The 57,671-nt window shown below is 71.0% G+C and carries 44 protein-coding genes and 1 riboswitch (2 of these 45 running past the window's edge); of the genes, 9 read left to right on the top strand and 35 right to left on the bottom strand.

The window, feature by feature from the left end:
• The 3 genes from ABT009_RS17670 to ABT009_RS17660 form a co-directional block, all read left to right on the top strand.
• Positions 1-61, top strand: partial view of a hypothetical protein gene (locus ABT009_RS17670; protein WP_502989894.1) — the 3' portion only. Its footprint begins 584 nt before the window's first position; 61 of the gene's 645 nt are visible here — the last part of the coding sequence; the start codon falls outside the window, past its left edge; it ends in the stop codon at positions 59-61.
• Entirely contained in the window at positions 58-558 is a 501-nt protein-coding gene (locus tag ABT009_RS17665; protein WP_351294892.1) for a ferritin-like domain-containing protein, read from the top strand. The genes ABT009_RS17670 and ABT009_RS17665 overlap by 4 nt, the downstream gene beginning before the upstream one ends.
• A 138-nt stretch (positions 559-696) precedes the next feature.
• Positions 697-1,641, top strand: a complete 945-nt coding sequence (locus ABT009_RS17660; RefSeq protein ID WP_351294889.1) for an aminoglycoside phosphotransferase family protein — start codon at positions 697-699, stop codon at positions 1,639-1,641.
• A gap of 19 nt (positions 1,642-1,660) precedes the next feature.
• Here ABT009_RS17660 and ABT009_RS17655 read toward each other — a convergent pair whose 3' ends face one another.
• The 12 genes from ABT009_RS17655 to ABT009_RS17600 form a co-directional block, all read right to left on the bottom strand.
• On the bottom strand, positions 1,661-1,888 hold the full coding sequence (locus ABT009_RS17655) for a ferredoxin (RefSeq protein ID WP_351294886.1): 228 nt from the start codon (positions 1,886-1,888) through the stop codon (positions 1,661-1,663).
• 28 nt (positions 1,889-1,916) lie between these two features.
• A complete protein-coding gene (locus ABT009_RS17650; RefSeq protein ID WP_351294883.1) occupies positions 1,917-3,203 on the bottom strand; it encodes an NADH-ubiquinone oxidoreductase-F iron-sulfur binding region domain-containing protein in 1,287 nt (428 codons plus the stop codon).
• A 6-nt stretch (positions 3,204-3,209) separates the two neighbouring features.
• Positions 3,210-3,785, bottom strand: a complete 576-nt coding sequence (locus ABT009_RS17645; protein ID WP_351294880.1) for a ferric reductase-like transmembrane domain-containing protein — start codon at positions 3,783-3,785, stop codon at positions 3,210-3,212.
• Entirely contained in the window at positions 3,782-4,912 is a 1,131-nt protein-coding gene (locus tag ABT009_RS17640) for an FAD:protein FMN transferase (protein ID WP_351294877.1), read from the bottom strand. Before ABT009_RS17640 ends, ABT009_RS17645 begins: the two co-directional genes overlap by 4 nt.
• Complete coding sequence (locus tag ABT009_RS17635) at positions 4,909-5,244, bottom strand: hypothetical protein (RefSeq protein ID WP_351294874.1); 336 nt, start codon at positions 5,242-5,244, stop codon at positions 4,909-4,911. The genes ABT009_RS17640 and ABT009_RS17635 overlap by 4 nt, the downstream gene beginning before the upstream one ends.
• A 130-nt stretch (positions 5,245-5,374) precedes the next feature.
• The gene (locus ABT009_RS17630) at positions 5,375-7,069 is read right to left on the bottom strand and encodes a proline--tRNA ligase (protein ID WP_351294871.1); all 1,695 of its coding nucleotides are present in this window, start codon (positions 7,067-7,069) and stop codon (positions 5,375-5,377) included.
• 72 nt (positions 7,070-7,141) lie between these two features.
• Entirely contained in the window at positions 7,142-7,708 is a 567-nt protein-coding gene (locus ABT009_RS17625) for a GNAT family N-acetyltransferase (protein WP_351294868.1), read from the bottom strand.
• A gap of 51 nt (positions 7,709-7,759) precedes the next feature.
• Positions 7,760-8,608, bottom strand: a complete 849-nt coding sequence (locus ABT009_RS17620; protein ID WP_351294865.1) for a GNAT family N-acetyltransferase — start codon at positions 8,606-8,608, stop codon at positions 7,760-7,762.
• 190 nt (positions 8,609-8,798) lie between these two features.
• Positions 8,799-9,956, bottom strand: coding sequence for a flavodoxin-dependent (E)-4-hydroxy-3-methylbut-2-enyl-diphosphate synthase (gene ispG, locus ABT009_RS17615; RefSeq protein ID WP_351294862.1), 1,158 nt, complete (start codon positions 9,954-9,956; stop codon positions 8,799-8,801).
• A gap of 164 nt (positions 9,957-10,120) precedes the next feature.
• The gene (locus ABT009_RS17610; RefSeq protein WP_351294859.1) at positions 10,121-11,425 is read right to left on the bottom strand and encodes a M50 family metallopeptidase; all 1,305 of its coding nucleotides are present in this window, start codon (positions 11,423-11,425) and stop codon (positions 10,121-10,123) included.
• On the bottom strand, positions 11,422-12,696 hold the full coding sequence (gene dxr, locus ABT009_RS17605) for a 1-deoxy-D-xylulose-5-phosphate reductoisomerase (protein WP_351294857.1): 1,275 nt from the start codon (positions 12,694-12,696) through the stop codon (positions 11,422-11,424). The genes ABT009_RS17610 and dxr overlap by 4 nt, the downstream gene beginning before the upstream one ends.
• A gap of 184 nt (positions 12,697-12,880) precedes the next feature.
• Complete coding sequence (locus ABT009_RS17600; protein WP_351294854.1) at positions 12,881-14,839, bottom strand: acyl-CoA dehydrogenase family protein; 1,959 nt, start codon at positions 14,837-14,839, stop codon at positions 12,881-12,883.
• A gap of 396 nt (positions 14,840-15,235) precedes the next feature.
• Here ABT009_RS17600 and ABT009_RS17595 point away from each other — a divergent pair, with 396 nt between their 5' ends.
• Positions 15,236-16,249 carry a LacI family DNA-binding transcriptional regulator gene (locus ABT009_RS17595; protein WP_351294851.1) on the top strand — a complete coding sequence of 338 codons (1,014 nt, stop codon included), beginning with the start codon at positions 15,236-15,238 and terminating at the stop codon, positions 16,247-16,249.
• 269 nt (positions 16,250-16,518) lie between these two features.
• Positions 16,519-18,573 (top strand): glycoside hydrolase family 31 protein, encoded by a 2,055-nt coding sequence (locus tag ABT009_RS17590; protein ID WP_351294848.1) that lies wholly within the window; start codon positions 16,519-16,521, stop codon positions 18,571-18,573.
• A gap of 94 nt (positions 18,574-18,667) precedes the next feature.
• Here the strand turns inward: ABT009_RS17590 and ABT009_RS17585 are convergent, their stop codons facing one another.
• Both ABT009_RS17585 and ABT009_RS17580 read right to left on the bottom strand, forming a co-directional pair.
• The gene (locus ABT009_RS17585; RefSeq protein WP_351294845.1) at positions 18,668-19,489 is read right to left on the bottom strand and encodes a TIGR03619 family F420-dependent LLM class oxidoreductase; all 822 of its coding nucleotides are present in this window, start codon (positions 19,487-19,489) and stop codon (positions 18,668-18,670) included.
• Positions 19,486-20,187 carry an alpha/beta fold hydrolase gene (locus ABT009_RS17580; protein WP_351294842.1) on the bottom strand — a complete coding sequence of 234 codons (702 nt, stop codon included), beginning with the start codon at positions 20,185-20,187 and terminating at the stop codon, positions 19,486-19,488. The genes ABT009_RS17585 and ABT009_RS17580 overlap by 4 nt, the downstream gene beginning before the upstream one ends.
• Positions 20,188-20,251: 64 nt before the next feature.
• Here ABT009_RS17580 and ABT009_RS17575 point away from each other — a divergent pair, with 64 nt between their 5' ends.
• Complete coding sequence (locus tag ABT009_RS17575) at positions 20,252-20,614, top strand: MerR family transcriptional regulator (RefSeq protein WP_351294839.1); 363 nt, start codon at positions 20,252-20,254, stop codon at positions 20,612-20,614.
• A 19-nt stretch (positions 20,615-20,633) separates the two neighbouring features.
• Here the strand turns inward: ABT009_RS17575 and ABT009_RS17570 are convergent, their stop codons facing one another.
• From ABT009_RS17570 to ABT009_RS17515, 12 genes are all read right to left on the bottom strand, one after another.
• Positions 20,634-21,290, bottom strand: coding sequence for a class I SAM-dependent methyltransferase (locus ABT009_RS17570; RefSeq protein WP_351294836.1), 657 nt, complete (start codon positions 21,288-21,290; stop codon positions 20,634-20,636).
• 64 nt (positions 21,291-21,354) lie between these two features.
• Entirely contained in the window at positions 21,355-21,849 is a 495-nt protein-coding gene (locus ABT009_RS17565) for an NUDIX hydrolase (protein ID WP_351294833.1), read from the bottom strand.
• A 24-nt stretch (positions 21,850-21,873) separates the two neighbouring features.
• Complete coding sequence (locus ABT009_RS17560; protein WP_351295055.1) at positions 21,874-22,740, bottom strand: bifunctional 5,10-methylenetetrahydrofolate dehydrogenase/5,10-methenyltetrahydrofolate cyclohydrolase; 867 nt, start codon at positions 22,738-22,740, stop codon at positions 21,874-21,876.
• Positions 22,741-22,762: 22 nt separating this feature from the next.
• A riboswitch (ZMP/ZTP riboswitch) is annotated at positions 22,763-22,849 on the bottom strand.
• A 63-nt stretch (positions 22,850-22,912) separates the two neighbouring features.
• On the bottom strand, positions 22,913-24,706 hold the full coding sequence (locus tag ABT009_RS17555; protein WP_351294830.1) for an ABC transporter ATP-binding protein: 1,794 nt from the start codon (positions 24,704-24,706) through the stop codon (positions 22,913-22,915).
• 52 nt (positions 24,707-24,758) lie between these two features.
• Entirely contained in the window at positions 24,759-26,558 is a 1,800-nt protein-coding gene (locus ABT009_RS17550) for an ABC transporter ATP-binding protein (RefSeq protein WP_351295052.1), read from the bottom strand.
• 200 nt (positions 26,559-26,758) lie between these two features.
• Positions 26,759-27,472, bottom strand: coding sequence for a glycoside hydrolase family 12 protein (locus tag ABT009_RS17545; RefSeq protein WP_351294828.1), 714 nt, complete (start codon positions 27,470-27,472; stop codon positions 26,759-26,761).
• A 44-nt stretch (positions 27,473-27,516) separates the two neighbouring features.
• Entirely contained in the window at positions 27,517-29,739 is a 2,223-nt protein-coding gene (locus ABT009_RS17540; protein WP_502989900.1) for a glycosyl hydrolase family 95 catalytic domain-containing protein, read from the bottom strand.
• A gap of 167 nt (positions 29,740-29,906) precedes the next feature.
• Complete coding sequence (locus ABT009_RS17535) at positions 29,907-31,922, bottom strand: beta-galactosidase (protein ID WP_351294822.1); 2,016 nt, start codon at positions 31,920-31,922, stop codon at positions 29,907-29,909.
• Between the two features lie 40 nt (positions 31,923-31,962).
• Positions 31,963-34,215, bottom strand: coding sequence for a 1,4-beta-glucanase (locus tag ABT009_RS17530; RefSeq protein ID WP_351294820.1), 2,253 nt, complete (start codon positions 34,213-34,215; stop codon positions 31,963-31,965).
• 304 nt (positions 34,216-34,519) lie between these two features.
• The gene (locus ABT009_RS17525) at positions 34,520-35,449 is read right to left on the bottom strand and encodes a carbohydrate ABC transporter permease (RefSeq protein WP_351294817.1); all 930 of its coding nucleotides are present in this window, start codon (positions 35,447-35,449) and stop codon (positions 34,520-34,522) included.
• Positions 35,446-36,501 (bottom strand): ABC transporter permease, encoded by a 1,056-nt coding sequence (locus ABT009_RS17520; protein WP_351294814.1) that lies wholly within the window; start codon positions 36,499-36,501, stop codon positions 35,446-35,448. Before ABT009_RS17520 ends, ABT009_RS17525 begins: the two co-directional genes overlap by 4 nt.
• Positions 36,502-36,505: 4 nt before the next feature.
• A complete protein-coding gene (locus ABT009_RS17515) occupies positions 36,506-38,191 on the bottom strand; it encodes an extracellular solute-binding protein (protein ID WP_351294811.1) in 1,686 nt (561 codons plus the stop codon).
• 396 nt (positions 38,192-38,587) lie between these two features.
• On the opposite strand from ABT009_RS17515, the gene ABT009_RS17510 reads away from it, so the two are divergent.
• Positions 38,588-41,431, top strand: coding sequence for a glycoside hydrolase family 3 C-terminal domain-containing protein (locus tag ABT009_RS17510; RefSeq protein WP_351294808.1), 2,844 nt, complete (start codon positions 38,588-38,590; stop codon positions 41,429-41,431).
• Between the two features lie 146 nt (positions 41,432-41,577).
• Here ABT009_RS17510 and ABT009_RS17505 read toward each other — a convergent pair whose 3' ends face one another.
• From ABT009_RS17505 to ABT009_RS17495, 3 genes are all read right to left on the bottom strand, one after another.
• The gene (locus ABT009_RS17505; protein WP_351294805.1) at positions 41,578-43,038 is read right to left on the bottom strand and encodes an aldehyde dehydrogenase family protein; all 1,461 of its coding nucleotides are present in this window, start codon (positions 43,036-43,038) and stop codon (positions 41,578-41,580) included.
• 235 nt (positions 43,039-43,273) lie between these two features.
• Complete coding sequence (locus ABT009_RS17500; protein WP_351294802.1) at positions 43,274-45,133, bottom strand: PucR family transcriptional regulator ligand-binding domain-containing protein; 1,860 nt, start codon at positions 45,131-45,133, stop codon at positions 43,274-43,276.
• A gap of 227 nt (positions 45,134-45,360) precedes the next feature.
• Positions 45,361-47,763 (bottom strand): ATP-binding protein, encoded by a 2,403-nt coding sequence (locus ABT009_RS17495; protein ID WP_351294799.1) that lies wholly within the window; start codon positions 47,761-47,763, stop codon positions 45,361-45,363.
• Between the two features lie 322 nt (positions 47,764-48,085).
• Here ABT009_RS17495 and gabT point away from each other — a divergent pair, with 322 nt between their 5' ends.
• Together gabT and ABT009_RS17485 are read left to right on the top strand one after the other, a co-directional pair.
• Positions 48,086-49,420, top strand: a complete 1,335-nt coding sequence (gabT, locus tag ABT009_RS17490; protein WP_351294796.1) for a 4-aminobutyrate--2-oxoglutarate transaminase — start codon at positions 48,086-48,088, stop codon at positions 49,418-49,420.
• Between the two features lie 360 nt (positions 49,421-49,780).
• The gene (locus tag ABT009_RS17485) at positions 49,781-50,521 is read left to right on the top strand and encodes a phosphatase PAP2 family protein (protein ID WP_351294793.1); all 741 of its coding nucleotides are present in this window, start codon (positions 49,781-49,783) and stop codon (positions 50,519-50,521) included.
• A 40-nt stretch (positions 50,522-50,561) separates the two neighbouring features.
• Here the strand turns inward: ABT009_RS17485 and ABT009_RS17480 are convergent, their stop codons facing one another.
• The 6 genes from ABT009_RS17480 to ABT009_RS17455 form a co-directional block, all read right to left on the bottom strand.
• Positions 50,562-51,980: an NAD(P)/FAD-dependent oxidoreductase gene (locus ABT009_RS17480; RefSeq protein WP_351294790.1), complete on the bottom strand. Its 1,419-nt coding sequence runs from the start codon at positions 51,978-51,980 to the stop codon at positions 50,562-50,564.
• Positions 51,981-52,011: 31 nt separating this feature from the next.
• Positions 52,012-52,818, bottom strand: a complete 807-nt coding sequence (locus ABT009_RS17475) for an ABC transporter permease (protein ID WP_351294787.1) — start codon at positions 52,816-52,818, stop codon at positions 52,012-52,014.
• The gene (locus ABT009_RS17470) at positions 52,818-53,747 is read right to left on the bottom strand and encodes an ABC transporter permease (RefSeq protein WP_351294784.1); all 930 of its coding nucleotides are present in this window, start codon (positions 53,745-53,747) and stop codon (positions 52,818-52,820) included. Before ABT009_RS17470 ends, ABT009_RS17475 begins: the two co-directional genes overlap by 1 nt.
• Positions 53,744-54,895, bottom strand: a complete 1,152-nt coding sequence (locus ABT009_RS17465; RefSeq protein ID WP_351294781.1) for an ABC transporter ATP-binding protein — start codon at positions 54,893-54,895, stop codon at positions 53,744-53,746. The genes ABT009_RS17470 and ABT009_RS17465 overlap by 4 nt, the downstream gene beginning before the upstream one ends.
• Positions 54,896-54,950: 55 nt before the next feature.
• The gene (locus tag ABT009_RS17460) at positions 54,951-56,195 is read right to left on the bottom strand and encodes a polyamine ABC transporter substrate-binding protein (protein ID WP_351294778.1); all 1,245 of its coding nucleotides are present in this window, start codon (positions 56,193-56,195) and stop codon (positions 54,951-54,953) included.
• 102 nt (positions 56,196-56,297) lie between these two features.
• Positions 56,298-57,671: the 3' portion of a gamma-aminobutyraldehyde dehydrogenase gene (locus ABT009_RS17455; RefSeq protein ID WP_351294775.1), read on the bottom strand. Its footprint extends 162 nt past the window's final position; 1,374 of the gene's 1,536 nt are visible here — the last part of the coding sequence; its start codon lies beyond the right edge, outside the window; the stop codon is at positions 56,298-56,300.

Raw genomic sequence — 57,671 nt, 5'->3', positions numbered from 1 at the left:
CGCCTCTGTCGCGGCTGCGGGTGCCGCGCACGCGTATCTGCTGACGGAGGGTGAGTCATGAGCGGAGCCGAGGATGGCGAGAGGCAGAAGGCCGAGAGCGGTGGCGACAGCGCCGTGCTGAAGGCCGTCCAGGCCGCGCTCGGCGCGGAGAACGCCGCCGTGTACGGCTACGGGGTCGTCGGCGGCAGAATCGGTGACGGCCGCCGGGACGACGCCCGGGCCGCGTACGACGCCCATCGTGCCCGGCGTGACGAACTCATGCGCACCGTACGCGACTTGGGCGGTGAACCGGAGCCGGCCGCCGCGGCCTACGCGCTGCCCTTCCCGGTGCCGGACGCGGCGGCGGCCGCCCGGCTGGCCGCCGAGCTGGAGGATCGGGTCGCGGGGGTGTATTCCGATCTCGTACGGGCAGCCGACGGCAGTCGGCGGCGGACGGCCGCGGACGCACTGCGGGAAGCGGCGGTGCGGGCGGCCCGGTGGCGGGGCGGCAGCGTAGCCTTCCCTGGTCTCGCCGAGCGGTCGGGTACGCCGTCCGCCTCGGCGACGCCGAGCGCGTAGGGCGAGGCCGGGCGCGTAGGGCGAGGCCGGGCGCGTACGGCACACACGTACGCGTACGGGGACACCGCAAAGCGCTGCTGCACCGCACCGCAGACGTACCGGCCCGAACGGCCCGACTGGGAAAGGAATCACCCGCGCATGGCTTTCGAAGCGCCCCAGCGCCTCGTCAGGGCACTCGGCGAGACGTTGCACAACGGGGACGACGGAGCCCGCGCCTGGCTGGAGAAGCTGCCGGAGCTGGCCGAGGCGGCCGTGGCCCGGCGTGAGTTGACCGTCGAGCGGGTGCTCGTGCCCGGAGGGCGCAGCAGCCTCGTCGTCCTGGTGCGTCTGCCGGACGGCCGGCCCGCCGTGCTCAAGCTGGCGCCGCGACGTGCCCGGCCCGGTAGTGAGCGGGCCGCGCTGGCCCGTTGGGGCGGGCGGGGAGCCGTGCAGTTGCTGGACGTGCCGGGCGAGGGCGAGTGGCCCGGCAGCGAGGACGTCGGCGGTGACGGGGCCCTGCTCCTTGAGCGGCTGCATCCCGATGTGTCGCTGCGTTCCCTGCCCGAGGCGAAGTCGCTGCTGGAGGCCGCCGGGACGTTGCGGCGGCTGTGGGTGGAGCCACCCGCGGGTCACCGCTTCGAGACGGTGGCCGAGCGGACCGGGCGGCAGGCCGTGGCGATGCGGGCCGGTGCGGACGCCGATGCCGACGTGGCGCCGCTGGTCGACGCGGCGCTGGCCGCGCGGGACGAGCTGCTGGCCACGGCGCCCGAGCACAAGCTGCTGCACGGGACGTTCCGGCAGAGCAAGGTGCTGGCGGGCGACCGCATGCCGTGGCTGGCCGTCGGGCCGGATCCGGTGGTGGGCGAGTGCGCCTTCGATCTGGCGCGGCTGGTCCGTGACCGGGTCGAGGACCTCATCGCGTCGCCGTCGGGCGCGGCGACCACCCGGCGCCGGGTGAAGCGCCTCGCGGACTCCCTCGACGTGGATCTGGAACGACTGCGCGGCTGGACCCTGTTCCGCGCGGTGGAGTCGGGGGTACGGGCGCGCCGTGTCGGCCGCGTGCAGGACTCGGAGCTGCTGCTGGAGTTCGCGGGCTGGTTGTAGCCCGGCGGCGGGGCGTGTTTCAGGCCCGCTCCAGTCTCAGCGCCAGTACCGGGCAGTCTGCTGCCGCCCGGCGGGCGCGTTTCAGGGTCGCGCGCGGGACGGGGGCGGAGTCGACCAGCGGATAGCCCCACTCGTCGAGGCGGATGTGCTCGGGAAGGAGTTCCGCGCACAGGCCGTGGCCCTGGCAGGCGGTCCAGTCGACTTCGAGATGTCGGTCCATGTCGGTTCGGGTTCGTGGCTGGTTCATGTCGGCTCCCGTTCGGTGCTGGTGCATGTCAGCTCCTGTTCTCGGGGACGGGCAGCAGTGGCGTGTGGTCGGTCGCCGTGCAGTGGCCACCGGCATGGGCGTCGAGTTCCGCGCCGAAGACCGTCAGGGCGCTGCGCACCAGGCGCACCGTGCCGTCGGGGTGGTGGCAGGCGCCGCGGCCCACGACCAGGCCCGCCCAGCGGGCGACGTCCGCGCTCGTCGTGCCCTGGGGGCCGGGTACGGCCAGGGTCCGGAAGGCGGCGGCGATGCGCGGCAGGCCGTTGAGGCAGGGCCCGCACTGGCCCGCCGACTGGAGGGCCAGGTAGCGCAGGACGCGTGCGGTCTCGGCCAGTCCGCACCGGTCCACGGGCAGCGCCGCCAGGACACCCGCGCCCAGCGAGCCCAGTTGGGCGGAGCTGAGGGTGGAGTGAGCGGCCTGCGCGGCGGGGATCCAGGTGCCGTGGTAGCCGCCCACCAGGACCGCGCTCATGCCTGCCAGGGGCAGCTCCGGGGGCAGGACCCTGTGCAGCGCCATCCCGTAAGGGGCCTCCACGACCCGTGCGGCGCGGCCCGGCACGTGCACCGTGCAGAGCATGCTGCCCGGCTCGGCCGGCGTACCGGCGGAGCGGAACCAGTCCGCGCCGTAGCGGGCGATCAGCGCCAGGTGGGCGAGGGTCTCCACGTTCTGGACGAGGGTCGGCGCACGGTTGACTCCCCGTTCGCGGACCGGCGGCCGCTGATGGCGCGGCAGCGCCGGGTGCCCGGAGAGGTACTGGGTGAGGGCCGAGGACTCCCCGGACAGGAACCGTTTCGGCACCCGTACCAGCCGTACGGGCAGCGGATCCCGCCGCTCTGTGAGGGCGCCTTCGAGCCCCGGCAGCAGCGCGGGGTCCGCCTCCTCCTCCACCGCGAGGTACGCCTCCCCAGCCCCTACCGCATGGGCGGCCAGCCGCAGCCCGTCCAGCACCAGATGGGGCGAGAGCCGCAGCAGCGTCTTGTCCTTGGCGCTGGCGGGCTCGCCCTCCGCGCCGTTGGCGACGACGACCGGCGGGCGCCCGGCGCGGTGGCCCGCGTCGGCGACGGAGACGAGCTTGCGGTAGGTGGGGAAGGCCGCCCCGCCGCGCCCGGTGAGCCCCGACTCGGCGACGGTTCGGAGCAGGTCCTCCGGATCTCCGTCCACGAGTGGTCCGTACCGTGCCTCGTGTGTGGCGAGTGCGGCCGGTGATCCGCCGGGGGCCAGCAGCCGGGGCGGCATGAGGAGGTCCGTGAACTCCGTGAACGTGTCGTTCCGGGTGGGGGTCGAGGTGCTGGTCATGGCTGGTCAGGCTCCTTCGGCGGTACGGAGAAGAGCTGCGGGCGTGCGCCGTGCGGCGCGCGCGGCATGGAGCACCCGTAGTGCGGACCCGGCGAGCACGGCCGCCATGCAGGCGACGGTCAGCCACACCATCCAGCCGGTGGCGCTGTCCGTGCCGATGCCGATCCCGTGGACGAGAGCCAGCGGCCAGGACGCATACGCGAGCCAGTGCACGGCGCGCCAGGCGCGGTGGCCGAGCCTGGCCCGCAGCAGGCTGGTTACCAGCACCGCGAGCATCAGGTCGAAGGCGACCGTGCCGAGCCCGAGCCACAGCGGCTGGTAGTCGGAGACGAACGGGACGAGGACGTCGGCGACGGAGATGTTCACGTAGCCGTCGAGGACTGCGGCGCCGATGTGCGCGGCGAGGAACACCACGGCGGACAGGGACAGGGTGCGGTGCAGGGTGACCGTGCCGAAGCGGGGGAGGCCTAGACGTCCGCGTAGGCGTACGGCAAGTCCGAGCAGGATGACGGTGGTGAACAGGACGAGGCAGACGGCTCCTGTGGCGCGGTTGGCGTACCAGAGGATCGAGGAGTCGGTCATGCGGCCGCCTCCGGCGTGGTGCGGTACGCCTGCGGCGTGGAGTGGTGGGGCGCCTGCGGCGGGCCCTCTCCCCTGCCCCACCCCTTCCCGAAACCAGGGGCTGCGCCCCCGGGCCCCCCTTCGGCCTGAACGGCCTCGTCCTCAAACGCCGGACGGGCTGTGGGTGCCGGCCAGCCCGGTGTCGTGACCACCGTTCCGTCGTGTGCGACCAACCGGGCCGGCAGTCCCAGCCTCGCCAGCCAGCGCTCGGCGCCCGTGCCCTTGACCAGCGCCGCGGTGCTCGCGGCGTTGGCGTCCGCGCAGTTCGCGGCTGCGACGGAGACCGTGCGCCAGGGCGAGACGGCGGGCAGCCCGGTGCGCGGGTCGACGATGTGGTGCAGGGCGTGCGTACCGCGCCGCCAGCGGCGGGCGGTGGTACCGGAGGTGGCGATGCCTCCGCTGCGTACGCCGACGGTGGTGTACGGGCCCTCCGCCGGCGCCTCGTCGGGGTGGCCGGTGGCGTCCTGGACGCGGACCCGCCAGCCGCCGAGCGGCGGGGCGCCCGCGACGGCGGTGTCGCCGCCCAGGCTGACCAGAACCCCGCAGCCCGCCGCCTCCGCGAGCATCGCAGCGGCCCGGTCGGCGGCCCAGGCCTTGGCCGTGGCGCCCAGGTCGAGGCGGACCCCGGCCGGGACGGTGACCGTGCCGGTCGCCCGGTCAAGGCGGATGCGCCGCCAGCCGGGTGCGGGCCGGACCGTGAGCCGTACCGGACGGCCGTCGTGCCCCTGCACGAGCCGGAAGTCGCGGTCGTAGCCGATGGCGTTCATGGCCGAGCCGACGGTCGGGTCGACGGCCCCGTCGGTAGCCGCCGCGGCGCGCAGCGCGACGGCGAGCGCATCGGCGAGCAGCGGGCTCACTCTGACCGGACGGCCGTCGGCGCTGTCGAGGGCGGCCAGCTCGGAGTCGGGCCGGAACCGGCTGCACGCGGCGTCGACCTCGGCGAGGTGGCGGGCGAGCAGCAGATTGCAGGTGTCGAGCAGACGTGGGTCGGTGGTGACGAGCCGGACGGAGGTGCCGAGCGCACGCCAGTCGGCGGACGCGGTGGTGATCGCGGCTGCGGCGGTGGTCCCGCGGGCGCCGGTCGTCACGACGCCCCCGACGTGGAGTGGGCGGAGCCGCTGTCGTCGGACGAGGTGAGGCCGTCGGACGACGACTGCAGGTTCGACGAGGAGTCGGAGGAGCTGTCCGACGAGTTCGAGGAGCTCGACGAGTCAGAGCTCCCCGAACTTCCAGAGCTGCTGCTACTGCTGCTGCTACTGGTGCCGCTCGCAGCCGACGCCGTCTCCCCGTCCGACTGCATCGTGCCGATCAGGGCGGCAACCCCCGCGGCCGCCGTCAGCGTCACCGCCGCGGCCACGGCCGCCGTACGCCGCGCTCCCCTGCGCACCGCCGCGGCGGCGCCTCGCTTCCTGCCTGTCATGGCTGCTCCCCTCCGAAGTGACGCGTTGTCACGTCCTACGGTCGGGGAGCAGCCTGGGAGAAAGCTGTGCGGCTGCCATGCCCCCGGGATGAACCTGTTGTGGTTCCGTCCCGGGAGGGCGACAGAGCGGTTACGCCGTCAGCCGGGCGATCGCCTCTTCGACGGTGAGCTCCTCGCGCTCACCGGTGCGCCGGTCCTTCAGCTCGAGGACGCCCTCGGCCGAGCGCCGCCCCGCCACCAGGATGTTCGGTACGCCGATGAGCTCGGCGTCGGTGAACTTCACGCCGGGCGAGACGCCGGCCCGGTCGTCGACCAGCACCCGGACGCCCGCGGCGCCCAGCTTCTCGGAGACGTCGAGCGCCAGCTCCGTCTGGAGTGCCTTGCCCGCGGCCACCACATGGACGTCGGCGGGCGCGACCTCGCGCGACCAGCACAGGCCCTGCTCGTCCGCGGTCTGCTCGGCAATCGCCGCCACCGCACGGGAGACGCCGATGCCGTACGAGCCCATGGTGACGCGGACCGGCTTGCCGTTCTGGCCGAGCACGTCCAGCTGGAAGGTGTCCGCGTACTTGCGGCCGAGCTGGAAGATGTGGCCGATCTCGATCGCGCGGTCCAGCTTCAGGCCGGTGCCGCACTTCGGGCAGGGGTCGCCCTCCTCGACGACGACCACGTCGAGGTAGTCGTCCACCTCGAAGTCGCGGCCGCAGACGACGTTCTTCGCGTGCTTGTCCTGCTTGTTGGCGCCGGTGATCCAGGACGTGCCGGGGGCGACGCGGGGGTCGGCGATGTAGCGGACCTTGCCGAGGCCCTGCGGGCCGACGTAGCCGCGTACGAGGTCGTCGCGGCCCTCGAAGTCCTCGGCCGTGACGAGCTCGACGACCGCCGGGGCGAGGTGCTCGCCGAGCTTGCCGAGGTCGACCTCGCGGTCGCCGGGGACGCCGACGGCCACGATCTCGCCGTCCACCTTGACCAGCAGGTTCTTGAGGGTCGCGGATGCGGGGACGCCCAGGTGCTCGGCGAGCGTCTCGATGGTGGGGGTGTCGGGGGTGTCCAGTTCCTCGATCGCCGGCTGCTCGGCGCCCTCGACCGGCTTCAGCGCGAAGGTCACAGCCTCGGTGTTCGCCGCGTAGTCGCAGGCCGGGCAGTCCACGAAGGTGTCCTCACCGGCGGCCGCCGGGGCCAGGAACTCCTCCGACGCCGAGCCGCCCATGGCCCCGGAGACCGCGGACACGATGCGGTAGTCCATGCCCAGGCGCTCGAAGATGCGCTGGTACGCCTCGCGGTGCAGGCGGTACGACTCCGCCAGGCCCTCGTCCGTGGTGTCGAAGGAGTACGAGTCCTTCATCTGGAACTCGCGGCCGCGCAGGATGCCCGAGCGCGGGCGGGCCTCGTCGCGGTACTTCGTCTGGATCTGGTAGAGCATCACCGGCAGGTCCTTGTAGGACGCGACCTGGTCCTTCACGACGAGCGTGAAGATCTCCTCGTGGGTCGGGCCGAGCAGGTACTCGCCGCCCTTGCGGTCCTTCAGGCGGAACAGCAGGTCGCCGTACTCCTCCCAGCGGGCGGAGGCCTCGTAGGGCTCCTTGGGCAGGAGGGCGGGGAGCAGGACCTCCTGGGCGCCGATGGCGTCCATCTCCTCGCGGACGACGCGCGAGATGTTGTCCAGGACCTTCTTGCCGAGCGGGAGCCAGGTCCAGATGCCCGCCGAGTTGCGGCGCACGTACCCGGCGCGGACCAGCAGCTTGTGGCTGAGCGTCTCGGCGTCCGCCGGGTCGTCGCGCAGTGTCTTGACCATCAACCGGGACATGCGCTGGACCTGGGCCATGATTCTTAACTCCTGCTACGTAAGGGTGATGGCTAGGAGGTTAGCCCTGCGGTCCGCGCCGGTGGAAATCCGTTACCGCCGCAGGGGCAACGGCGCCCCCATCACCGCGTACGGCTTCGGTGCGCTCGGGAAGATCACCTGCCTGGCCAGGTCCTCGTAGCCGAGCGAGAAGTACAGGCCGCGGGCCGGGCTGTCGACGTCGATCGCCGAGAGGATGGAGCGCGGCTCGTCGGCCTCATCGGTGATCCGCGTGATCAGCGCGCGGCCGATGCCGCGGTTCTGGTACGCGGAAAGGACGTGCAGCTCGGTGATGACGAAGGAGTCGTCGAGCCAGTCGTCGTGGCCCCGCGCGCGCAGATACGGCTGGACGACGGTGGACCACCAGTGGGTGCGGTCGTTCGGCATGCCGTAGACGAACCCGACGAGCCGGTCGTCGCGCGTGAAGGCGCCGAGTGCGCGTGCCCCGGGGTAGGTGATGTGCCGCAGCACGATCTGCCGCCGCACTGTGACCTCGTCGGAGCTGAGCCCGAAGGCCTCCGCCTGCACGGCCAGCGCTTCGTCCACCCGCGCGGCCAGATCCAGCGGGCCGATCACGACGTCGTCGGGGGTGCGGGAGCCGGGCCCGGGAATGCGCAGCATGTCGGCGAGACTACCTCGGGGGCAAAGCCCTGGTCCTCCGGGGCCAGAGGATCAGAACAGCACGCTCATGAAGGCTCCGACCTCCTGGAATCCGACCCTCCGATATGCGGCGCGTGCCGCCGTGTTGAAGTCGTTGACGTAGAGGCTGGCGACCGGCGCGACATCCGTGAGGGCGTAGCGCAGGACGGCCGCCATGCCGGGCGCCGCGAGGCCGTGGCCCCGGTACTCGGGCGCCACCCAGACGCCCTGGATCTGGCAGGCCTGCGGGGTCGCGGCGCCGATCTCCGCCTTGAAGACGACCTTGCCGTACTCGTCGAGGCGGGCGAACGAGCGCCCGGATCCGACCAGTTCGGCGACGCGCGCCTGGTAGAGCAGCCCGCCGTCGCCCGCGAGCGGGGAGATGCCGACCTCCTCGGTGAACATCGCCACGCACGCCGGCATGATCGTTTCCATCTCGTCCTTGCGGACGCGGCGGACGTACGGATCGGGAGCGACGTTGTCGGGGAGCCGGTCGGTGACCATCAGCGGCTGGTGGGCGCGGACCTCGCGGGCCGGGCCCCAGCTCGGTTCGAGCAGCCGCCACAGCTGGGCTGTGGGTCCGGCCGGGCCGACGATCGATGAGCAGCGGCGGCCGGCCCGCCGGGCGCGGTCGGCGAAGGCGCGTACGGCATCGGGGGTGGCGCAGATCGGCACCAGATTGGCGCCCGCGTAGCACAGGGACTGCAGCATGCCGTCCGCGTACCAGCCCCACATCTCGCCGCCGAGCCGCCACGGGTCCAGGCCCGCGGTGTGCACCCGCGACGCCACGAACGCGTTGGTGACCGGCTCGCGGTCGAGCACGGCCATCGCGGCGTCGAGGTCACTCGGTTCGAGGACCCGGGTGGTCGTCTGCGTCAACAAATTCGAGGGCCTCACCATGCAGTCTGCTGATTTCCGCACTGTACCTGGCGAGGTTGTGTGGCGCCGCCCCATGGGGAAGGCCCATGGGGAAGGCCCATGGGACGCCCCATGGAGACGCCCCACCACTGGAGACAGCGGTGGAGCGCGCGAGAACGCGGGAGAGCGGTGGGGCCTGCGGGAATGCCGGAGATCAGCCGGCGACCGAGACCTCGGGCTCGCCCGACATGACCCCGTCCTTCTCCATCTGCTCGGCCAGCTTCATGGCCTCCTCGATGAGGGTCTCCACGATCTTCGACTCGGGCACCGTCTTGATGACCTCGCCCTTCACGAAGATCTGCCCCTTGCCGTTGCCGGAGGCGACGCCGAGGTCCGCCTCGCGGGCCTCGCCAGGACCGTTCACGACGCAGCCCATGACGGCGACGCGGAGCGGGACCTCCATGCCGGTCAGGCCGGCGGTGACCTCTTCGGCCAGCTTGTAGACGTCGACCTGGGCGCGGCCGCAGGACGGGCAGGAGACGATCTCCAGGCCGCGCTGGCGCAGGTTCAGCGACTCCAGGATCTGGATGCCGACCTTGACCTCCTCCGCGGGAGGCGCCGACAGCGAGACGCGGATGGTGTCGCCGATGCCCTGGGACAGCAGCGCACCGAAGGCGACGGCCGACTTGATGGTGCCCTGGAAGGCCGGACCGGCCTCGGTCACACCGAGGTGCAGCGGGTAGTCGCACTGGGCGGCGAGCTGCCGGTAGGCCTCGATCATCACGACGGGGTCGTTGTGCTTCACCGAGATCTTGATGTCCCGGAAGTCGTGCTCCTCGAAGAGGGACGCCTCCCAGAGGGCGGACTCGACGAGGGCCTCGGGGGTCGCCTTGCCGTACTTCTGCAGCAGCCGCTGGTCGAGGGAGCCGGCGTTCACGCCGATACGGATCGGGGTGCCCGCGTCCTTCGCCGCCCTGGCGATCTCCCTGACCTTGTCGTCGAACTGCTTGATGTTGCCGGGGTTCACGCGCACCGCCGCGCAGCCCGCCTCGATGGCCGCGAAGACGTACTTCGGCTGGAAGTGGATGTCCGCGATGACCGGGATCTGGGACTTGCGCGCGATGGTCGCCAGCGCGTCAGCGTCGTCCTGCGTCGGGCACGCGACCCGCACGATCTGGCATCCCGAAGCCGTCAGCTCCGCGATCTGCTGCAGTGTCGCACCGATGTCCGAGGTCCGCGTCGTCGTCATCGACTGCACCGACACCGGCGCGTCCCCACCAACCGCCACCGACCCGACCTGGATCTGCCGGCTCTTCCGGCGCTCGGCGAGCTTGGTCGGAACGGACGGCATGCCGAGAGAAATCGCAGTCATCTGCTGTGCAACCCCAAGGTATGGATCAAGGTCCCGTCATCGGCGGGCTCCGGGCCTTCGAGGTTACGGCACGCCCTGATGCCGGAGCACATCACGTCCTTATGTCCACCCCAACAGCAGGCGGCCGGACAGGAGCCTGCCCGGCCGCCGTGAATGCGCCGTGATCAGGAGATTCTCACCGGGTTAACGACGTCCGCGATCAGCACGAGGATCGTGAAGCAGACGAAGATCCCGGCCACGACATAGGCGACGGGCATCAGCTTCGCGACGTCGAACGGGCCCGGGTCGGGCCGCTTGAGCAGCCGCGCCGTGTTGCGGCGCAGGGACTCCCACAGGGCGCCCGCGATGTGTCCGCCGTCGAGGGGCAGCAGCGGCAGCATGTTGAACAGGAACAGCGACAGGTTGAAGCCCGCGACGAGGAACAGCATCATCGCGATCTGGTTCTCCGGCGGGATGTCCATCGTGAACACCTCACCGCCGACGCGGGCCGCGCCGACGACGCCCATCGGGGAGTCGGCCTCGCGCGGGCCGTCACCGAACGCCGCGTCCCACAGTGCGGGGATCTTGGAGGGCAGCGAGATCAGCGACTCGACGCCGTTCTCCATCATGTCGCCCATGCGCTCCACGGACTGGCCGAAGGACTGCTGGACGATGCCGGACGCGGGCGTGAAGCCGAGGAACCCCGCGTACACGTACTTGCCCTCGACATAGCCGCCGTCGCCGTCGGTCTTACTGACCTGGTTCTTTATCAGGTGCGCCTTGAGGTTCTGCCGCTTGCCGTCGCGCTCGACGGTGATGGTGACGTCCTTGCCGGGGTTGGCGCGGATGTCGGCCTGCAGCGTGGACCAGTCGGCCACGGGCGTGCCGTCGAACGCCACGATCTTGTCGCCCGCCTCGAGGCCCGCGGCCTTGGCGGGCGCGGCCTCGTCGCCCTTCTTGCAGGTCGTGCGGTTCTCGCTCTGCTCGATGACGCAGTCGGAGACCTTGCCGACCGTGGTGGTCTGGGTCTGGACGCCGAAGGTCATCATCACGCCGAGGAAGATCGCCACGGCCAGGACGAGGTTCATGAAGGGGCCGGCGAACATCACGATGACCCTCTTCCACGGCTTGCGCGTGTAGAAGAGGCGGGTCTCGTCGCCGGGCTTGAGCTCCTCGAACGCCGCCGACCTGGCGTCCTCGATCATGCCGCGCCAGGGCGAGGTGGAGCGGGCCTCGATGCGGCCGTCCTTGCCGGGCGGGAACATCCCGATCATGCGGATGTAGCCGCCGAGGGGGACGGCCTTGATGCCGTACTCGGTCTCGCCCTTCTTGCGGGACCAGACGGTCGGGCCGAATCCCACCATGTACTGCGGCACTCGGATGCCGAAGAGCTTCGCGGTCGACAGATGTCCCAGCTCGTGCCAGGCGATCGAGATCAGCAACCCGATCGCGAAGACGACTATGCCGAGGATCATCATCAGGGTCGTCATGCACGAGCCTCCGCGGTCGTCCGTGTCGCTTGGGTCTTGGTCGTCAGTTCACGGGCCCGGGCGCGCGCCCAGGTCTCCGCTTCGAGGACGTCCGCGACGGTCAGCGAAGTTCCCGTACGCGGCGTGCCGTGCTCGGCGACGACCTGTGTGACGGTCTCCATGATCCCGAGATACGGCAGGGCGCCGTTCAGGAACGCGTCCACGCACTCCTCGTTTGCCGCATTGAACACCGCCGGAGCCGTGCCCGCGAGTTCCCCCACATGCCGGGCGAGCCCCACGGACGGGAACGCCTCCTCGTCGAGGGGGAAGAACTCCCAGCTCGACGCCTTCGTCCAGTCGAACGCGGGCGCGGCGTCCGGCACCCGCTCGGGCCAGCCGAGCCCGATCGCGATGGGCCCGCGCATGTCGGGCGGGGTGGCCTGCGCCAGCGTCGATCCGTCGGTGAACTCAACCATCGAGTGGACATACGACTGCGGGTGCACGACCACCTCAATGCGATCGAAGGGAATGTCGTACAGCAGGTGGGCCTCGATGACCTCGAGTCCCTTGTTGACCAGCGTCGCCGAGTTGATGGTGATCACCGGGCCCATGGCCCAGGTGGGGTGCGCGAGGGCGTCCTCGGGCGTGACGTTCGCGAGCTCCGCCTTCGTACGCCCCCGGAACGGGCCGCCCGACGCGGTCACGACGAGCTTCCGCACGTCCGCGCGCGTGCCGGCCGCCAGCGCCTGGAAGAGCGCGGCGTGCTCGGAGTCGACGGGGATGATCTGCCCCGGCTTGGCGAGCGCCTTGACCAGCGGGCCGCCGACGATCAGCGACTCCTTGTTGGCGAGGGCGAGGGTGCGGCCGGCTTCGAGGGCCGCGAGGGTGGGCGCCAGGCCGATGGATCCGGTGATCCCGTTCAGCACGGTGTGGCACTCGGACGCGGCGAGCTGGGTAGCCGCGTCGGGTCCCGCCAGGATCTCCGGGAGCGGCTCCCCCGCCCCGTACTGCGCGCTCAGGGCCTCACGAAGCGCCGGTACAACGTCCTCGCGCGCGACCGCGACGGTCCGTACCCGCAGCTGCCTGGCCTGCTCCGCCAGCAGCCCCACCCGTCCGCCGGCGGCGGAGAGCCCGGTGACCCGGAAGCGGCCGGGGTTGCGCAGTACCAGGTCTATGGCCTGGGTGCCGATCGAACCCGTGGAGCCGAGGATGACGATGTCCCGGGGGCCGTCTCCGGCGATGGGGTCGAAGACGAGATGCGGGTCCGCGAGGGGGGCTGGGCTGTCGCTCATCCCTCCATTGTGGCCGCAACGACGGCCCTGCCGGGGGCCGGGTACGGGCCAGGAACCCCCCACGGGGTTCGGGTACGGGGCCAGGGCGCCCTGCGGAAGGCCTGCCCACAACGGTCAGCGGCCCACCCGGCCTGCAGAGGCGCCGCACCCGGGCCCCAAGGGGGACCCGGGTACGGGCGCGCGGTCAGCCGATCGGCCGGTGGACGTTCTCCCGTCGCGCCGGCCCAGGCGTGGCGTCCGCGATCCACGGCCCCTCGCCCGAGGGGTCGACGATGCCGGACTCCAGCCAGGTGTACATGCCGCTCATGACGCCCTTGACCACCTTGCGGTCAAGGTCGTCGGTGTTGGTCCACAGACGGTCGAAGAGTTCGTCGACGCGGATGCGGGACTGGCGGCAGAACGCGTCGGCGAGCTGGTAGGCCTCGCGGCCGTACTCCTCCGTCGTGCGCAGCATCTCCGCCCGTACGCACGCCGCGCTCATCGCGAACAGCTCGGCGCCGATGTCGACGACCCGGCCGAGGAAGCCCTGCTTGGTCTCCATTCGGCCCTGCCAGCGGGACATGCCGTAGAAGGTGGAGCGGGCGAGCTTGCGGGCCGACCGCTCGACGTAGCGCAGGTGCGTCGAGAGGTCCACGTGGCCCGCGGGGTGGAAGTCCGCGTAGGCACGCGGGAGCTGGCCCGGTCCTGCGACGAGCTTCGGCAGCCAGCGTGCGTAGAAGCCGCCGGCCTTCGCGCCCGCCTTGGCCTTGTCGGAGAGGGACTTCTCGGGGTCGATCAGATCCCCGGCGACCGACAGATGGGCGTCGACCGCCTCACGGGCGATCAGCAGGTGCATGATCTCCGTGGAGCCCTCGAAGATCCGGTTGATGCGCAGGTCGCGGAGGATCTGCTCGGCGGGGACGGCCCGCTCGCCGCGGGCCGCGAGGGACTCGGCTGTCTCGAAGCCGCGGCCGCCGCGGATCTGGACGAGCTCGTCGGCCATGAGCCAGGCCATCTCGGACCCGTACAGCTTGGCCAGTGCCGCCTCGATGCGGATGTCGTTGCGGTTCTCGTCGGCCATCTGGCTGGACAGGTCGAGTACGGCCTCCAGGGCGAAGGTCGTCGCCGCGATGAAGGAGATCTTCGAGCCGACGGCCTCGTGGTGGGCGACGGGCTTGCCCCACTGCTCGCGGGCGCCCGACCACTCGCGGGCTATCTTCAGGCACCACTTGCCGGCGCCCGCGCACATCGCGGGCAGGGACAGGCGCCCCGTGTTCAGCGTGGTGAGCGCGATCTTCAGGCCGGCGCCCTCCGGGCCGATGCGGTTGGCCGCGGGGACGCGGACCTGGTGGAAGCGCGTGACGCCGTTCTCGATGCCGCGCAGGCCCATGAACGCGTTGCGATTCTCGACGGTGATGCCCTCGGACGCGGCCTCCACCACGAAAGCCGTGATGCCGCCCTTGTGGCCCTCGGACTTCGGTACGCGGGCCATGACGACGAGCAGGTCGGCGACGACGCCGTTCGTCGTCCACAGCTTCACGCCGTCGAGGATGTAGTCGTCGCCATCCCGTACCGCGGTGGTGGCCAGGCGCGCCGGGTCCGAGCCCACGTCGGGCTCCGTGAGCAGGAACGCCGAGATGTCCGTCCGGGCGCATCGGGGCAGGAAGGTGTCCTTCTGCTCCTGGGTGCCGAACAACTTCAACGGCTGCGGTACGCCAATCGACTGATGCGCGGACAGCAGCGCGCCGATCGCGGGGTTCGCGGAGCCCACCAGGGCGAGCGCCTTGTTGTAGTACAGCTGGGTGAGGCCGAGGCCGCCGTACTTGGTGTCGATCTTCATGCCGAGCGCGCCGAGCTCCTTGAGCCCCTTGATCACCTCGTCGGGGATCTGGGCCTCCCGCTCGATACGGGCGGAGTCGATCTTCGTCTCACAGAAGTCGCGCAGCTTGGCGAGGAACTCCTCACCGCGCTGGGCGTCCTCGTCGGGGGGCGTGGGGTGGGGGTGGATGAGGTCCAGCCGGAAGCGGCCGAGGAAGAGCTCCTTGGCGAAGCTGGGCTTGCGCCAGTCCTGCTCGCGCGCCGCCTCGGCCACCTGTCGGGCTTCGCGTTCCGTGACGGCCGGCCTGATCGTCGTGACGTCCGGCCTTTTGGTTGGTGCGGACATGAGGCTCACCTCGCCGCGCAGTGGGGTCGATTGAGATCGATTGTCCGGTCGGTTACTGACCAGTGCTACTCGTTCGTATGTACCCGATATGCCGGGTGACCACCAGTCCTGGCGCAGCGTTCGGGGGAAAACGGGGCCCTGCGGGGCGGGCGGGTGGAGTACACCTGCGGGTGGGCGAACGTTGAAGCGGGCCGAGCCCGACTGGGGTCAGCCGATGCCCACGGTGTCTGCGTCGGCGTCCAGGCGCCCTCCGATCGTCCCGAAAACTCTTAGTCGAAGCGCTTCGACAACCTATGGACACCCCCTGGCCGTCGGGCTACTGTCGGACCACCCTCACCCCGCAGTCCCGTCCTCAGCGCCGCCTGTCGAAGCGCTTCAAACCACCTGGAGGGCTGAATGGTCACCCTCGCCGAGGTTGCCCAGCACGCCGGAGTCTCGGCCAGCACGGTGAGCTATGTCCTCAGCGGCAAGCGTTCCATCTCCGCCGGTACCCGGCAGCGGGTCGAGCGGAGCATCAAGGAGCTCGGCTACCACCCCAACGCGGGGGCCCGGGCCCTGGCAAGCAACCGGTCGAACATCATCGCACTGATGATCCCGCTGCGTACCGACATGTATATGCCGGTGATGATGGAGATCGCCATCGCCGTCGCCACCACGGCCCGTGCGCACGGGTACGACGTGCTGCTGCTCACCGGCGAGGAGGGCCCCGACGCCGTACGCCGCGTCACCGGCAGCGGGCTCGCCGACGCGATGATCCCCATGGACGTCGAGCTCGACGACGAGCGGCTGCCGCTGCTGCGCGGTTCGGACCGGCCGTCCGTGCTCATCGGCCTACCCGCCGACACGACCGGGCTGACCTGCGTCGACCTCGACTTCGGGGCGACGGGCGCGCTGTGCGTCGAGCACCTGGCCAAGCTCGGCCACCGTGACATCGCCGTCATAGGCGAGTCGCCCGGGGTGTACGAGCGGCACACGGGCTTCGCCGAGCGCACCCTGGACGGCCTGCGCGCCCGCTCCCGCGAGCTCGGTCTTCGGCTGCTGCACCGGCCCTGCGAGGGCGGCTACGACGCGATGTCGGTGACCCTTGCCCGGATCTTCGACGAGCGCCCGGGCACCACCGGGTTCGTCGTGCAGAACGAGTCCGCGGTGGAGCCGCTGCTCGCGCTGCTGCGGCAGCAGGGCCGCGCCGTTCCCGAGGACGTGTCGGTGGTCGCGATCTGCCCGGACCAGCTCGCCATGCAGGCCTCGGTGCACCTCACCTCGGTCGCCATCCCCGCGCAGGAGATGGGGCGGCGCGCCGTGGAACTCCTCGTCGCCAAGCTCGAGGGACAGGGCACGGACGAGGTCGTGCTGCTCCCGCCCGAACTGACCGTACGGGCCAGCTCGGGCCCGGCACCCTCGACTGCCTGAGGGGCTCGACTGCCTGAGGGGGCGGGTTCCGGCCGGGACGGCCCGGGCGGGAGAGGGGGCCAAGCCCGAACCCTGGCCGGGCCCAGCCGGGGCGCCCCGGCCGACCGCCGTGCCCACCCCGCCCCGCCAACGCCCGGGCTCCCGTCTCCCCCGCCCTTCTCCCTGCACCTCCACACATCCACCCCATCCCATGTCCCTCCCCGGCACGGCTCCGCCAGGCCGGACATGTCATCACACCAGTCGTTACACACTCCTTCAGGAGCACCCGCGTGAATCAGCCTGCCGTCAGCCGGCCCGAAGAGGGCTCCCCCAGCCTGGCCCAGTCGTCCCCCACCATCGGTACGTTCCGCGAGCGTGACGGAGCGCTGGAGTGGAGCGGCCGTCAGGAGACCGTACGCATCGAGCCCTGGGGCCCGGACGCGATCCGGGTCCGCGCCCGGCTCGGCGGACCCGTCCTCGAAGGACTGCCCGGCGCCCTCCTCGACGACCCGGAGGCCGCCCAGGCGGTGACCGTCAAGATCGGGGACGGTGAGGGGCAGTTGACCGTCGGCGCGATCACCGCCCACGTCAGCTCCGAGGGGCAGATCCGCTTCGTCCGCACCGACGACGGCACCGAGCTGCTGGCCGAGGAGCGCGCCCACTTCTGGTGGCCGGGACCGCGCCTGTACACCCCGACCGGCAACGGCCACCACCGCCTCGAGCAGCGCTTCAGTGCGTACGAGGGCGAGAAGCTGTACGGCCTCGGGCAGCACCAGCACGGTCGGTTCGACCAGAAGGGCACCGTCCTCGATCTGGTGCAGCGCAACGCCGAGGTGACGATCCCGGTGCTCACCTCCAGCCGCGGCTACACGCTGCTGTGGAACAGCCCGGCCATCGGCCGCGTCGAGCTGGCCGACAACGGCACGCGCTGGGTGGCCGACTCCGCCCGCCAGATCGACTACTGGATCACGGCGGGTGCCCCGGCCGACGCCCAGCGCCGCTACAGCGCGGCGACGGGCCGTACCCCGATGCTGCCCGAGTGGGCCGCCGGCTTCTGGCAGTGCAAACTGCGCTACCGCACCCAGGACGAACTGCTCGCGGTGGCCCGGGAGTACGAGCGGCGCGGCCTGCCGCTCTCCGCGATCGTCTGCGACTTCTTCCACTGGACGCATCTGGGCGAGTGGAAGTTCGACCCGGCGGAGTGGCCGGACCCGGCGGCGATGATGCGGGAGCTGGAGACGCTGGGCATAAAGCTGGTCATCTCGGTGTGGCCCTCCGTCTCGCCCCTCAGCGAGAACCACCAGCTCATGGAGCAGAAGGGCTACTTCATCGGCACGCAGTACAGCCCGATGGCGCACGCCGACTGGCCCGACAAGGAGGTCGCGTCCACGGTCCAGGTGGCCTTCTACGACGCCACCAACCCGGAGGCCCGCGAGTTCGTGTGGTCGCGGGTGCGGGACAACTACCTCGAGCCGTACGGCATCCGCGCCTTCTGGCTGGACGCCTGCGAGCCGGAGCTCAAGCCGCATCACGCCGAGAACCTGCGCTACCACGCGGGCCCGGGCCTGGAGGTCGGCAACCTCTACCCGCGCGAGAACGCCCGTACCTTCTACGAGGGCATGCACGCCGCGGGCGAGACCGAGGTGGTGACCCTCAACCGCTCGGCGTGGGCGGGCAGCCAGCGCTACGGCGCCGCGCTGTGGTCCGGCGACATCGGCACGGACTTCGCGACCCTGCGCCGCCAGATAGCAGCGGGCCTCAACACCGCAATCTCCGGCATCCCGTGGTGGAACACCGACATCGGCGGCTTCCACGGCGGCGACCCGAACGACCCCGCGTACCGCGAGGTGATGGTCCGCTGGTTCCAGTTCGGCGCGCTGTCGCCGCTGATGCGCCTGCACGGCTTCCGCGACCCGGGCATGCCGCTCGGCCCCGACATGACGGGCGGCCCCAACGAGGTGTGGTCGTACGGCGAGGAGGCCGGCGCCATCCTCGAGAAGTACCTGCACCTGCGTGAGCGCCTCAAGCCGTACGTCCTCGACGTGATGCGCGCCGCCCACGAGGAGGGCCTGCCGGTGATGCGCCCGCTGTTCCTCGAGTTCCCCGAGGACGACACGGCGTGGTCGGTGGACGACACGTACTTGTTCGGCCCGGATCTGCTGGTGGCCCCGGTGCTGACGGCGGGCGCGACGGACCGGACGGTGTACCTCCCGGCGGGCGCCCGGTGGACCGACGCCTGGACGAGCGACGTGTACGAGGGCGGCACGACCGTCACGGTCGACGCCCCACTGGACCGGATCCCGCTGTTCCTGCGGGACGGGGCACGGCTGCCGATCGCTCAGTAGCGGTGCTGTGGGGGGAGGGCGGGCCGGGCCACGGGGCCGGCCCGCCCTCCCGTGTGCCGGTCCCCGGCCATGGGGCACTCCTCAGGGGCCATCGTCAGGCCGTCGGCCGGGTCGCCCGGGCAAAGGCGGCCATACGCCGGGCGTATCCGTCCGGGTCGCCGAAGTGCACCGCCACGTGCTCGGCTCCGGCGTTTCGGAAAGCCTCGGCCGTGAGGGCCGCCTCGCCGACGGTGCGCTCGGGGCCGTGCCAGTCGATCCGCGTACCGGCGGACACGGTGCGGCCGTCCGTACAGGCACGCAGGTACGCCAGCCGCTCGCCGAACTCCTCCGGGCCCAGGCCCACGCCCTGCCAGACGTCGGCATACCGTGCCGCCCTGCGCAGGGCGGCGTCGGTGACACCGCCGGTCATCACCGGCACCGGACCGTCGGGGCGCGGCTCGAAGACGCCCGTCCCGAAGCCGTACCAGCGGCCCTCGAAGGGGCCTCGGCCAACCCGGAACAGGTGCCGGATCAGTGCGATGGCCTCGTCCGTCCGGGCGGCCCGGCTCCTGAAGTCGGCGCCGACGGCGGTGAACTCGCGTTCGTCCCAGCCGATCCCGGCGCCCAGGGTGATCCGCCCGCCGGACAGCCTGTGCAGGGTCGCGACCTGCTTGGCCACCACGAACGGACTGCGCATCGGCAGGACGAGCACAGAGGTGCCGAACCGGATCCGGGTGGTCGCGGCTGCCAGCCAGCCCATGGTCACGAGCGGTTCGAAGACACCTCCGTACACGGGGCCGTACTCGGCCGGCGGCAGCAGGTGATCGGGAAGCCACGCCGTGTCGTAGCCGAGGGCCTCGGCCTGCTGTGCCAGCTCGACGAGCAGGCGCGGGTCGGCACCCGCGGTCTCGTTGGGGAGGACGACCTGCAGCTTCACCTCCCCTCGCCCTCCCTGACTTCTGAGGGCACTTCCGAAAGCGGAAGGGACTGGAGGAAGCCGAGGACCGGCTTCAGCCATTCTTCCGGCCGCTCCACCATGACCACGTGGTCGCTGTCGATCTCCGTGTACTGCGCGCCCCGGATTCCGGCCGCCAGAGCGCGGGAGCCCGCGGGCAGGACCATGCTGTCGCTGGTCGTCGCGACAACCAGCGTCGGTACGGCGACCTCTGGCAGGTCACCGGTGATGTCGAGGGAGGGAATCAGGTCGACGTGCGGGCGGAGTGCGGGCGGCTCCTCGGCCCGCCAGCCGGGAAGAAGGCCGAGCAGGTGGTCGTCGGGCCGGGCGAAACCGGCGGTCAGGACGAGGGCGGTCACCCGCTCGGGGTGGCGTACGGCGGCGCGCACCGCCACCAGAGTGCCGAGCGAGAAGCCGAGCACCGCGAACCGCTCGATGCCGTGCCGTACGGCGGAGTCGACGACCGCGTCCGTGAGCTCGTCGAGGCCGAGCGGGGTGGCGGCGACCGGGGTCCCGCCGGAGCCTGGATAGTCGGGGGCGACGACTGTGTGGGCGGCGGCGAGGGCCGGCACGACCGGGGCGAAGTTGCCTTCGATGCTGCCGGTGGCGCCATGGGCGAGCAGCAGTCCCGGACCGGTTCCCGTGACGGTGGTGGCGAGGGCGGGGAATGAATCGCGCATGCCCCGTACGTTGACCCATCACACCGGTGTGAAGGTCAAGTCCCAGGCGCGGTGAGGAGAATCGGTGCTGATAGGCGAGCTGTCACAGCAGACCGGGGTCGCGACGAGGCTGCTGCGGTACTACGAGGAGCAGGGCCTGCTGTGCCCCGACCGCGACAGCAACGGATACCGCGTGTACGCGCCCGAAGCCCCGTACGTCGTCGCCCGCATCCGGGGCATGCTGGCGGCCGGGCTGACCACCGGCGCCATCCGCGAGATGCTGCCGTGCGCCACCGATGCCGGGCCGGGGATCGACCCCTGCCCGGAGGTGCTGCGGACGATGGCCGCGAACCTGGAGCGGATGGACGCGGACATCGCGGATCTGCGCCGCCGCCGCGCCGCGCTGGCCGAGTTCCGCGATGCGACCGAGGCGCGGCAGAGGCGGTAACCGGCTCGATCCCGACCACTCAGCGCTGGTGCCACACCAACGTGTAGCGCCAGAACAGCCGGCGGCGCAGCCGTGCACCCGGCAGGACCTGGCGGGCTTCGCGGACGATGTCGGGGAAGCTCATGTCCGCAGGGCGGGTATGGGCGGTCATCGAGACTGGCCGTGGTGCCTTGCGGCCTTTGTTCTTGAACCAGCCCATGGCGAGGTTCAGCGGGATGGCGATGGCGCCGAGCAGGTGGTCGCCTCGGGTCTCCGCGCGAGCCAGTCCGACGACCACCAGCGTTCCTCCGGGTGCCAGGTGCCGGCGCAAGAGGGTGAGCGCTTCGGTGAACGGCAGGTGGTGGATGACGGCGACACACGTGATGACGTCGTAGGAACCGGCGGGGACCCCGGTCAGCACGTCCGCGACGGAGAACGTCACCGGGGCGGCCGGAGGAGTCAGCTCCCGTGCCCGGGCGACGATCGCCGGATCCGAGTCGATTCCCTGCACCTCCTTGGCGCGTATGGCCAAGAGCCTGGCCAGGTCGCCACTTCCGGAGCCCACGTCCAGGGCACGGTCGAATCGTTTCGGAAGCTGCCGCAGGATCCACCGGTGGTAGTGGGCGTTGTGGTCCCATGGATGAGCGGCATTGAACCGGTGAAGGGTTTGCAGGACGCGGGGCGACAGCAGGTTCATGCCGCCATCCCACCAGACCGTGGGTTCCGGCGACGCCCGCTCCGGAAAATGGCCGCACGCCCGGCTACGGTGTCGGCTCGGCGAGGTAACGCCTCAGAGCGTCGGCGCCATCAGGTACGAACGTCAACCGCTGAAGCGCGTCCTGCAACTCGCCCTCGGAGACCCAGCCGTGCCAGGCGATCTCCGACGGATCAGGGACGATCGCCTCGGTGACGACGGCCTCATGGACGCCGAGCCAGTATGGGCTGATCGCCCCTCGGCAGAGGAGCTTGAAGACGAATCGCACCGATGCCTGAACCCCCAACTCTTCGGCGAGTTCGCGAGCGGCAGCCTCCTCGTATGACTCGCCGACCCCTGCGGCCCCGCCGATCAACCAGTTGTACTGCCCCGGGAACCGGGACACGTCCTCCTGTCTCCGATGCACCAGGATGCGGCCCTCCGGATCTCGACAGACGGTCGTCGCGACGCGGTGCAGCCACTGTCTCTCGATGGCCTCGCCCCGCTCCACCACCCCGACCACCCGATCCTGCTCATCGACCCGCTCCACCAGTTCACCCATGGCACTCACGATCGCAGAACGACGTCAGCGTTTCCGCCTGCCGAGTTGCTGTTCGGCGGCCTCCACCGTCTGTGCCAGCAGGACGGCGATGGTCATCGGGCCGACCCCGCCGGGTACGGGGGTGATCAGACGGGCATGGGCGCGGGCGGTGTCGAAGTCCACGTCGCCGACGTTGCCGGGGTTGTATCCGGCGTCGATCACCACCGCGCCCGGCTTGATGTCCTGACCGCGGATCAGTCGCGGTCGTCCCACGGCCGCTACCACGATGTCCGCTTCCCGGACGATCGCGGGCAGGTCCGCGGTGCGGGAATGGCAGTACGTGACCGTGGCGTCCCGCGCGAGCAGGAGCATCCCGACCGGTTTGCCGAGGATCGGGCTGCGGCCGATCACGACGGCGTGTCTGCCGGCGAGTTCGACGCCGTACTCGTCCAGGAGCCGCATGATCCCGCCGGGCGTGCACGACACGAAGCCGGGCAGTCCGAAACTCATCGCGCCGAAGGAGTGCATCGTGACGCCGTCGACGTCCTTCTCCGGAGCGATGGCCTCGAACGCCGCCCGCTCGTCGATGTGCCGCCCGGCAGGGTGCTGCAGCAGGATGCCGTGGACCTCGGGGTCGCGGGAGAGAGCAGCGAGCGCCTCGACCAGCTCCGCGGTCGTGGTGGCGGCGGGCAGGCCGATGTGGCGGGACCGGATGCCGGCCTTGGCGCAGCGGGCCCGCTTCATGCGGACGTACGTGACCGAGGCGAGGTCGTCGCCCACCAGCACCGTCGCCAGGCACGGCGCGACACCCGTGCGCTGTGAGATCTCCGCCGCCTTGGTCGCGGTCTCTTCGCCGATGCGCCGGGCGAGGCCGGTGCCGTCCATGAGCTGGGCTGTCCGAGTCGGGGACATCATCGCCTCCCAGGCGTGGTCGACCACTCGCCCAGGCGCACGGCATCGACGTCCACGTCAGGCCGCTCCCCGGTGGTGCTCCACCTCAGCGCCAGTCACGGCCCACAGCGCACTGTAGTGGACATGAGGTATTCGGCGTGCTGCGAATTGCCCCGGCAGGCGTCACGGCCGCTCAGGTCGCCGCATACGCCGTCGCCTGGATGCCGTACAGATCCGCGTACCGCCCGCCCAGTGCCAGCAGTTCCTCGTGTGTGCCGTGTTCCGTCAGTCTGCCCTTGTCGAGGACGAGGATCAGGTCGGCGCCGCTCACGGTCGAGAAGCGGTGGGAGACGATCACGGTCACGGCGCCGGTGCGGGTGGCGAGGGCGTGGGCGCGGTTCATGTAGCGCTGGAAGATGGCCTGTTCGCTCGGGGCGTCGAGGGAGGCCGTGGGTTCGTCGAGGACGAAGAGGAGCGGGTCGGGGCGCATGGAGGCGCGGGCCAGCGCGGTCTTCTGCCACTGGCCTTCGGAGAGGTCGACGCCGCCCAGTTCGCGGCCGAGCTGGGTGTCCAGGCCGTCCGGGAGGCGGGCGACGAGGCTCTCGGCGTCGGCCGCGCGGACTGCCTCCGCGATGCGTTCGCGGTCGTCGATGTGCGGGAGGTCGCCAAGGCCCACCGTCTGGGCGAACACGGTGTGGAAGCGCCCGAAGTCCTGGTACGCGGCGCTGCTCCGGGCCCGCCAGGCGTCCGTGTCGAGCTCGGCGAGATCGGTGCCGTCGACGGTGATCCGCCCCTCGTCGGGGCGGTAGAACTTCGACAGCAGCTTCACCAGCGTCGTCTTGCCGGAGCCGAACTCGCCGACCACCGCGACCACGGCGCCGGCGGGCAGCGTGACGCTGATCCCGTCCAGCGCGCGGCGTTCGGTGCCCGGGTAGACGTACGACACGTCGGTGAGGGTGATGCCGTCGCGCAGGACGTCGGGGCTGGGCGCCGTACCGGTGTTGCGGTTCCGCTGCTCGGCGGCGTACTCGCGCATCCACAGGTACGGGCCGATCAGCCGCATCGCGTCGATCGCCCCGGCCGCCCGGATCACCGCCTGTTGCACGGACTGGCGCAGCGCCGCCGCGACGGTGATCGTCAGCACCAGGTCGCCGGGCGTCCCGAGGCCGTGTGCCGTGCGGTGGCCGACGAGCGCGAGGCCGCCGCCGAAGCCGAGCGTGAACACCGTCCAGCCGACGGCCCGTAGCCGTGCCGCGCGCATCCGGGCCCGGTAACGGCCGTCGACCACGGCCCCGAAGGCCGCGCTCTGCCGCCGCACGATCTCCTCCCCCGCGCCGGCGACCCTGAGCTCCTTGCCGGTCGCCGCGCGCGTGCCGAGCTTGAACAGATGGCGCTGCACGCGCTGGTACTCCGCGGTGTCGGTCTCCGCCGCGTTGATCAGCCGCTGGCCGCGGGCGTTGGCCCACAGCGGGAGTGCGGCGGCGGGCAGCAGGAGCAGCAGCCAGGGGCTGACCGTGCCGAGGAGCAGGAGCAGCACCACGAGTTGGAGCACGTCCGTGAAGATCGCGATCGCGCTCCACATGCTCGCGACAATGGCCCAGGCGGAGGTACGGACCGTGGTGACCCGGTCCAGGTAGTCCGTGCGCTCCAGGTGCTCCAGGCCCTCCAGCGTCGCGATGTCGCGGTGGATGCCCTCATGGATGTCCGTCAGCCCGATCTTCTCGGTCGACATGATCATGAGGGAGCGGCCGATGTGGTTCAGGGTGCGGGTCGCGGCGTAGGCGCAGGCCGCGCAGACCGCACCGAGGACGGCCACGTCGTGGTCGCCGGTCGTGATGCCGTCCACGGCGGTGCGCAGGGACAGCGCGACGCCGATGGTGGCGGGCACGCCGAGCAGCAGTACGGCGAGGGTGGCCGCGGTGGCGGCCGGGATGCGGCGGCAGGAGAGCGCGAACAGCTCGCCCCACAGCGCGAGTGTGCGCCTCACCGGTACCGCCCCTTTCTTGCCGGTCTCGTCCTCACTCAATGCCGTACTCGCCTCACTCAATGCCGTACTCGCCTTCCTCGATGCGGTCCTCGTGGCCGCGCCGGAAGCGTTCGGCCTGGATCGCGAACATCTCGGCGTACGTGCCCTGCCGGGCGATCAGTTCGTCGTGGCTGCCGGATTCGGTGATGCGGCCGCCGTCGAGAAGGACGATCCGGTCGGCCTGGCGGACGGTGGACAGGCGGTGCGAGATGAGGACGACGGAGGTGTCGTCGCCGCGGGCGCGGGCGAGCCGGTCGAAGACGTCGAACTCGGTGCGTACGTCGAGGTGGGCGGTCGGCTCGTCGAGCACGAGGAGCCGGGAGCCGGTGTGCACGGCGTAGAGCGCGCGGGCGAGGACGACCTGCTGCCACTGTCCGCCGGACAGGTCGACGCCGTCGGTGCGGGAGCGGGCGAGCGGGGTGTCCCAGCCCTGCGGCAGCCGCTCCAGGACGGCGGTCAGCCCCGCGTCGCGGGCGGCCGCTTCGAGCGCGGTGTCGTTCCGGGGGACGGCGGCCTGGCCGAGGGTCACGTTGTCGGCGGCGGAGAGTTCGTAGCGTACGAAGTCCTGGAAGACGACCGAGATGCGGCGGCGCCACGCGTCGGGCGTGAGCTCGGCCAGGTCGGTGCCGTTCGCGGTGATACGGCCGCCGGTCGGCTCGTACAGGCCGGAGAGCAGCTTGATGAGCGTGGACTTTCCGGCGCCGTTGAGGCCGACGACGGCGAGGAGTTCGCCGGGGCGGATCTCCAGGTCGAGGCCGTCGAGGACGGTGTGCTCGGTGCCGGGGTAGCAGAAGGAGACGCTCTCGAAGCGGACGTGGAGAGAGCCGTCGGGCATCTGCGCGCCCTGGCGCGGCACACGTCCGGCATGGAGCGCACCGGCATCGTCGGACACCGGCAGGAGTTTCTCCAGCTCCTCGGTTGCTTCGATTGCGGCCTCGGCCCCGGCGACGTCGCGCCCGTCGGCGTAGTCGACGAGGCTCACCAGCGACCAGCCCGCGCTCAGCACGGCCGTGGCGACGGCCGCCGAGTACGTGCCGTCCGCACCGCCCGCCGCTGCCGGTACGAACACGGCGAGCAGACAGCCGAGAACGACGATCCCGTGCCCGATGTTCTCCCAGGACGTGTGGACGGTCCTGCGCCACAACGGCTCGAACATGCCCATCAGATGACGCCGGTGCTCGGCGAGCATCCACCCGGCCAGGCCGAAGGTGCGCACGTCCTTCCCGGCGCTCGGCGACGTCAGCGCCTCGGCCCACACCCCTCCCTGCTGGGCGCGGTCGGCGCGGGTCAGCCACTGCCGGATCAGCTCCGCGAAGCGGCGTACGAAGCGGATGCGCAGCGCGACGACGGGCAGCAGGATCACGGGCACCGCCCACCACGCGAAGGCGACCAGGACGGCGGACGAGGCGACGAAGCCGCAGGCGGCGCTGATGAACCGCAGCTGGGCGGCGGCGCCGTCGGCCGGGGTGCGCTCGGTCCAGTTCTCCGGGTCCGCGGAGGCGGCCTGCACGAGTTGCTGGGTCCTGGGCTGCTCCAGGCCGCCGATGGTGGGGACGGAGACGGCGCGGCGCAGGAGCGCGGCCCGGTGTGCGCCGACGATCCGCGCCTTGAGCAGCCAGTCCAGGGGCTCGATGAACGACTCGAGGAGGTGCGCGACGAGGAGGAGGCAGGTGAAGGCGGCCAGGGGCCACAGGAGGCCGCCGAGGACTCCGTCGCCGGTCAGCCGCTCGGCGCGGCCGATGAGATGCCCCATGGCGACCGCGGTGGCCGCGGGCAGCAGGGCCTGGGCGAGCAGGAGCAGCGAAAGCCCCACCAGCAAGGGGCGGGGGACGGTGCGGAGCGGGCGGAGCAGCGCGATGCGCTGCGTCAGTGGGCCGGTCAGTACGGGTCACCTCGCGGGTTCCGGTGGGTGGTGGAGCCGGCCCCGGACGGGACCGGCTCCCTTTCGCGGTGCTCCATGGTGCCGTGGTGCTGTGTTGCCGTGCTGCGATTTTCTGGCCCGCCGTCAGCCGGTCAGCTGCTGGAGACGGTCAGGTTGTTCGTCTGGAAGTCCAGCCCGCCCGACGACGAGGTGATCTCGTAGCCGAACTGGACGTCTCCGATGGTCTCGTTGCCCATCCAGCCCTTGGTGTCCTTGATCCACTTGAGGATCGGCAGGATGCTGACGGTGCCGGAGCTGGAGTCCGAGGTGCGCAGGAAAGAGAAGACCTCGTTGGCGCCGTTGTTGCCCTTGTAGACGGTCCAGGTGTGGCCGCCGAGGGTGACGTTGCCCTGCGAGGTGCCGAGCGGTCCGACGGCTCCGTTGTAGTTGACCCAGAGCATGATCTCGTAGTCGTAGTCGGTGTCCCAGATGTCGTACGAGGTGTTGTACGCGCCGGAGGACGGGACCGTGACGTTGTAGCTGCTGCTGAGCGAACCGAGCGAGGTGATCGACTTGTTGATCACCTTCTTGGAGTTGGGGTAGGACTTGATGCCGCCGGTGTTGGGGTGGTCGGCCCAGACGCCCCAGTTGGTGCCGGAGTTGGCCCATATGCACTGGCTGCCGGCGCCGGAACCCCAGATGTTGTTGTAGAGCGTGTAGCCGTTCAGCGTGGTGTTGCCCCACTGGTCGCAGGAGTTCCAGACGGCGGCCTGGGCGGGGGCGGATGCGAGGCCGATCGTCGCGCCGAGCGCGAGCGCGGGGGCCAGCAGAGCCTTGGTGACCTTGCTCAGTGTGCGTCGTGCCATGGTGTCCCTTTCCATGGGTGGGGGGATTTGCTGAGTTCTTCGATCTACCGCGCCTCCAGAGTGAGGACGCGGTCTTCCCCGGCGCGCAGGGAGAGCGGGCGCGCGCCGGTGGAAGTCCGGGAGTGCGTCCGCAGGTCGATGCGGACGCTGCGGGTGGGTCGGATCACGGCGGTGGCGCCGTCCGGGCCCCAGGTGAGGTCGACTTCGGCGCCGAAGCGGGTGCGTACGCCGAGCAGTTGGCCGCTTGCGTACGCGTCCGGGAGCGCGGGCAGGAGGACGAGCCGGTCCGGTGTCGACTGCACCAGCATCTCGACGAGCAGCGCGGGCAGTGCGTGGGCGGCGTCCGCGTTGTAGACGTCGCGGTTCGGGTAGTGCGCGCTCATCAGCGAGGCGTGGAAGAAGTCGCCCGTCAGGACCTGGTCCAGGGCGGCTTCGACCCGCTCGCCGTCCCGCAGGCGGGCCGCTATCAGGGCGTGGTGCAGATGTCCGTGTGCGGAGTCGTTCTCGGCGCCGCGGAGCTGGAGCGCGCGGTGGGCGGCCGCGGCGAGCCCTGGGGTGTCGTAGGGGTTGATCTCGTCCAGCGGCCAGACGCCGTAGAGGTGGCTGAGGTGCCGGTGGTCGTAGGAGTCGTCGAGGCCCGACCAGGCCCATTCGGCGATCGCGCCGTCGTCGTTGACGCGGTGCGGCGGCAGCCGGTCGGCGAGGGCGCGCCAGCGGTCGGCGTCCGGGGTGCCAGGGTGGTACGCGGCTGCGGTGATCAGGGCGTGGCGGGCCGCGGAGAGGTCCATGGCGGCGTTGAGAGCGCCCCAACTCGCGTTCGCCGGCCGGTTCTCCGGGGAGTAGGAGGGGACGACGACGAGATGGCCGTCGGGGCCTGTGCGAGTCAGGAAGTCCTCGTAGAACTGCGCCACTTCAGCGAGGGCTGCGGCCAGGCGCGGGTCCTGTTCGCCGCGGGTCTCGTCGTGGTCGACGAGGGGCTTCAGCAGCCAGTCGGCACCCGCCGTCCACAGGTGGAGGGGGTACTCGCGGCTGAAGTGGTACGTGTGCCCCGACTCGCCGTCGGTGTGCGAGGGCGCGACGATGCCGCGGGTGCCGAAGATCGCGCGAGCGTTGTCCCGCCAGTCCGGCAGCTGGCCGTAGACGAGGGCGGCGTGTGCCTCGAGGACCTCGGGCAGGGCGGTGGCGGCCGCCGACGCGGTCTGCAGATTGAGGTTGGCGTTGGTGGTGAACGCCCCCGACCACGCGGTGTCCCAATCTCCGGTCCACAGGCCGGGCAGGCGCGGCGGCAGCATGCCGCTCGCGGACAGCAGGTGGTAGCGGCCCGCCGCGAACAGCCGTTCCAGGAGGGCGGCGCTCTTGGGGCGGCTGAGCAGCTCGGAGCCGGGAAGGGCGCGGTCGGCGTCGTCTGCGCCGCCGCCCGCGGGATCGCCTTCGGCGGGGCCGAGGCGGAGGGAGACGCGCTCGTAGGCGGGCTGGTGGAGGGCGGTGTGGCGGCCGAGGAGGTGGGCGTAGGCGTCGGCTGCGTCGGCGAGGCCCTCGTCTTCTGGCCGTACGTCGAGCGGCAGATCGGGCAGCAGGGCGCGCATCGCGTCGGCCTCTGCCAGGACGTCCAGTTCACCGGTGTGGCGGTGCACGCGCGTGAGGAGCAGTACGCCATCGGCGCCCTCGATCCGCACGCCGGGCGGCTCCACGGTCGTACGGCCGCCGGTGGTCACCGCGAGGGTCACACCGGTGTACGCGAGGTCGCTGTCCGGGTAGCGGGCGCGCAGCGTGAACAGGGCGCCCTCGCGGGTGAGCGCCGCCCCGTGACCGACCGACAGGCCTGCCGGGACGCCGGGGAGACGGTGGTCGAGGGCGATGTCCAGGGTGAGGTCCGGTCCGGTGACGTACTGGACGATGACGTCGTCGGCGCGTGAGACGAAGACTCGGCTGCGCCAGTCCGCGCACACGGCGTCGGCGACGCCGGTGGTGAAGTCGACGGAGCGCCGATAGCCGCGCGATTCACTGGCCGGTCTGCGTAGCCGTATCTGGAACGCGGGGTGGAAGGGCTTCACCCACATCAGGCCGCGGCCGTCCGTGAAGCGCTCGGCGGCCGTGGTGTCGCCGTCGAGCAGCCGGTCCTGGAGTGCGGCGAGTTCGGCGGCGAGCTGCGGGGGCCGGGCGTGCTCGCTGCCGTTGGGGCGGACGAGTGTGTGGTGGTTGACGATGATCCGGTCGTCGTTCGGATCGCCGAACACCATGGCGCCGTGCCGGCCGTTGCCGCTCAGGAAGGCGTCCTCCCAGCGGGCGGCGGGCGTCGGCTCCCACGTTCCGGCGCGCCACGCGTGCGTACCGTCTGTGGCCTGCCACGCGCGCGTGCGGTCTGTGGCCTGCCACGCGCGCGTGCCGTCCCCGGTCCGCGTCGCGCGCGTGACGTGCGTGTCCTGCTGCCCGTTCACGGCGCCAGCACCGCCACCCCGTACCGCTCCAGCTCCAGCGAGCCCTCGACGGCCTCGCCGGTGAGGAGATCGCGGTGGGTGCCGGCGGGCACCTCGACCGTCACCGGCTCGCGCCGGTGGTTGAGGACGAAGAGCAGCTCGCCCCGGCGGACCGCCTCCACCCCGGCCGGCAGGCCCTCGAGCACCGGGCGGGCGCCCGCCTCGGCGGCCACCCGTGCCAGCAGGTCGCGCAGCGCGTCTGGCTCCGGAAGCGTCGAGACGTACCAGGCACGGCCCTTGCGCAGCACGGCCGGCAGGCCGTCGAGCTCGCCGCCCTTGTAGGGCGTGACGGCGTCCGCGTCCGCGGCCTCCAGTTCCTCGGACCAGAGCGTGCCGCGGAAGCCGTCGGCCTCGACGGTCTCGTCCGCGTCCAGGGGCCACCACTCGTGGAGGATCCGGATGCCGAACAGCTCGCGGAGCCGTTCGTCCATGCCGCCAGGGCGCACCCGGTCGTCCTCGTCGGCGACGCCGGTCTGGAAGCCGCAGACCAGGGTGCCGCCTCCCTGCACGTACGCCACCAGGTTGTCGATCGCCGCGTCGGTGAGCACATACAGCTGGGGCACGACGACCAGCTTGTACGCGGACAGGTCGTGCTCGGGGTGGGCGAAGGCAACCGTCGTGCCCGCCTCCCACAGGCCGCGGTGCCAGGCGCGTACGACGTCCTGGTAGTCGACGGCGGAGGAGAGTCGGCCGTCCTGCTGGCCGGCCCACCAGGCGTTCCATTCGTGCAGGATCGCGACATCGGCGGCCACGCGCGTGCCGGTCACCTCGCCGCTGATACGGGCGAGCTCGGCGCCGATCTGCTTGACCTCCTGGAAGGTGCGGCCCTGCTCTCCGGCGTGGCTGACCATCCCGGAGTGGAACTTCTCCGAGCCCTGCCGGGACTGGCGCCACTGGAAGTAGCAGACGGCGTCGGCGCCGCGGGCGACGGCCTGGAGCGACCACAGGCGGTTGAGGCCGCGCGGCTTCGGGTGGTTGACGCCCCGCCAGTTGACGGGTCCGGCAGCCTGCTCCATGACCATCCACGGACCGCCGCGCGCCTGGGAGCGCGTCATGTCCTGGATCAGCGCGCCGTTCTGGCCGCCGAAGGGGTCGCGCGGGTCGGGGTAGATGTCGACCGAGACGGCGTCCTCCTCCTCGGCCCAGCGCCAGGCGTCCTGGCCCATCCAGAACGGCATGAAGTTGGTGGTCACCGGGATGTGCGGGGTGTGCCGGCGGACGATGTCGCGCTCGATGACGTAGCACTCCAGGAGCATGTCGGAGGTGAAGCGCTTGAAGTCGAGCACGTGGGTGGGGTTCTTCATGTAGTGGGCGCGGCGGGGCGGGAGGATCTCGTCCCAGCTGCCGTAGCCCTGGCTCCAGAAGGCGGTGCCCCAGGCGGTGTTGAGGGCGTCGAGCGTGCCGTACTTGTCCTGCAGCCAGCGGCGGAAGGTGGTGGCCGCCTCGTCGCCCCAGTCGTAGGTGCAGTACTCGTTGTTGATGTGCCACATCGTGAGGGCGGGGTGGCTGCCGTAGCGGGCGGCCAGGTCCTCGGTGATGGCGGCGGCGTAGCGGCGGTAGGTGGCGCTGGAGTGCGAGAAGTGCTGGCGGGAGCCCCACCACTCGGTCTGGCCGTTCTCGTCACGCGGCAGCGTCTCGGGGTGGAGCCGGCCCATCCACGGCGGGGGCGAGGAGGTCGGGGTCGCGAGGACGACCCCGATGCCGTTCTCGTGCATGAGGTCCATCAGGCGGTCGAGCCATCCGAACTCACGTGCTCCCGGGCGTGGTTCGAGCTTCGCCCAGGAGAAGACGCCCAGCGTGACGGAGTTGACGCCTGCCTCGCGCATGAGGCGCACGTCCTCGAGCCAGGTCTCCTCCGGCCACTGCTCGGGGTTGTAGTCGCCGCCGAAGAGGATGCGACCGCGAGTGGTGTCGGCGAGGGTCGGGCGGTCCGGCGTACCGGATGCGGTCACGCTGGGCGTCTGGGGGGTCATCAGGAAGGTTCTCCGTAGGCGCTGGGCGTCGGGCGGGCTGTCAGGCCGGGTCTCCGTACTGGATGCCGCGGCCGTTGGTGCCGAGGTAGACCCGGCCGTGGATGCGGGGGTCGCCGGTGATGACCTCACCGATCCAGCCCCACTGGTGGGCGTCGTCGTTGATCCGGATCCAGGTCTTGGCCTCGTCGTCGGAGCGGTAGACGGCGGTGATCGCCTCCGTGGCGCCGACCTGGTAGATCGCCGGGTAGTCGGCTCCGTCGGCGGCCTTGCCGAAGCCGAGCGTGTACGACGCCCAGCAGCTGCTCACCTTTGTGAAGGTGGCGCCGCCGTCGGTGGAGCGGTACAGGCCGTTCCACTTGGCCGAGAGCCACAGGTCGCCGCTGCGGCCGGGTGCTGCGGCGATCTTGAACTGGTTGTCGCCGGAGGGCAGTCCGGTCGCACGGGCGGTGAAGGAGGCGCCACTGTCAGTGCTGGCGTATAGCTTTCCCGTGTCGGTGTCGTACGCGTAGACGAGCGTCGGGTCGGCCGGGTCGGCGACCGGCGTGGCGCCCTTCGGGAAGGAGGAGACCTCGGTCCAGGTCGCACCGTTGTCGGTGGAGCGGTGTGCGGCGTACTTGGTGCCGTCCCAGTGCACGAACGACCACAGCAGCGTCGAGCCGTCGGCGCTGGTGGCGATCGGTCCCGGTGCGTTCTTGGCGATGTCGGGCTGGGCCGCGAAGGGCGCCCAGGTCTGCCCGCCGTCGTTCGAGTAGGCACCGTTGCCCTTGTCGCCCCAGCCGGCCCGTACGACGTACGACGGCTTGGCCGTGGCCAGCGCGAGTCCCGTCGCCGACCCGAACACGGGGTTCGTCGCCATGCCGCGTGACGGAGAGGCCGTGAGCAGCTCGTGGTACATCACGCCGATGTCGCCGAGCCCGCTGAGCAGGTGTGCATCGCCGGCCGGGGGCGAGATCAGCTGGCGCACGGCGGTCTCCTCCAGACCGCGGATCTGCGGTGCCCAGTTCTTCAGGTCCCGGGTCGCGTAGAGCGTCGCACCCGTCCCGTACACGATGTGCTTCGAGTCGTACGGGTCGATGCCGACGGCCTGGATCCACCAGCCGAACTTGGGCTTGTCCTCACCCCACTTCAGATAAGGAGTCTCGGACACGTCGAAGACAGCAGAGTCCTTGAGGGACGTCCAGGTACGTCCGCCGTTGGTGGAGCGGTACAGCGTGTCGATGGCCGCCCAGCGGTTGTTGGTGGAGACGACGACGGTGCCGGGGCGGCAGACGTCCACGGCGACGCCGCCGTAGCCGAAGGTGTCGTTGGAGCCGTCGTCCGTCGTGCCGCCGGGCTTCACGGGCGTGACCTCGGTCCACTTGCCGGACGCGGTGTTCAGCTTGTGGACGGAGCCGGTCGAGTGGCCGTTCGGTCCGGGGGTGTCGGCGTAGGTCACGTACAGCTCGCGCGTGGCGGCGTCGTACGCGGCGCGGATCGGCACCTTGGCCGCGGTCCCGGTGGGCTGGCCGGGCACGGCCTCCCAGGCGCCGGACGTGGTCGTGCGGTACAGGACCGTCGCGGTCGCGCTGCCGTCGCCGTCGCCCCAGCCTGCGTACAGGGTGCGCCCGGCCGCGACGAGGAACATGACGCCTTGGCCCGACGCCTTCGCCTGCGCCGGGAAGTCGGCGGACGCCCAAGTAGCGCCCCGGTCGGTGGTCTTGAGCAGGCCGTCGTGGCGGGTGCCGAGCCACAGGGTGTCGCTGTCGCGCGGGTCGACGAGGAGTCGCTCGCCCGCGCCGCGGCCGTCCTCGTTGGCGCCGAGCTTCACGCTCAGGTCGGTGCGGGTCCAGGTGGCGCCGCGGTCGTCGGACCGCAGCACGGCACCGTTGCCCGCCCACGACTGGGCGTACGTGCCGACGGCCAGGTACACGCGGTCCGGGTGGGCGCGGTCGACGGCGATCGCCTCGACACCGAGCAGGTTCCAGTCGTCCCAGCCGATGTGGTCGATGAGCGGCAGCCACTGGCTCGTGCCGTCGTCCCAGCGGTAGGCGCCGCCGATGTCCGTGCGGGCATAGGCGAGTCCGCGTACGGAGGGGTGGAACAGCACACCGGTGACGAAGCCGGTGCCGCCGATGACGGCGTTGCGCCAGCGGTAGGGGTTCGCGTTGGCGTCGGCTGCCGCGGTGGCACTTCCGGCGGTGGGGGCCTTGGTGGCCGCATGGGCCGTGCCCTGGAAGGCGGGGACGGCGGTGAGTGCAGCCGAGGCGGCAGTCCCGGCGAGGACGGTGCGTCTGCTCAGGCGGTGCGTGCTCATGACATACCTCGTTCTGTGCGGGGAGGAGCGGAGGAGTCTGATGAACCTGGACCTGGGGGGAGGGTGGAGCTGGGGGAGGGCGAATCGGGGGGGGCCGGATCTAGGGGCTGGTGGACCTGGAACAGGAGGCTCCGAGATCGTCGCGACAGACGGCCCGACCGCGGGGATCCGGCAGTCACGGCGCGGAGAGGGAGCCACGCCGTAACGGGGACAGGAATCCCCACGGCGCGGAGTTGGTGCCCGCCGTGTCCGGCCGGCGACAGGCCCGGCCGGACACGGCGGCGAACGAGGTGCGGTGCGGGCGTCAGCCCTTGACCGCGCCGGTGAGCATGCCCTTCTTGAAGTGCTTCTGGACGAAGGGCGAGAGGAACGCGACGGGGAGCAGGGCGAGCACCATGACCGCCATCTGGACGGCGAGTTCGGACAGCTGGCCGGTCTTGATGGCCTGCCCCATCCCCATCGGGGCCTCCTGCTTCTGCACGAGCTGGATCATGACGTTCTGCAGCGGCATCATGTCCTGGTCGCTCAGGTAGATCGACGCGTTGAACCAGGCGCTCCAGTAGCCGACGGCGTAGAAGAGCGTGATCACCGCGACGACCGCGCGGGAGAGCGGCAGCACGATCTTCCAGAGGATCCGCCAGTCGCCGGCGCCGTCGATCCGTGCGCTGTCGATGAGTTCCGGCGAGATGCCCATGAAGAAGCCACGCAGGACAAGGATGTTGAAGACGCTCACCGCGCTCGGCAGGATCAGCGCGAGGTAGGTGTCGGTCAGCCCCAGGGTCTGCACCAGGAGATACGTGGGGATGAGGCCGGCGCCGAAGAACATCGTGGCGAGCAGCGTCATCAGGAACCAGCGGTGTCCGAGCGACGAGGTACGGGACAACCCGTAGGCGCACAGGACGGACACCGTCATCGAGAACAGCGTGCCGACCAGGGTGACCAGAATGCTGATGATCGTCGCGCGGGTGACCTGGCCGCCGCTCAGGAGTTCCTGGTAGGCGATGAAGGTGATGCCCTTGGGGATCAGCACCAGACCGCCGGCCTCGGTGATGGTCTTCTTCGAGGACAGGCTGGTGACGATGACGATCCACAGCGGGAAGAGGACCGCGAGGCAGGCGATGCCCAGGACGAGGCCCTTGCCGGCCAGCCCGGCCTTGCTGGGCTCGCCCTCCCATGCAGGCCTCGGCGGGGCAGCCCAGGGGCTGCGCGGACGACCTTCGGTGACGGCGCTCACTTCTTGTACACCCCCTGCTCGCCCATGAGATGGGCCACCTTGTTCGCCGCCAGCACCAGTCCCAGGCTCACGACGCCCTTGATGAGGCCGGCGGCGGCCGCATAGCTGAAGTCCTGGTTGCGGACGCCGTTCCACCACACATAGGTGTCGAGGACTTCCGCCGCGCCCGGCCCGACCGCGTCGCGTTGCAGCAGGATCTGTTCGAAGCCGACGGTGAGGGCGTCGCCGACGCGCAGCACCAGCAGCAGGGCGATCACCGGGCGCAGCGCGGGCAGTGTGACGTGCCACATCCGGCGCCACCGGGAGGCCCCGTCCATCGCCGCGGCCTCGTACAGGTCGGGACTGACGGAGGCCAGCGCGGCGAGGAAGACGATGATGCCCCAGCCCGCGTCCTTCCAGACGCCCTCCGCCGTCACCAGGAACTTGAAGATCCCCGGGTCGGTCATGAGGTCGAAGCCCTCGTAGCCGTGCTGCCGCAGGGTCTGCGCGATGATGCCGGCGCCACCGAAGATCTGCTGGAAGACGGTGATGACCAGCACCCAGGAGAAGAAGTGCGGCAGGTAGAGGATCGCCTGGGAGACGGCCCGTACGCGGGGCCTGATCACGCTGTTGATGAGCAGCGCGAGCAGGATCGGGATGGGGAAGAAGAGCACCAGCTGCAGGATGAACAGCACCAGGGTGTTCTGCACGGCGTCCCAGAACGCCGAGTCCTCGAAGATCCGCTGGAACTGCTCGAAGCCCACCCAGGGGCTGTGCAGGATGGAGATGACCCCGTTGTCGCTGACGTACGGGTCGTACTCCTGGAAGGCGACGACGTTGCCCAGGATCGGTACGTAGTTGAAGACCAGGACCAGCAGCACGGCCGGCAGGGTCATCAGGATCAGGGCGCGGTCCCGCCTGAGGCGGTTCCTGAAGGTACCGCCCTTCGAGGCTTTGGCCGCCTTGGACTTGCTCGCGCGCGTCGCCGGGGCGACGGACGGCTCGGTGCCGTCCGTCACCACGGACGCGGCGGTCCGGGCGGGTGCGCCTGGTGTGGTGCTGTGCGACGACACTACGTCACCCCTGCGAGCCGTTGTCGTCGAGCAGCTTCTTGTACCAGTCGCGCAGCTTGTCGCCGCCCTGGCTCTTCCAGTCGGAGATGGCCTGCTGCATGTCGCTGATCTTCTTGCGGCCGCGGACGATGTCGTCCTCGAGCTGCTCGAAGTCGTTGGACAGGTTGGTGTAGCGGGCGGGCTCGGTGACCTGCATCCCGAAGAAGGAGGACTTCTTGGTGAAGGCGCCCATCCGCTGCTGCCACTCCACCTGCTCCTTCGCGATGTCCGGGAAGTCCGGGTGCGCGATGGTCGGGGCCGGCAGGGAGAGCATGACGTAGGCGTTCACGACCTCCTGGTTGCCCTTGTCGGTCTTGATCGGCATGCCGTCCTTGACGGTGTAGTGCGTGCCCTCGACCCCGTACTGGGTCAGCATGTACTCCTTGGTGCCGTACGGGGCGGCGGCGACGTTCGCAGCGGCCAGCACGTCATGGATCACGGCCTTCGACGCCTTCTTGTTGATGAAGGCGAAAATGCCCGCGGGCGATGCGGCCCAGAGCTGGGGGTCACCGCCGTCGTGGCCGAAGATGTCCATGCCGGCGATGCGGAACTTCTTGTTCTGCGTGGCCTGTTCGGCCATCTTGCCCCACCAGTCCGAGATGTTCTGGTTGTACATCAGAACCTCGCCCGAGGTGAAGCGCAGGCCCGCGTCACCCTGGTTCTGCGCCTTGGCGTCGGGGTGGACGACGCCCGCCGCGTACAGCTTCCGCGTCCACTCCAGCGCTTCGAGGTACTCGTCGGTCTCGACGCGGTAGATCAGCTTGCCGTCGACGAGGTTCCAGCCGAGCGGCTTCTCGCTGCCGGACAGCACACCGAAGCTGTTGAAGGCGGTCCACTTCATGTCGTCACAGGCCCACACCTTCGCCTTGGCGTTGGTGATGTCCTTCGCGAGAGCCAGGAACTCGTCGGCCGAGGTGGGGAGTTCGTACCCCTCCTTGTCGAAGATGTCCTTGCGGTAGAAGGGGACGATGCCCGGGACGGTGGGAGAGGGCTGCGGCAGACCGCGCAGCTTGCCGCCGAAGATGGAGTACCGCCAGGCGTCCGTGGGGAGGGCCGCGAGGTTCGGGTACTCCTTGACCTTGTCGCCGGAGAGGTACGGGCCGAGGTCGGCCATCTTGCTGATGATGGCGCTGGGTATCTTGCCGCCCATGTTCCAGCTGGGGATGACCACGACGTCCGGCATGTTGCTGGAGGCGAGAACGGCGCCAAGCTTCTCGTCGTAGGTGTTGCCGTCCTGGTTCTGCCAGACGATGTCGGCGCCGATCAGCTCGTTCATCGCCTTGTAGTAAGGGTTGCTGCTCTTCGGCGGCGAGCCCCAGAACGGCGACATGATCTTGACGGTGGAGCCCTTGCCGAGCTTCTCGGGCACCGAGGTCTTCAGATCGGCCAGGGAGAGCTTGCTGGTGAAGCCGACCGCGGAGCCGTTCTTCGACGGGATGTCCGGGGTCACGACGTTCTGGGCCACGAAGGTGGGAAGGATCTTCTTCGCGTCCTTGCCCGAGGTCGTGCCGTCCTTGGAGCCGCCGTCCGACCCACCGCAGGCGGTCAGCAGCGGCATCCCGCCGGCCACGGCCGCCGCGGCGACGGCCGTGGAGGCGAGGAAGCTTCTCCGGCTCGGGGCGGAGCTCGCGGAGGAGGAGTTCGGCGTCATTGCGTCAACCCTTCATGGTGCACACCAGGACACCCGGGGCGGCGTGCCACCGGTCGGCTTCGGTGTCTCGAGTGGAACTGGCGGAGCTGAAGCGGACATCGGAGCGGTGCACAGAACGTGGGTGCCCGGATCCTTGTCGAAGCGCTTCGATGTTGCTGCGAGGTTAAGTGAACACCCCGAGGCGCACAAGAGCCGATTCCAACATTCCTCCGACCTATATACGGGGCGGGGAGAGGGCACATGCGAGACTTCGACCCAAGAGTTGTTGCCATGACGTGTCTTGACACTCACCGCTCCACGGCAACAGCATCGAAGCGCTTCGAAAGCGCGCGCCCTCGTTCGACGACACAGGGCGCACACCGCGCACACCTCGCTCCACCACAAGGGGATTCCCACGTGACCGCACATCCGCTGCCCTTCCGCGACCCGCAGCTCCCGTCCGGCGAACGGGTCGACGATCTGCTCGCGCGGCTCACGCTCGACGAGCGGATCGCGATGCTGCACCAGTTCGCGCCGGCCGTGGAACGGCTGGGCGTCGCCGCGTTCCGCACCGGCCAGGAGGCGCTGCACGGCGTGGCCTGGATGGGCCCGGCGACCGTGTTCCCGCAGGCCGTGGGCCTGGGCGCGACCTGGAACGACGACCTCGTACGCAGGGTCGGCGAGGCGGTCTCGACGGAGGTCCGCGCGATGCGCGCCCACGACGACCGCATCGGCCTCAATGTGTGGTCCCCCACGGTGAACCTGCTGCGCCACCCGCTGTGGGGCCGCAACGAGGAGGGCTACTCGGAGGACCCGAAGCTGACCTCGGCCATCGCGACCGCGTACACCCGCGGCCTGCGCGGCGACCACCCCGCATACTGGCGCACGGCCCCCGTCCTGAAGCACTGGCTCGCCCACAACAACGAGACAGGCCGCGACATCACGTCCTCCTCGGTCCGCCCGCGCGTGCTGCACGAGTACGACCTGCGGGCCTTCCGCGAGTCCGTGGAGGCGGGCGCGGTCGCGGGCGTCATGCCCGCGTACAACCTGGTCAACGGCCGTCCCAACCACGTCTCGCCGTATCTGCGCGAGCACCTGCGGACCTGGACGGACCAGGAGCTGCTGGTCTGCTCGGACGCGGGCGCGCCGTCGAACCTCGTCGACTCGGAGCACTACTTCGACACGCACGAGGAGGCGACGGCCGCCGCACTGATCGCGGGCGTGGACAGCTTCACGGACCACGGCACGGACGGTTCGACGATCGTGGCACGCGTGCGTGGCGCTCTGGAGCAGGGGCTGCTCTCCGAGTCCGACATCGACACGGCGGTACGCCGCCAGCTGGCCGTCCGCCTCAGCCTCGGCGAGTTCGACCCGGAGATCGACCCGTACGCCGACACCAAGGACTTCGACACCCCGGCCCACCGCGCACTCGCCCAGGAGGCCGCCGAGCAGGCGATCGTCCTCCTCAAGAACGACGGGCTGCTGCCGCTGGCCACGGACACCCGCATCGCCGTGGTCGGCCTGCTCGCCGACGAGTGCAAGCTCGACTGGTACAGCGGCACGCTGATCCACCGCTCGACTCCCCTGGAGGGCCTGTACGAGCGGTTCGGTGCCGATCACGTCGAATTCGCGGAGGGCGTGGACCGCGTACGGCTGAAGACCTCGTCCGGCACGTATGTCTCGGTGCCCGAGGCCGAAGGCACCGACGACCAGGTGCGCGGCGCCGAGGGCGCCCTCGACCCGGCGCTCCTCGCGGGCCGCACGGACCTGCCGCCGCTGATCGCCGACGCCACCGGGACCGACCTCGCGCTGATCGACTGGGGCAACGACGTCATCACGTTCCGCGCCCCCGACGGCCGGTATCTGTCGGTCGCGGACGACGGCTTCGTGCGGGCTTCCGCGGACCAGCCCGGCGGCTGGGTCGTCCAGGAGACGTTCCGCCTCGAAGCGTCCGGGGCCCACGAGAACGGTCACCTCCTGAAGCACCTGGGAACGGGCCGGTACGTCTCTGTCGCCGCCGACGGCGTGAAGGTTGCCGCCGAAGACCCGGCCGAGGCGGAGATCTTCGAGGTGGTCGTCACCGAGCGCGGCGAGGACGTGGTGGCCCGTGCCGCGGCCGCCGCGGACGTGGTGATCGTGGCTGCGGGCAACGACCCGCACATCAACGGCCGCGAGACCGAGGACCGCACCACGCTGCGTCTGCCCGACCAGCAGGAACGCCTGCTGCGAGCTGCCCGTGCCGCGAACCCGCGCACGGTCCTGACCCTCGTCTCCGCCTACCCGTACACGGTCGAACACGAGGACCTGCCGGCCGTGCTGTGGACCGCGCACGGCGGCCAGGCGGCGGGCACCGCGCTCGCCCGCGTCCTGGCCGGCGACGTCTCCCCCGCCGGCCGGCTGCCGCAGACCTGGTACGCGTCGGACGACGACCTGCCGGACCTGCTGGACTACGACGTCATCGGCGGCCGCCAGACGTACCTGTACTTCGAGGGCACCCCGCTCTTCCCCTTCGGCCACGGCCTGTCGTACGCGTCCTTCGCCTACGAGAACCTGTCGGTGCGGCGGGACGGGGACGCGCTGCGGGTCTCCTTCACCGTCACCAACACCGGCGCCGTGCCCGCCGACGAGGTCGCCCAGGTCTACACCCGGGCCGTCGACCCGACCGTCCCGCGCCCGCGCCGCGAACTGGCCGCGTATCGGCGCGTCCACCTGGCCCCCGGTGCCTCGGCCGAGCTGTCCTTCGAACTCCCGGTCAACGGGCTCGGCTTCTGGGACGTCGCCCACGGCCGCTGGTGGGTGGAGCCGGGGCAGTACGAGCTGCTGGCGGGGGCGTCCAGCGAGGACATCCGGCTGCGCGAGACCGTCCGGATCGACGGCGAGGCCGCGACCCCGCGTCCGGTCCTCGCGAACGGGCTGGACGCCGCCGATTACGACGAGCAGCGCGGCACCGCGATCGTCGACCGCAGCAAGACGTCGGGCGACGCGGTGACGCCGGTGGACGACGCGACGGGTGAACTGGTCTTCCGCAGCTGCGACTTCGGTGACGGCGTCACCGAGGTGTCGGTGGAGGCGGCGGGCGAGGGCACGGTCGAGCTCCGGCTGGCGGACGGCGAGGTCCGTGCCACGGTCGACGTACCGGCGACCGGCGGCCCCTACGCGTACGCCACCGTCGGCGCCGCGTTCGCGGCCACCGGCGTGCAGGACCTGCACATCAGGCTGCGCGGCCCGCTGCGGCTCGCGCACGTCGGCTTCTCTGGTTGAGGGTCCGGAAGAAGCCGGCGCACATAGGAAGGGGCCCGGCACCGAAGGCAGTGGGATGCTTCGGTGCCGGGCCCCTTTCGCAACGCTTGTCGCGGCGGCCGGTCGGCTGTCGCGGCGCCGACCGGCTGTCGCCGCGGGCCGGTCGGCTAGAGGGCGAGACCGGTCAGGACCAGGACCCGCTCGTAGGTGTAGTCCTCCATGGCGAACCGCACGCCCTCGCGGCCCACGCCGGACTGCTTGACGCCGCCGTACGGCATCTGGTCGGCGCGGTAGGACGGGGCGTCGCCGATCACGACACCGCCGACCTCGAGCGCCCGGTGGGCGCGGAAGGCGGTCTGCAGGTCGTGCGTGAACACGCCTGTCTGCAGGCCGTACTTGGAGTCGTTGACGGCGGCGAACGCCTCGGCCTCGCCGTCCACCTTCTGCACAGTGAGGACCGGCCCGAAGACCTCCTCGCAGAAGATGGTCACGTCGGCCGGAACATCGGCGAGCACGGTGGGGGCGTAGGAGGCGCCGTCGCGCTTGCCGCCGGTGAGCACCTGGGCGCCCGCCTGCGCGGCCTCGTCGACCCAGGACTCCACGCGCTTCGCGGCGTCCTCGCTGACCAGCGGGCCGACCTCGGTGGCCTCGTCCGACGGGTCGCCGGTGACCTGCGCCTCGACGGCCGCCACGATCCGCGGCACCAGGCGCTCGTAGAGCGAGGCGTCCGCGATCACGCGCTGGACGGAGATGCAGGACTGGCCGCCCTGGTAGTTGGAGAAGGTCGCGATGCGGTTCGCGGCCCAGTCGAGGTCCTCGTCGGACGCGTAGTCGGCGAGGACGACGGCCGCGCCGTTGCCGCCGAGCTCCAGGGTGCAGTGCTTGCGCGGCACCGAGTCCATGATCGCGTAACCGACCTTGTCGGAGCCGGTGAACGAGATCACCGGCAGCCGCTCGTCCTGGACGAGGGCGGGCATGCGGTCGTTGGGGACCGGCAGGACCGACCAGGAACCCGCCGGGAGGTCCGTCTCGGCGAGCAGCTCGCCGAGGAGAAGGCCGGAGAGCGGGGTGGCAGGCGCGGGCTTGAGGATGATCGGCGCGCCGGCGGCGATCGCGGGGGCGATCTTGTGGGCGCACAGGTTCAGCGGGAAGTTGAACGGCGCGATACCGAGGACGACGCCCTTGGGGAAGCGGCGGGTCAGGGCGAGGCGCCCGGCGCCGCCCGCGTCGGTGTCGAGGCGCTGGGCCTCACCGCCGTTGAAGCGGCGGGCCTCCTCGGCGGCGAAACGGAAGACGGAGACGGCGCGGCCGACCTCGCCGCGCGCCCACTTGATCGGCTTGCCGTTCTCGGCGGAGATCAGCTGGGCGATCTCCTCGGTCCGCTCGACGAGCCGCTTGGACACGTGGTCCAGGGCGGCGGCCCGTACGTGCGCGGGGGTCGCGGCGAACTCGTCCCGGACGGCGTACGCGGCGGCCACGGCCTCCTCGACCTGGGCGTCGCTCGGAACGGCGACCTTGCCGACAAGCCGGCCGTCCCAGGGGGACGTCACGTCGAAGGTGGCCTCGCCGGCGGCCTGGCGGCCGGCGAGCCAGAAGGCGTGGGTGGCTGCCTCGTTTCCCTGTGACATCTTGAGTCCCGGCCCTTCCGCTGTCGGTGTATTGGGGTGGTTCATGGGCCGGTGGTGCGGTGCACGGCCTCCGACCCGGATGGTCCAGGACCCACCGTAGGGCCGAGGACAGCGGGGGTCGCTTGTCCGGTACGGAGTGATAGGCGCGCCCGGCACACCGCTTTGGCAGTGTCGGCGCCCGAGCCCTTGCGTCGTGCGAACGACGTACTCCGTCGAACCGTTCAACCGGCCCGCGTCATTCGCTCGCAGTCGCCTTGAGCGCCAGCCACAGCTCCATACGCACGTCCGGATCGTCGAGGGAGCGCCCAAGGATCTCCTCGACGCGCCGCATGCGGTACCGCAACGTGTGCCGATGCACGCCGAGGTCCGCGGCCGCCGCGTCCCACTGCCCGTGGCGCGACAGCCAGGCCCGCAGTGAGGCGACGAGGTCGCCCCGGCCCCGCGCGTCGTGTTCGTACAGGGCCCGCAGCAGCCCGTCCGCGAAGGCGCGTACCGCGTCGTCGGCGAGCAGCGGCAGCACGGAGCCGGCCGCCAGCTCCTCGTGCTCGACGAGGCAGCGTCCGCGCCGGCGGGCGACGGACAGGGCCTGTTCGGCCTGCTTGTAGGCCGTGGCGGCGGCGATGGGGCCGGCCGGCGCGGACAGGCCCACGACGAGTTCCTGCTCCTCGCCCGCGGCAGCCTCGCGCGCGGTGGTCCCGCGCGCCGCGGCGTCCCGCACTGCGTTACGCGCGTGCTCCAGCGCGTCGGCGTGCTGGATGCACGCCGCCACCGCGGCGCCTCCGTCGGCGGCGAGCAGGACGAGCCGGTCTCCGTCGGGAACCACGAGAAGTGCCTCACCGGCGCGCGCCGCGGCGGCCTCGACGACATCGGCGAGTGCGCTCGGCGGGTCGTCGGCCGCCACATCGGCCATGGGCGGCCGCTTGGCAGCGGGCACGCACGCGTGGTCGTTCGCCTTCGCGTGGGCAACAGCGGGCACGCTCGCGGAGCCACCCGCCTGCGGCTGAGCGGCAGGCACGCGCGCGTGCCCGGCCGCCGACGCCCGGGCGGAGGTGTCTTCGTGGGACGTCCCGTCGGCGTCGCCGGAGTCCGTCCGTCCGGCGGAAGCGGCACCCTTCGCGTGGGCCCGCGCCGCAGAGGCCGGTGCCGCCTCCGCGATGATCACGCGGAACGGCGCGTCCAGCAGCCCCCCGTACAGGTCACCGGCGACCGCCCGGGCGTGGTCGGGCTGCCCGGCGAGCAGCATCCGCAGCACGGCGGCGCCGATGCGCTGCTCGGCGGCATGCAGGGAACGGGACCGCTCCGTCGTAAGCGTCAGCAGGGCGATCGCCGAATGCACGGCGTACCGCTCCGCGGTGCCCAGCGTCGACGCGGTGCCGACGGCGAGCGCGGCGCGCACCCGGCGGCCGGTGCCCAGCGAGTGCAGCTCCACGCGGTCCTCGCCAGCCCCGTCGCCCGATGAGCCGCCCGCGACGGCGCTCGCAGGAGCGGTCCGCTGGTGCAGCCGCTCGACATCGGGCGTGAGCCGGGCGGCCCGGCGAGCGGCCCACTCCGGTGCGGCGGCGACGACGGCGCCGGACGCGTCGTACAGCGCCGCCCAGCCGTCGACCTGCGCGGCGAGCGCGGCGAGCAGCCCCTCGGGGCCCCCGCTCAGCGCCTGTTTGGTGAGCTCGCGCTGGGCGGCGAAGCCGGCGGTCACCGCCCGGTACTGGTCGGCCGCGATGGCGGCCGACACGGCCTTGCTTATGGCGAGGAACGGCGTCCGCCGCGGCACCTCGAGCAGCGGCAGGCCCTCCGCCTCGGCCGCCTCGACGAGCGCGTCGGGGATGTCGTCGTAGTTGACGCCGACGGCGAAGCCGAGCCCGACGACACCGGCGCCCACCAGCCGCTTCACATAGCGGCGCATCGCCTCCGGATCCTCCGCGTCGAGCTTGAGCGCGGTGATCAGCAGCAGCTCGCCGCCCTCCATGTAGGGCACGGGGTCGGCCAGCTCGCTCACGTGCGCCCACCGGACAGGGGCGTCCAAGTGGTCCTCGCCCGCGCGCACCGTGAGCTTGAGCGCGGAGTGCTGGACGAGCGAGGCGAGCGTGGGGCGCATGGGTCTTCAGATCTTCTTCACAGGTCGTCGGTCGAGATGGTGTCGAAGTGGCTTCGGCGTGATGCCCGGGTGATACCGAGGCGCTTCCTTGGCCGCCGCGTATGAACGACCACTGTCGATTCTGCCTCACCGTACGGTGAGCATGTGACGGAATGTCCGGACGTGGCGACCGAATGCCCGAACATCACACCCCCTCCGCACCCGCCGCCGGCCCCACGCACAGCGCCTCAGCTTCTGAGATCCACCAGCAGCGGCGGCGCGTGCTCACCTCGTACGTTCGTCAGGGACAGCACCGCATGCCCGGGCGGCACGCCGTGGGCCAGCTCGGAGGCGGACCAGCGCTCGCGCTCGACCTGGCGGACGGTCACGGCGCGGGCCGTCGGGGCGTGGCCGGTGATCACGCGCCGCAGGACGTGCACGGTCTTGCCGAGCGGGGTCTCGGCGATGATCTGCCGGTCGGTGACGTCGCGCGCCTCGGTCCACTCCTTGCCCCACACCTCCGCGAAGTCCTGCCCGTCCCACGGCGTGAGCCCCGACAGCGCCATACGGCAGCCGATCGAGCCCAGCAGAGGCCCGCGCAGCGGCCGCGGAACGTCGTCGAGCGTGCGCAGCGTCAGTACGGCTCCGGCGTTCGCCGACCGCAGCCGCTGGATTCCGCGTACCGCCTCCGGAGTGACCGCACCCGTCGCGTCATCGAGGACGAGGCAGGCGAACAGCGACCGGTCGTCGCGGACGGCGGCGCTGGCCGTGAACTGGGCGAGCACGAGCCTGGCGAGGATCCGTGAGGCGTCGGCGTGCCCGCGCTCGGGGAGGTCGATACGGACCCGGACGGGGTGGTCCAGCGCCCGCAGCGAGAACGGACGCCCCTGACCCGATGTGTCGAAGAAGGCCGCGAAGGCCGGCCGGTCCAGCAGCGCGAGCCGGTCGGCGAGCACCCCGCCCAGGTCTCCGGGATGGCCCAGCTGCCGCTCACGGGCGTCGAGTTCGCGCAGCATCACGTCCTGCCCGGCGTCGGTGAGCGCCTTGCGCAGCGCGCCGAGCGGACCGGGCGCACCGTCCAGGAGCTGCCGCAGCTCGGGTACGGAGGGGAAGCGGCCGTGGACCGCGTGGAAGGGCCCGAGCAGCTGGGCGAGCACGGTGGTGGGGCGCCGGCTGCCGCCGCCGGGGTGCGGGTCCGCGAGGTCCCCGACGAGGGCCTCGGCGAGAGCGGCCGCGGCCTCGTCGGGATCGTTGGTTCCGCCGTACAGATCGAGGTCGTAGACGGATTCGGGGTTGCCGATGCGCACGACGACGTCGTACGCGTCGGCGGGCCCGAGCCCGGCGCCCGCGGCACCGACCACGACCACGGCGGCCCGCCCCGCCAGCGCCTGCAGGCACAGCGACTCGGCGAGCGGCCGCACGACACTGCCGGTCTTGCCGGATCCGGCCGGGCCGACGGCGAGCAGCGAGGTGCCGAGCAGATCGGGACCGAGCGCCAGTCCGGTGCCGCGGTACTGGTAGGGGTTGCGCGGGTCGTCTGCGGCCGTGCCGATCCGTACCTGCGCGGTGGCGAGATCGTGCCGGGCGGCCCGGGCGGGGAGGTCGCGCTCGCCGGAGGGGTGCAGACAGGCGGCGGCTCCGTCCTTGAGGACGGCGCGGGTGAAGGCCGCGAGGTTGTGCTGCCCGGTGCGTACACCCTGCCACGCGCGCGTGATCCTCGCGTGGTCGACGTCGCGCATCAGCCCGGCGCGGGCTTCGGCGGCGAGCTTGTCGGCGGCGTCCTGGGCGCCGGCGGACCTGAGCTGTGGCCATTGGGCGGGGTCCGCCTCGGGCGCGGGTGGGGGCTCGGCCCTCGGCGTGGCCCGCCGCCACGCGGGGAGCCCGTACCGCCGCCAGATCTCCGACCACCGGCCGAGCCGCCCGACTCCCACCATGATCACCAGCGCGACGACGGTGTAGTACGCATAGACGGCGACGACAGCGGCGAACGAGTGGGGCTCGGCCCAGGAGTCCGGAATCATCGCGTAGAGCGGCAGCAACCACCATCCGCCCAGGTACCCGTTCCACAGCAGCGACCAGATCAGCCACCCCACGAGGAACGCGATCAGCGCCCCGCTCAGCAGCTGCCTCGCCGGGATGACCTCCGGCTCCTCGGCGGGCCGCGGGCGATGCCCGAACCGCCAGACACCAGGTGCGGCTTCGGGCCGGGGGGCCCGCAGCCAGGCGAGAAAGGCGGACCCGTCGGGAACGGGAGGCGCTCCGGGCGCCCGCACCGGCCGAGGCGGGACACCGTCCGACGGCCCGGCAGCCGGGGACTGCGCGGGCACTTCGGGCCGCGCGGCCCCCCCGGCCCGCGAAGCCACGCCGCCCGACGGCTCGCCTTCCGCAGGCTGCACATCCGACGACAGCGTGCCGTCCGGCGGACCGGCGGTCGGCGGACCCGAGGCCGCCGGACTCGCGGCTGGGGGTTGTGCGGGCTGCACGGGTTCCGACGGCACGTCGCCCGGCTCTCCGCCGCCGTACGGCGTCTGGGCCGATGCCGACCGCCACGGCCCGTCGCCCGGCGTGGCCCCGCCCGGCCGGGGCCCTGCCGGGCGCGGCACCGGATCGGCGTGGGTGCCGTGTGCGTCCTGCGTGCCGTCGGTGTTCATGGACCCCTTGCCCCCTGGCCTGCCGGTACGTGCGTCATCCGCGGGTCAATCTAGTGCGCTCGTATGGGGAGTTCACCGGTTACGCGCCCGGGCCTGCGGGAATGCGTCAGTGCCCCGGCTTGGGCGCCCGGGCGGACGCTATGTCCACCACGGACAACCGACCCCTCCGACAACGCCCTCATGGAGCATGCCCACTCCGACCCCCCGGACCTAGCCTGCGAAGAGAGAACCGAAGCGTCCGGAACACAAGCGTCCAAAAGAAGCGTCCGGAAGTCCGGAAATTCCGGATACGAATACCTCGAACACCACCCAGGAGCCCCTCATGAGCGCACTTCCGCAGGAGCGCCGCGTCGTCACCGCCATCCCCGGCCCGAAGTCGCAGGAGCTGCAGGCCCGACGCACCGCCGCGGTCGCGGCGGGTGTGGGCTCCACGCTGCCTGTGTTCACCGCGCGCGCGGGCGGCGGCATCATCGAGGACGTCGACGGCAACCGGCTGATCGACTTCGGTTCCGGCATCGCCGTGACGTCGGTCGGCGCCTCCGCCGAGGCCGTCGTACGCCGGGCCTCCGCCCAGCTGCAGGACTTCACCCACACCTGTTTCATGGTCACCCCGTACGAGGGCTACGTGGCCGTCGCCGAGGCGCTCGCCGAGCTGACCCCGGGCGACCACGCGAAGAAGTCCGCCCTGTTCAACTCGGGCGCCGAGGCCGTCGAGAACGCCGTCAAGATCGCGCGTGCGTACACCAAGCGCCAGGCAGTCGTCGTCTTCGACCACGGCTACCACGGCCGCACCAACCTCACGATGGCGCTGACCGCCAAGAACATGCCGTACAAGCACGGCTTCGGCCCGTTCGCGCCCGAGGTCTACCGCATGCCGATGGCGTACGCCTACCGCTGGCCGACCGGCCCTGAGAACTGCGGTCCCGAGGCCGCCAAGCAGGCGATCGACCAGATCACCAAGCAGGTCGGCCCCGACAACGTCGCCGCGATCATCATCGAGCCGGTGCTCGGCGAGGGCGGCTTCATCGAGCCGGCGAGGGGCTTCCTGCCCGCGCTCGCGCAGTTCGCCAAGGACAACGGCATCGTCTTCGTCGCCGACGAGATCCAGTCGGGCTTCTGCCGCACCGGCCAGTGGTTCGCCTGCGAGGACGAGGGCATCGTCCCGGACCTGATCACCACGGCGAAGGGCATCGCGGGCGGTCTGCCGCTCGCCGCCGTCACCGGCCGCGCCGAGATCATGGACGCCGCACACGCGGGCGGCCTGGGCGGCACGTACGGCGGCAACCCGGTGGCCTGCGCGGGCGCGCTCGGCGCGATCGAGACGATGAAGGAGCTCGACCTCAACGCGAAGGCGAAGCGCATCGAGGAGGTCATGAAGGACCGCCTCACCGCCATGCAGGAGAAGTACGACATCATCGGCGACGTGCGCGGCCGCGGCGCGATGATCGCCATCGAGCTGGTCAAGGACCCGGCCACCAAGGAGCCGAACCCGGAGGCCACCGCCGCCCTCGCCAAGGCCTGCCACCAGGAGGGCCTGCTGGTCCTCACCTGCGGCACCTACGGCAACGTGCTGCGCTTCCTGCCGCCGCTGGTCATCGGCGAGGACCTGCTCACCGAGGGCCTGGACATCATCGAGACGGCCCTGGCCCGTATCTGAGTACCCGCACGACCGACGAGCCGCGATCTGCCCGAAGCGGGCGGATCGCGGCTCCGTATGTGCTCTGACATGTGTGGACGCCATACGGTAGAACTCTCGTGACCTGGGGTAACGGTCAGAGCATGTGAAGAACGTGTGCGAGGGCCATGGCAGGATGCCGTTCCGCCTGTTCGGTCCCGCACCCCTGCCGTAGGTTTTAGCCAGATGAGAGAAACACCCCGCTCACAGGCGACTGTGGGCGACGCCAGGTCGCGGCCTCCCCAGCTTCGTCCTGGTCGTGCCTTCGCGCACACACCCGGAGTTTCAGGCTCCGGAACTCCTCACCGGTCGGACGGCCGCCCGCCCCAAACCCCCCGGGGCGTGCGGCAAACCGATCAGGACGGCCGCCCCGGAACTACCCCCCCTGTTCCGGGGCGGCCGAACGCGCTTCGGGGCCTGCGCACCCAGGCCCTGTGCGCCCTCCTCTTCCTCTTCGCACTGCTCACCTGGCAGGTGGCCGCCCAAGGCCCGCTGCGCCGGGTGGACGAGCGCATCGGTCTGGCGGCGAGACAGACCCGCCTCCCCAACAACGTGGCGGAGTTCTTCGCCGACCTGGGCAGCGTGACGATCGCAGTGCCGGTCCTGGCCGGCGTCGCCGGCTACGTCGCCTGGCACGCCCGCCGCACCCGTACGCCCCGCTGGTGGCTGCCGCCGCTGGCCGCCCTGGTGGCGATGGCGGCCGTCCCCCTGCTCGTCGTCCCGCTCAAGCTGCTGATCGACCGCCCTGGCCCGCCCGGCATGGGGCTCGGCCACGGCTTCTACCCCTCGGGCCACGCCGCCACCGCGGCCGTGGCGTACGGGGCGGCGACGCTGCTCCTGCTTCCGTATCTGCGCGGCAGCGCCTACACCCGCCGCGAGGTGGTGATCGGCTGTCTGCTCCTGAACGCGGCTGTGGGCTTCGGCCTGGTCCGCCGGGGCTACCACTGGCCGCTGGACGTGCTGGGCAGCTGGTGCCTGTGCGGGGCGCTCCTCCTGTTGCTGAGCGCATGTATCGACAGGTTCGGCGAGGACCCGGCGGAAGCGTCTTCTTCGGCGGACAGTCCAGCAGAGCCTTCTCGCTGAACGGCCGCCACGCGCGCGTGGCGGCCCGGCTCATCTGTGCTCAGCTGTCGAAACCCAGGCCCAGCCGGTCCATCCCCTTCAGCCATACATTGCGCCGGCCGCCGTTCGCGTCGGCGCGCGCCAGCGACCACTTGGTGAGCGCGATGCCCGTCCAGGCGAACGGCTCGGGCGGGAAGGGCAGCGGCTTCGTGCGGACCATCTCCAGGGACGTACGTTCGGTGCGCTCGCCGGACAGCAGGTCGAGCATGACGTCCGCACCGAAACGGGTGGCGCCCACGCCGAGGCCCGTGTAGCCGGCGGCGTAGGCGACACGGCCCTTGTGCGCCGTGCCGAAGAAGGCCGAGAAGCGGGAGCAGGTGTCGATGGCGCCGCCCCACGCGTGCGTGAAGCGCAGACCCTCCAGCTGCGGGAAGCAGCGGAAGAAATGCCCGGCGAGCTTCGCGTAGGTCTCCGGCCGGTCGTCGTACTCGGCGCGCACCCGGCCGCCGTACGGGTAGACGGCGTCGTAGCCGCCCCACAGGATGCGGTTGTCCGCGGACAGCCGGAAGTAGTGGAACTGGTTGGCGCAGTCGCCGAGACCCTGGCGGTTCTTCCACCCGATCGAGGCCAGTTGGGCGGCGCTCAGCGGCTCGGTCATCAGCGCGTAGTCGTAGACCGGGACGGTGTACGGCCGGACGCGCCGGACCAGGGACGGGAAGACGTTGGTGCCGAGCGCGACCCGGCGGGCCAGGATCCGGCCGTACGGCGTGCGGACGCCCATGCCGGCACCGCGCGGCGTCAGCGAGAGCGCGGGGGTGTGCTCGTACACCCGCACTCCCAGCGCGAGGCAGGCGCGTTTGAGGCCCCAGGCGAGCTTGGCGGGGTGGAGCAGGGCGACGCCCCGGTGGTCCCAGAGGCCGCCCGTGAATGTCGGTGAATCGACTTGTTCCCGTACCGCGTCTGCGTCCAGGAGTTCGATGTCGTCCGCGAGACCGAGGCGGCGCATCTCCTCGTACGTCTCGCGGAGCTCCTCGGCCTGGTAGGGCTCGGTGGCGACGTCGATCTCGCCGCTGCGTTCGAAGTCGCAGTCGAGGGAGTAGCGGGCGACGGCCGCCTCGATCGCGTCGAGGTTGCGCGCGCCGAGATCCTCGAGCCGCGCGATCTCGCCGGGCCAGCGGGACAGGCCGTTGGCGAAGCCGTGCGTGATCGACGCGGCGCAGAAGCCGCCATTGCGGCCGGAGGCGGCCCAGCCCGCCTCGCGGCCCTCGACGAGCACCACGTCGCGGCCGGGGTCGCGCTCCTTGGCGAGGAGCGCGGTCCACAGTCCGCTGTAGCCGCCGCCGACGACGAGCAGGTCGCACTGCTCGGCGCCGGTGAGGGCGGGTTCGGGGCGCGGCCTGCCGGGGTCGTCCAGCCAGTAGGACACCGGCTGGGCGTCGGAAAGAGATTTCGTCCAATGGGCCATGGCGCTAGGGGCCATGATGTCAACTCCCCACGAGGGTACGAGAGGTTTATGCCTTGTTTGCGCGGCGCTTTCCGACCAGCATTCCGCCCAGCACGCACAGTACGGCCACGAGGAACATCGCCGTGCCGATGACATTGATCTGGACGGGTGTGCCGCGCTGCGCGGATCCCCAGACGAACATCGGGAAAGTGACGGTCGAGCCGGCATTGAAATTGGTGATGATGAAATCGTCGAAGGAGAGCGCGAAGGCGAGCAGCGCACCCGCGGCGATTCCGGGGGCGGCGATCGGCAGCGTGACCCTGATGAATGTCTGGAAGGGGCCCGCGTAGAGGTCCTGTGCCGCCTGCTCGAGGCGCGGGTCCATCGACATCACGCGCGCCTTGACCGCCGTCACCACGAAGCTCAGGCAGAACATGATGTGCGCGATGAGGATGGTCCAGAAGCCCAGCGGGGTGCCCATGTTCAGGAACAGCGTGAGCAGCGAGGCGGCCATGACGACCTCGGGCATCGCCATGGGCAGGAAGATCAGCGAGTTCACCGCGGAACGCGCCCGGAAGCGGTAGCGGACGAGCGCGAAGGCGATCATCGTGCCGAGGACGGTGGCACCGAGCGTGGCCCAGGCGGCGATCTGCAGGCTGAGCCCGAGCGATCCGCACAGGTCGGCGACGCCGCACGGGTCGGTCCAGGCGTCCGTGGAGAACTTCTGCCATTCGTAGTTGAAGCGCCCCTTCGGATCGTTGAAGGAGAACACCGTCACGACGACGTTCGGCAGCAGCAGATAGGCGAGCGTGAGAAGACCGGCTATGACCACGAGATTCCGGCGAATCCAGCGGCCGAAGGATCCAAGGGACATCAGACGAGATCCTCCGTTCCGGACTTGCGGATATAGAGGGTGACCATGACGAGGATCGCCGCCATGAGAATGAAGGAGAGCGCAGCGGCCGTCGGATAGTCGAGAATCCGCAGGAACTGCGTCTGGATGACGTTGCCGACCATTCGGGTGTCGGTGGAACCGAGCAGATCCGCGTTCACGTAGTCGCCGCTGGCAGGAATGAACGTGAGCAGCGTGCCGGAGACGACACCCGGCATGGAGAGCGGGAACGTCACCTTTCGGAAGGTCGTGAACGGCTTCGCGTAGAGGTCGCCCGCCGCCTCGTGCAGCCGCCCGTCGATGCGCTCCAGCGAGGTGTACAGCGGCAGGATCATGAACGGCAGGAAGTTGTACGTCAGGCCGCACACCACCGCGAGCGGCGTGGCCAGGACGCGGTCGCCGGCCGTGATGCCCAGCCAGCTCGTGACGTCCAGGACGTGCAGGCTGCTCAGGGCGCCGACGACCGGGCCGCCGTCCGCGAGGATCGTCTTCCACGCGAGCGTACGGATCAGGAAGCTGGTGAAGAACGGCGCGATCACCAGGATCATGATCAGGTTCCGCCAGCGGCCCGCGCGGAACGCGATCAGATACGCGAGCGGATAGCCGAGCAGCAGACACAGCACCGTGGCGGCACCCGCGTAGAGGACGGAGCGCAGGAACTGCGGCCAGTACTCGGTGAGCGCGTCCCAGTACGTCGCGAAGTGCCAGGTGACCTTGAAGCCGTCTTCCAGAGAGCCCGTCTGCACGGACGTGGAGGCCTGGTAGACCATCGGCAGTGCGAAGAAGACCAGGAGCCACAGGATGCCGGGGAGCAGCAGCCAGTACGGGACGAGGCGGCCGCGCCTGCGTGGCCTGCGCGGCTCCTCGACGGGCGTGGGCGCGAGCGGCGGCGCCTCGGTGACGGTCGTCATGCCGCGGCCTCTTCCTCGACCGACTCGATACCGGCATCGATGTCCTGGGCGGCGTCCAGGCCGAAGGTGTGGGCCGGGCTCCAGTGCAGGACCACCTCGGCGCCGGGCACGAGGCGCCCGTCGCGCTCGATGTTCTGGGCGTACACCGCAAACTCGTCGCAGACCGGGGTGTCGATGACGTACTGCGTCGAGACTCCGATGAAGCTGGTGTCGGCGATGGTGCCGGTGATGCGGTTGCGGCCGTCGGGGATCGAGCCGGCGTCGTCCGCGTGCGTGAGCGAGATCTTCTCGGGGCGTATGCCGACGAGGACCTTGCCGCCGGCAGAGGCGGGGGCGGAGGTGCGCGCGGCGGGCAGGACCAGCTTGCCGTCGGCGGCCTTGACGATGATCTCGTCGCCGCTCTTCGCGTCGACCTCGGCCTCGATCAGGTTCGAGGTGCCGAGGAAGTTGGCGACGAACGTGGACTGCGGGTTCTCGTAGAGATCGGCGGGCGAGCCGAGCTGCTCGACGCGGCCCGCGTTCATCACGGCGACCGTGTCGGCCATGGTCATGGCCTCCTCCTGGTCGTGCGTGACATGGATGAAGGTGATGCCCACCTCGGTCTGGATGCGCTTGAGTTCGAGCTGCATCTGGCGGCGCAGCTTGAGGTCGAGGGCGCCCAGCGGCTCGTCGAGGAGCAGCACCTTCGGGTGGTTGATCAGCGCGCGGGCGACGGCGACACGCTGCTGCTGGCCGCCGGAGAGCTGGTGCGGCTTCTTGCGGGCCTGCTCGCCCAGCTGCACCAGGTCGAGCATCTCCTCGACCTGCTTCTTCACCGACTTGATGCCGCGCCGGCGCAGACCGAAGGCGACGTTCTCGAAGACGTCGAGGTGCGGGAAGAGCGCGTACGACTGGAAGACGGTGTTCACGGGCCGCTTGTACGGCGGCAGCGCGGTCACGTCCTGGTCGCCGAGCGCCACGGTGCCGGTGGTGGGCTCCTCCAGGCCGGCGATCATGCGCAGCGTGGTGGTCTTGCCGCAGCCGGACGCTCCGAGCAGCGCGAAGAAACTGCCCTGCGGCACGGTGAGGTCGAGGGGGTGCACGGCGGTGAAGGAGCCGTAGGTCTTACTGATCCCGGAAAGGCGAACGTCGCCGTTGGTGTCGGTCATGTGGGGTTCCCAGGGGTCGAGGGGGACGGGAGTGGCTGTGGGCAGGCGCCGGCGCCTACGCCCCCGTGAGCTTGGCGAACTTCTCCTCGTACGCCGTCTCTTCCTTCGGCGCCAGCGACCGGAAGGCGTGCGACTTGGCGGCCATGGCCTTGTCGGGAAGGATCAGCGGATTGTTCGCCGCGTCCTCGTCGATCTTCGCGAGCTCCGCGCGCACCCCGTCGACGGGGCACACGTAGTTGATGTACGCGGCGAGCTGCGCGGCCGGCTTGGGCTCGTAGTAGTAGTCGATGAGCCGCTCGGCGTTGGTCTTGTGGCGCGCCTTGTTGGGGACCAGCAGGTTGTCCGAGGACGTGAGGTATCCGCTGTCGGGGATGACGAAGTCGACCTCCGGGTTGTCCGCCTTGAGCTGGACGACGTCGCCCGCCCAGGCGAGACAGGCCGCGAGGTCGCCCTTGGTGAGGTCCGACGTGTAGTCGTTGCCGGTGAAGCGGCGTATCTGGCCCTTGTCGACGGCCTTCTGCAGACGCGCGACCGTCGCGTCGAAGTCGTCGTCCGTGAACTTCCCGGGGTCCTTGCCCATGTCGAGCATCGTCATGCCGATGCTGTCGCGCATCTCGGAGAGGAAACCGACGCGCCCCTTGAGCTTGGGGTTGTCGAGCATGTCGGAGACCGAGGAGACCTTCTCGCCGTCCAGCGCCTTCTTGTTGAAGGCGATGACGGTCGAGATGCCGGTCCAGGGGTACGAGTAGGCGCGGCCCGGGTCCCAGTCGGGGCTGCGGAACTGGGACGACAGATTGGCGAACGCATGGGGCAGGTTGGACGGGTCCAGTTTCTGGACCCACCCGAAGCGGATGAGCCGGGCGGCGAGCCAGTCGGTGACGCAGATGAGGTCGCGGCCGGTGTCCTGGCCGGCCGCCAGCTGCGGCTTGATCTTGCCGAAGAACTCGACGTTGTCGTTGATGTCCTCGGTGTACTTGACCTTGATCCCGGTGCGTTTAGTGAACGCGTCCAGCGTCGGGTGGTGCTTCTCGCTCTCGTCGACGTCCATGTACTCGGTCCAGTTGGAGAAGTTGATCTCCTTCTCCTTCGCCGAGTGGTCCTCGGACGAGACACCCTGGCTCTTGCTCGCCGGGGGGATCCCGCAGCCGCTCAGCACCCCGAGGCCACCCACGGCGAGCGCGCCGCCGGCGGAGGCACGCAGCAGGGAACGGCGGGTGAGGGCGGCTCTGCCGTTCCTCATACTGCGCCGCATGGCGGCCAGTTGGGCTGGGGAAAGGCGGTCGGGCTCGAACTGCTGCATGCGCGTGGTGCCCTTTCGGGTCGGTTCCCTTGGGGTGATGACTGCCCTTGGTGGGGTGAAGGGGTGCCTTGCGGGTGGTGGGTGCCGCTGGACGGGCGGCGGTTACCGGTCCCCGAAGACCGTGCGGTGCCAGTCCTTCCTGGGCACCGCGGTGTTGTCGAACATGACGTGCTTGATCTGCGTGTACTCCTCGAACGAGTACGAGGACATGTCCTTGCCGAAGCCGGACGCCTTGTATCCGCCGTGCGGCATCTCGCTGATGATCGGGATGTGGTCGTTGACCCAGACGCACCCCGCCTTGATCTCGCGGGTCGCGCGGTTGGCGCGGTACACGTCGCGGCTCCAGGCGGACGCCGCGAGGCCGTACGGGATGTCGTTGGCGAGCCGGATGCCCTCGTCGTCGCTGTCGAAGGGGAGCACGGCTAGCACCGGCCCGAAGATCTCGGACTGCACGACCTCGCTGTCCTGGGAGGCGTCCGCGATCAGCGTCGGCTTGTAGTACGCGCCGTTCTTCAGGGAGCCGCCGGGTGCCTCGCCGCCGGTGACGATCCGCGCGTAACCCCTGGCGCGCTCGACGAATCCGGCGACGCGGTCGCGCTGGACGTGGGAGATGAGCGGGCCGAGGTCGGTGGACGGATCGAAGGGGTCGCCGAGCCGGACGGTCTCCATCAGGTCTGCCACGCCCTGGACGAACGCCTCGTAGAGCGGACGTTGCACGTACGCGCGCGTGGCGGCCGTGCAGTCCTGCCCGGTGTTGATGAGCGCGCCCGCGACCGCGCCGTGGACGGCGGCCTCCAGGTCGGCGTCGTCGAAGACCACGAAGGGCGCCTTGCCGCCGAGTTCGAGATGGATGCGCTTGACCGTCGCGGTGGCGATCTCGGCGACGCGCTTGCCGACGGCCGTCGAGCCGGTGAATGACGTCATGGCGACGTCGGGGTGCCCGACGAGACGCTCGCCGGCGTCCTTGCCCTCGCCGGTGACGATGTTGACGACACCGTCGGGAATGCCCGCGTCGGTGGCCGCCTGCGCGAAGAGCAGGGAGGTCAGAGGCGTCAGCTCGGAGGGCTTCAGGACGATGGTGTTGCCGGCGGCGATGGCCGGCAGGACCTTCCAAGCGGCCATCTGCAGCGGGTAGTTCCAGGGGGCGATGGACCCGACGACCCCGATGGGCTCGCGCCGGACGTACGAGGTGTGGTCGCCGCTGTACTCCCCCGCGGACTGCCCCTGGAGATGGCGGGCGGCACCCGCGAAGAACGCGGTGTTGTCCACCGTGCCCGGCACGTCGAACTCACTGCTCAGCTTGATCGGCTTGCCGCTCTGCAGCGACTCGGCCTGCGCGAACTCCTCGGCGCGCTCGGCGAGTACGGCGGCGAAACGGTGCATCGCGTCGGAGCGCTCGCCCGGGGTGGCGCCCGCCCAGCCCGGAAAGGCCTCGCGCGCGGCGGCGACGGCGGCGTCGACATCCGCGGGGCCCGC

It is taken from the genome of Streptomyces sp. NPDC002896, from assembly GCF_040295225.1.
In the GTDB taxonomy this organism is placed as follows: domain Bacteria; phylum Actinomycetota; class Actinomycetes; order Streptomycetales; family Streptomycetaceae; genus Streptomyces.
The sequence above is the reverse complement of the archived record's forward strand: the minus strand, read 5'-3'. Positions and strand labels throughout refer to the sequence as shown.

Excerpts from the sequence above, each read along its gene's own strand:
- ABT009_RS17665 (WP_351294892.1), top strand. The coding sequence starts at position 58 with ATGAGCGGAGCCGAGGATGGCGAGAGGCAGAAGGCCGAGAGCGGTGGC.
- ABT009_RS17660 (WP_351294889.1), top strand. The coding sequence starts at position 697 with ATGGCTTTCGAAGCGCCCCAGCGCCTCGTCAGGGCACTCGGCGAGACG.
- ABT009_RS17655 (WP_351294886.1), bottom strand. The coding sequence starts at position 1,888 with ATGAACCAGCCACGAACCCGAACCGACATGGACCGACATCTCGAAGTC.
- ABT009_RS17650 (WP_351294883.1), bottom strand. The coding sequence starts at position 3,203 with ATGACCAGCACCTCGACCCCCACCCGGAACGACACGTTCACGGAGTTC.
- ABT009_RS17645 (WP_351294880.1), bottom strand. The coding sequence starts at position 3,785 with ATGACCGACTCCTCGATCCTCTGGTACGCCAACCGCGCCACAGGAGCC.
- ABT009_RS17635 (WP_351294874.1), bottom strand. The coding sequence starts at position 5,244 with ATGACAGGCAGGAAGCGAGGCGCCGCCGCGGCGGTGCGCAGGGGAGCG.
- ABT009_RS17630 (WP_351294871.1), bottom strand. The coding sequence starts at position 7,069 with ATGGCCCAGGTCCAGCGCATGTCCCGGTTGATGGTCAAGACACTGCGC.
- ABT009_RS17625 (WP_351294868.1), bottom strand. The coding sequence starts at position 7,708 with ATGCTGCGCATTCCCGGGCCCGGCTCCCGCACCCCCGACGACGTCGTG.
- ispG (WP_351294862.1), bottom strand. The coding sequence starts at position 9,956 with ATGACTGCGATTTCTCTCGGCATGCCGTCCGTTCCGACCAAGCTCGCC.
- ABT009_RS17610 (WP_351294859.1), bottom strand. The coding sequence starts at position 11,425 with ATGACGACCCTGATGATGATCCTCGGCATAGTCGTCTTCGCGATCGGG.
- dxr (WP_351294857.1), bottom strand. The coding sequence starts at position 12,696 with ATGAGCGACAGCCCAGCCCCCCTCGCGGACCCGCATCTCGTCTTCGAC.
- ABT009_RS17600 (WP_351294854.1), bottom strand. The coding sequence starts at position 14,839 with ATGTCCGCACCAACCAAAAGGCCGGACGTCACGACGATCAGGCCGGCC.
- ABT009_RS17595 (WP_351294851.1), top strand. The coding sequence starts at position 15,236 with ATGGTCACCCTCGCCGAGGTTGCCCAGCACGCCGGAGTCTCGGCCAGC.
- ABT009_RS17580 (WP_351294842.1), bottom strand. The coding sequence starts at position 20,187 with ATGCGCGATTCATTCCCCGCCCTCGCCACCACCGTCACGGGAACCGGT.
- ABT009_RS17570 (WP_351294836.1), bottom strand. The coding sequence starts at position 21,290 with ATGAACCTGCTGTCGCCCCGCGTCCTGCAAACCCTTCACCGGTTCAAT.
- ABT009_RS17565 (WP_351294833.1), bottom strand. The coding sequence starts at position 21,849 with ATGGGTGAACTGGTGGAGCGGGTCGATGAGCAGGATCGGGTGGTCGGG.
- ABT009_RS17560 (WP_351295055.1), bottom strand. The coding sequence starts at position 22,740 with ATGTCCCCGACTCGGACAGCCCAGCTCATGGACGGCACCGGCCTCGCC.
- ABT009_RS17545 (WP_351294828.1), bottom strand. The coding sequence starts at position 27,472 with ATGGCACGACGCACACTGAGCAAGGTCACCAAGGCTCTGCTGGCCCCC.
- ABT009_RS17535 (WP_351294822.1), bottom strand. The coding sequence starts at position 31,922 with ATGACCCCCCAGACGCCCAGCGTGACCGCATCCGGTACGCCGGACCGC.
- ABT009_RS17530 (WP_351294820.1), bottom strand. The coding sequence starts at position 34,215 with ATGAGCACGCACCGCCTGAGCAGACGCACCGTCCTCGCCGGGACTGCC.
- ABT009_RS17515 (WP_351294811.1), bottom strand. The coding sequence starts at position 38,191 with ATGACGCCGAACTCCTCCTCCGCGAGCTCCGCCCCGAGCCGGAGAAGC.
- ABT009_RS17505 (WP_351294805.1), bottom strand. The coding sequence starts at position 43,038 with ATGTCACAGGGAAACGAGGCAGCCACCCACGCCTTCTGGCTCGCCGGC.
- ABT009_RS17500 (WP_351294802.1), bottom strand. The coding sequence starts at position 45,133 with ATGCGCCCCACGCTCGCCTCGCTCGTCCAGCACTCCGCGCTCAAGCTC.
- ABT009_RS17495 (WP_351294799.1), bottom strand. The coding sequence starts at position 47,763 with ATGAACACCGACGGCACGCAGGACGCACACGGCACCCACGCCGATCCG.
- gabT (WP_351294796.1), top strand. The coding sequence starts at position 48,086 with ATGAGCGCACTTCCGCAGGAGCGCCGCGTCGTCACCGCCATCCCCGGC.
- ABT009_RS17480 (WP_351294790.1), bottom strand. The coding sequence starts at position 51,980 with ATGGCCCCTAGCGCCATGGCCCATTGGACGAAATCTCTTTCCGACGCC.
- ABT009_RS17475 (WP_351294787.1), bottom strand. The coding sequence starts at position 52,818 with ATGTCCCTTGGATCCTTCGGCCGCTGGATTCGCCGGAATCTCGTGGTC.
- ABT009_RS17470 (WP_351294784.1), bottom strand. The coding sequence starts at position 53,747 with ATGACGACCGTCACCGAGGCGCCGCCGCTCGCGCCCACGCCCGTCGAG.
- ABT009_RS17465 (WP_351294781.1), bottom strand. The coding sequence starts at position 54,895 with ATGACCGACACCAACGGCGACGTTCGCCTTTCCGGGATCAGTAAGACC.
- ABT009_RS17460 (WP_351294778.1), bottom strand. The coding sequence starts at position 56,195 with ATGCAGCAGTTCGAGCCCGACCGCCTTTCCCCAGCCCAACTGGCCGCC.